Source organism: Novosphingobium guangzhouense (assembly GCF_002896965.1).
GTDB lineage: Bacteria > Pseudomonadota > Alphaproteobacteria > Sphingomonadales > Sphingomonadaceae > Novosphingobium > Novosphingobium guangzhouense.
On the sequence record NZ_LYMM01000033.1, the window covers coordinates 1 to 52,045 of the forward strand.

A 52,045-nucleotide genomic window follows, 5' to 3' on the forward strand; every position below is an offset into this window, starting at 1 on the left:
TAAGATTGTTCGCTCATGGGCTGATGTTATCGGGCGACTTGAACGCCTGCTAGTGGTTGCTTCACGAAGGTCCGCAATCAGGAACCGTGTAACTGTCTCTGAGGGGCCTGCTTGGGGCGTTTGCCGAACGGCAGAAAACCCACTCTCAAGTGCTCCCCGCAGTGAAAGGCCACCGGCAGCTATCGCGGTCGCGCAAGCGGTAAGGCGGCAGTCCTCTACCGGCCCTGTCGAGGTCATTAGCGGAACCATACGAAACGACTGCAATGAGGCGACGGGGTAAAGAGCGGCCCCCAGCGGCGAAGTTGGCATTTGCCCATGGCCGCCAGCATCGCCCCATCCGGCAAGCATTCGAATTTAATTCGCCGCTGCGCGCAACGGTTTGAAGATAGCGCCGTTGTCACCTCGCAATATGCAATGACCCTTATCCTTCGGCCCCGACTGCTTCCACCACACAGCTGTAGTCGGGGTCGTTCTTTTGGTTAAAATTGCGAGACTTGCCCGAGCAGAACGTCGAGCAGCCGATCGCGATCGGCCGTGGTTGCGCCGAGCAATTCTCGCTTAGGGTAGGGCACCGCTTTCGCACGGAGGGAGGGTCTGTCCCGCAGGCCGTGCTGGTGGACGTCTGCGATCTGGGACACCTTGCCACTGAAGCCGACCCAGAAGCCCTGATCGTCCGTGCCTGTTTTCAGGAATCGCGACGACGCCAGACGGCGGAACATGGCGCGGCGGCGCAGCCCGCCACGACGACGAAGCCGCCCGCCGCCCGCGTTGCGATGCTCTTCCGGGACCGGGAGCCATTTGACGATCTTGTCGAACTCGAAAGAGCGAATGGACCCAGCTTCGATATCGAAACCGGTCATCATCCGCCCGGTGCCCCAAGAGAAACTCTTCATGATCACGCGGCGCGGTTCGCCGGTGCCACCAGAGGGATAGAGGAAGCAGGCCGCGCCGCGCCCGGTGACCGGCGGTGCCTTGTCCTTGCGTTTGGCGAAGGCGCTGCCGTCCGGTTGCCGCTGGGCGGTGATGCGCTCCCGCTGGCTGATCGCCAGCGCGCGGGCCATGGAGCGCAGCATCTTGCGGCGTTCGCCTGACGACAGGCTGCGAACCAGCGCGCCTGCGATGCGCTCGATCTCTGCCAGATCGTCCGTCATGCGGCCGAATCTGAAGGCAGGGTGTCATCCCCGGCGAGGATCCCGGAGAAGGTCGCGTCCACACCGGCAAAGGCATCGGCAAAGCGGGGCTCTTCAGGACGCTCGATGTCGTAGCCCTTACCGTCGGCGCGGACTTTGACCAGACGGTTTTCCGTCAGATCGATGGAGATCTCGATATCGGACGTTTCGGTGTCGAGGATTTCGGCCTCGAAGGAGAACGGCGCGCTATCCTGGCGGCGCAGCAGCTGCGGCTGTTCTTTCTCCACCCACGCCAGTATCGGGACCATGAGCATGTCGGGATCACCCGCGAAGTCGCACACCAGAACTTTGACGGTGTACTGGTAGCCGAATGACAGGGTGCGCGACTGGCGCGCATTGATGGTGCCGCCTTCAAGGTAGATCTGCAGCCTGTCAGGGTGGGTTTTCAGATCCGGGATATACGCTGCCAGCCAGCGGCGCAGGCTATCGGCCTTGCGCATCGCTGTTTCCCTGCGCCAAGCGCACTTCAGACTGTAGTTCGACCAGCGCCGCGCGGATCTGCCCGGCGACGTCGTAAAGCGCCTGCAGACTGGTTTGAGCGTCGGCGCCGGTCATCTGGCCGTCAGCGCTGCGCTGGACCTTGGGCAGCGCCGGGGGCGGGGCCAGCAGTTGCGGCGACACCTTCGCCGTTCGCGGCGGCAGTTGCACGGTCGAGCAGCCCGACGCCATCAGGATCAATGCAGACAGTGCGATAGACCGGGCGTTCAATGATCTTCTGCGTTTCATGGTAGATTTGCCGCGCATCACCACGCCCACGCTGACGCCTGCCGAAGCGATCGACCTCGATCCGGCTGACCTGCTGGCCTGCGGCGCGGAGATCGGCAGTTTTTTGCTGCAGAAGTCGAAGCGCACGGATGCCCTCGCTGCGTAGACGATGCGATGGCCGATCTGGCGGTTGTGTTCCACTGGCCGCCCGCTGCGATGGAAGACATGGACCTGTCGGAAATCATGGCCTGGCGCAAACAAGCCGAACGCCGATCGCGACCACCTGACACCCCCGGAAAGAAGTAAATGGCGGACAAGAACCTGCGGCTTCAGGTCATCCTTGAGGGACTGGACCGGCTGACCTCCCCTTTGAAGTCGATCACCGGCGCGTCGTCCGCTGCGCGCCGGGATCTGGCCAAGACCGGGGATGAACTGAAGGCGCTGGGCGCGCTGCAAAAGCAGATCGGCAGCTACAAGGCGCGCGAAACCGCCTTCGGCGCCGACACCCGCAAGCTGGAAGAGACCCGCGCCCACATGGCCCAGCTGCGCGCGCAGATGGATGCCACCGAAGCCCCGACGAAAAAGCTGGCGGCGGATTTCGCCAAGGCCGAACGGCAGGCGGCATCGCTGGCGGCGCGGCTTGATGTGGGCGGCGCCGAACTGCAGCAGCTTTCCGCCAGGCTGTCCGCCGCCGGGATAGATGTGGGCGATCTTGGCCGCCATGAAGACCGGCTGACGCAGAAGACTGCAGAAGCGAACCGCGCGCTACGTCAGCAGACCGCAGCGCTGGAGAAGGTCAACCAGGCCAAGCGCAATTCCGACAAGCTGAGCGACGTCAGTTCCAAGGCCACCGGAATGGGCCTCGGGATGATTGCTGCCGGAGCCGCTACTGCCGCCCCAGTCGTTGCTGCCGTCAAACAGGCGATGACGCTCGAAAGCGCGATGGCGGACGTTTCCAAGGTCACGAACATGACCTCGCCGCAAGTCCAGCAGATGTCCAATGACTTCCTCGACATGAGCGAGAAGATCCCGATGGCCGCCAATGAACTGGCGACCATTGCTGCCGCCGCCGGTGCAGCAGGTGTCGGCATGGACAAGTTCGGCAAGCCACTGCCCGATCAGCGCCAGCAGCTGCTGGCCTTCACCAACGACGCGGCAGAGATGGGCGTCGCCTTCGATATGACCGCTGACCAGGCGGGCGAAACGATGGCCAAGTGGCGCACCGCGTTCGAACTGCCGCAGGCGGGCGTCCGTGCCCTGGGCGACGGCGTCAACGCGCTGACCAACCGCTTCGGCGGCAAGGCCGCGAACGTCACGGACATCATCACCCGCATCGGCCCGCTGGGCAAGGTGGCGGGCCTCGCCGCGCCAGAGATCGCCGCGCTCGGATCTACCCTCGATTCGATAGGCATTCCCAGCGAGGTTGCCGCCACCGGCATCAAGAACACGATGCTGGCACTGACCAAGGGGGAAGCAGCAACGAAAGGCCAGCAAGCCGCCTTCGATGCGCTGGGCCTCAGCGCCACCGATGTCGCCAAACGCATGCAGACCGACGCTACCGGCGCAATCACTGACGTCATGGAGCGCATCGGCAAGCTGGACGGGGACAAGCAGTCGGGCATCCTGACCCAGCTGTTCGGCTCCGAAAGCGTCGCGGCGATCGCGCCAATGCTGACCAACCTCGACGGGCTGAAACAGCGCCTGGCGCTGGTGGGCGACGCCAGCGCAACCGCAGGCTCGATGCATGGCGAATTCCTGAACCGCATTGCCACGACCGAAGGCGCTACCGGCCTCGCCACCAACGCCCTGTCCGGCCTCAACATCACCATGGGCAAGGCCCTGCTCCCCACCGTCGTCAAGGTTGCTGGACTTGTGCAGCGGGCGGCCAGCGAGATGCGCGGATGGGCGCAGGAACATCCGATACTGGCCAAAGGTATCATGATCTTCCTCGGGGCTGGTGCCGCTTTGCTGATCCTGCTGGGCGGCCTTGCGCTGGCCTTTGCCGCGCTGACCGCAGCCGCCGCGCCGCTGGGCATCGCGCTGCTACCGCTCCTCGCCATCGTCGCGGCCATCGCTGCGGTGGCCGCCGCCGCGTACCTGATCTATGCCAATTGGGGCGCGATCGCCGCGTGGTTCGGTGGCCTGTGGGAACAGGTGAAGGCGTTCTTCGCGGGCGCGCTGGCTTTCATCGTCAAAGCGTTCCTGAACTTCACCCCGCTTGGCCTGATGATCCAGGCATTCGCTCCGGTGCTTGGCTATCTGCGCAGCCTCAACTTCGCGGAAATCGGCCGGAACCTGATACAGGGCTTGATCAACGGTATTATCGGCATGCTGGGTAATCTCAAGTCCACCGTGACCAGCACCGCCACCTCGATCGCAAACTGGTTCAAGGCCAAGCTGGGCATCCATTCCCCCTCGCGCGTGTTCGCGGGGCTCGGCGGCTTCGTCATGGCTGGCCTCGATCAGGGCCTTGCCGCCAATACGTCAGGACCGATCGCGCGAATCACCGACCTTTCCGGCCGGATGACGCGGGCGCTGGCGGTCGGCGCGGGTGGAGCGGCCTTCGCCGCCGCCGTCCCCGCTGCAGCTGCCGGCAGTGCCGCAGGCGCACCTGCCGCCGCCGTCTCTGCGGCAGGCAATACCTACAACCTGCACTTCCACGGCGTTGGTTCCGATCCGCAGGACATTGCCAACGCGGTGCGCCGCGCGATCGAGCAGATCGAGAACGAGAAACGCGGGCGCGGCTTTGGCGATGATGGAGTTTGATCCATGCACCTGATGGCCCTTGGCATGTTCCTCTTCGAACTCGGCTCCCTGCCCTTTGACGAACTGCAGCGCCGCATGGATTGGCGCCATGCCCGCTCCCCTCGCATCGGTGCCCGCGATGCCACGCAGTTCGTCGGACCGGGTGACGAAACGGTCAGCCTGTCCGGCTCAGTCTACGCCGAACTGTCGAACGGCAGCGTCTCGCTTGACGATCTGCGCGCCATGGCGAACGCTGGCGAGGCATGGCCGCTGGTGGCGGGCAGCGGGCGCGTCTACGGCAACTTCGTAATCACCGCGATCGACGAACGGCAAGCCTACCTCATGGCGGACGGCACCGCGCGCCGGATCGACTTCGGCATCGATCTGCTGGGCGTCGATGATCCTGCCGCGCTGGCGGCGCAGCAGGCGCAAGCATGAGCCGCGCCGTCAACAATATTCCCGACTGGCGCATCACGCTTGACGGTGTGGATCTGTCAGACCGTATCCGCCCGCGCCTGATCTCGCTCACCCTCTCGGAAAAGCGTGGCGACGAAGCCGACCAGTTGGACATCGTGCTGAGCGATCACGACGGCATGCTGGGCATTCCGCCCGAAGGGGCCGTGCTCCATCTACAGCTGGGCTGGAAGCAGGGCCGCGACGTCACGCCGGGCCTTATCGACAAGGGCAGCTTCAAGGTGGACGACGTCAGCCATTCCGGCCCGCCCGATCAGATCACCATCCGCGCCCGCGCAGCAGACTTCACCAGCGAGATACGTAACCGGCGTTCGCAAAGCTGGAGCGCGACCACGCTCGGCGCCGTGCTGACCGAGGTTGCCGAGCGCAATGGCCTTGCCGCCAGCATTGCGCCCGCCATGGCGTCGATCGCGCTCCCCACTGCCACACAGAGCCGGGAAAGCGATGTCGCCTTCCTGCGCCGCCTGGGGCGCGAAAACGACGCGGTCGCCACCATCAAGGCCGGGCAGCTTATCTTCGTCCCGAAGGGCGCGGGAACGAACGCACAGGGCATTGCCCTTCATACCCTCACTATCCGGCGCCGCGATGGCGATCGGCACATGTGGCAGCGCCAGAAGCGCGACGGGCAGGAAGGCGCAACCGCCAGCTGGCACGACAAGAAGGCGGCGAAGCGCAAGTCGGTCACGGTCGGAGAGAGCGACGGCGCGAAGAAGCTGCGCAAGGTCTACCCCGATGAGGCGTCGGCAAAACGCGCGGCAGCGTCGGAATCCGCCCGGCTGAAGCGCGCGCCCGAAACGCTAGACCTGACACTCGCGCTGGGGCGCCCTGACGCGTATCCCGAAGGCCGGGTCAACGTCGTCGGATTCAAACCGGGGATCGACGGCGGATCCTGGCTGATCTTCGAGGTAACCCATCGTCTGGACAAAAACGGCGGATTTCGGACTGACCTCCGGATCGAGACAGCGACCTCCGCTTAGGCGCGATCAACCCCCGATGCGGTGTTCCGATCGGCTGGGGTATGTTTGCGCCCCGTTCCGGTCAACCGGAGGGGGAACGAAGGCGTCTGAAATCTGTCATTAGCGAACAGCACTTAATTTTTGACGAGTTCTTGTTCCCGTTTCTCCGTTAGTCGGACCCCATTTCGGAAAAGGTAATCGGGAACAGAATTTGGGAAAGTACTCCCCTAGATATGGGCTAAATTCGCGACGTGATCCGTTGTTTTTCAATCGATCTTCCCAATCAGGAAGGGCGTGATGTCCACCATTAATTCACAACGAATATCCCGCCGCACGTATCAGTCGGTTTTAGCGCTGAGCAGCGCGCGGATCGTGATGCCCCGCTTTGCCGTAGTATAAATACGCGAAAACGGACTTTCCGCTATTTTCTCACCACTCCAAACATAATATATAAATGGCGAATCTAGCAGAGTTAAATTGCCGCATTATTGAGGGGGATCGATGGACAAGGACCAGGTTGACGAACTCATTGCGCTCGGAACGAATCCTGAAAGTATCACACGTGTGCAGAACTTAGCACGCCAGCTGATGAAAGAGACCGGCAACGGTTATACCTTGCGGCTTGCTTGCGCCGCTACGCTCAGCTGTTTCTTAACCGAGGCTGGAATCCCGATTGCAAAGACGGTTGGTGCCGGTGAACTGGCCCGCCGACTCAGGATGAAGCGCAATTGGAAGCGTGTAGAGGTCGGCGATCAGCGGGCGGGGGATGTTGGTGTCACCTTCGACAAGGATCCGAACCGTCCGGGCGCCGATCACGTCTACCTTGTCGTTGAACGTGTTGACCGCGATCTGATGTTCATCGCCGACAACCAAGTCGAAGGAAAGCGTCACCATCGCACTGCAAGCGGCAAGAAGACTGGCAGGATGAGCAGTGCCAAGACGGCCACCGAATATTTTCTGCGTGCGCCGGAGAGCGTGGCGCTTGCACTAGAAGCGATGGCGTCCCTCGACGACGAGAATACCAACGCGCTTAGGGAGCCGTTTAACGACGAAGGTATCCTGGTTGGTTTTGGAAGCCAATAGTACGAGTAAGATGTTCAGCCCCATAGGCAAATGTCAGCGTTATAAATGGTGATTCTATAATAACGCACCCAATGCAGACGCACGAAATGGCATCTTTTGCAGAATTATATCTGCATGATATTATGACCTTTGGTGTGCGATTGCCCGACAGTTCTCTTAATCATCCCGTTATTTGTTCAAATCAAGCGTGATAAAATAAGCATGATATGACCGCGTTCGTCCGCCAGGAATCATTTTATTCTTTTTTGAAGGGGTATTTGAGAATGCAGAGTCGAGTCGCAGTGCTACTGTTGTTCATGACTTGCCTTGCTGGTTGCGCGACGATCAGTAGACCGGAGACCCTTGGTGAGCGAGCGAGCGGCTTCGGCTATATACCGCTTGATCCGCTTCCGATTGATCAGGCAAAGGGCGCTGACAGTTGCGTTAACGCGGAAACTATGGCTGCAGCGACCGGCACTTCGAATACCACACTCGGTAACGATGACGTGCTCGCTAAGCTGCCAGACCAAACGATCCGGTTTGCGGTCGCATCTTTCGATCAGACCAAAGGAAGCCTCACATTCGGTCCTGCGACGTTAACGGCCAAAGGAAATCAGTATCGGGCTGTTTTAGATTATATCCAAGCCGATGCCGTACCCGTACAGTTCTGGATTAAGCGGCTCACGCAGGCCGATGATGCCGCGTCGGCTAGGCCAATCATCCAAGCAACGGTGACCGCAGATGGTCGTGCTGTCTATGGTTACGACGTGGTGACCTCCATCGCGCAGTCGGTCGATGGCGATTTGCGGGCGACGCACCCAGGCGAAGGTGCGGATACCTTGACGAAATTGAAGGCGGAAGCTCTTCGCGAGGAAGCGATGCTTCGGACAGAAGCAGGCTATCAGCAAGTCACGATACCGGTTTACGTTGGCGTCGGATTGCGACTCTCCGCAGATATCGTCGCGCTCAAGTCTGGAATCTCTATCAGCGGTCTTTCCGCGATCGGCGTGGAGGCCGAGGCAAACCGACTCAACGGTACGCTTACGGTGCAGTCGCTTGGAGTGTCGGGTAAGGCGATCGCAACCGCACTACCCCTCCCCAATAAGCTCGATCAAACCACCATCGAAAGTGCGATCTTGGCAATCGGAACGATGCGTGCAACGCTTTACGCCAGTTCCGGACAGGACGCTGGGGTAAATCGACAACCAAGAATTGTTGGACTTTATAGTCCGGTTGGCTCGGACCCCCTACTAATCAACGCGATATACTCTGAATTGTCCAAGCAACGGCCAAGATGGTATACTCCATGCATCCGATAAAATTAGCAAGAAGTACTGCCGATTTATATTCGCAGAGTGGGTGTGAAACTTTTACCAATACTATACTTTTCAGAAATGTTATGTTTGATGACGGAAATCAGGTGCTTTACGTCAACTTATTTTAGTGCCTACTATCTTCGGCTTCCCGTCACAAACCTGCCAGTCTCTTCCCGGCCCGATGCCCTCAGTCGGGCCCCCTCGTCGCCGGTGAAGAACTGCTGTATCACTTCTCGTGCCAACCGGGCCGGGCGTAGCGTTGATGCATCCAGGCAGCACCAGCTGGACTTCACTTCTGCCAGAACTTCCTCGCCGCGCCGAATCACCGTTTCATAGAACGCGCGAGCGCCCTGCACCTTTTCCAGCAGCACGGTCGCAATCACATCGTCTTCCAGAAAGGCTGGTTTGCGATAGGTGATCTCATGCTTGATCGCGACCCAAAGGTGTTTGCTGATCGCTTCTGCGGGCGCAAGAGCACGCCAGTGGTCGGTTACTGCTGCCTGCACCCACTTCAGGTAGCTGGCATTGTTCACATGACCCATGAAGTCGATGTCATCCGGCGCGATGCCGACGGTGTAGCGGTGGGGAATTGCTTGGCTCACCTATGCGTCAATACCATTCCCTAAGCGTTCGGGAAAGCGGATTGCCTGCTGGCTGGCGCATCAACCTGACGGCATGAACGATATAGGATTTTTCCTACACCAATCTTCATTTCCCCCTTCCCTACGCGCCGCCCCTGTTCCACTACAGGAACGAATCAGGAACAAATGGGTGCGCAAACGTGAGTGGGGAAGTGTTACGACTGACGCCGGGCTGCGACTTCGCGTGCCCGCAGTGCAGCGTAGGCTGCGCTACGGTCGTGGCGATTCGCGATCGTCTGTGGCGACAGATTGAGGAGGAACGGCGCTTGATGGCAACGCGCCCGCACCCGGATCGGGCAGGTAGGGTCCGATCCCTGCAAAGCCAGATGGAAGCCATTGAGCGAGAATTTGCGCGGTCTCGTCCTTGGATGCCCCATCGGGAACAAGTACCAGCAGCTTTGCGAACATCTCGCGGAGCGCGGGTTCACTAGGAAGTGCAACTTGAAGAGCCACAAATTGAACTGCAGGTCGAGCGGCCTCGACCGCACGCGCCTCCGGCTCCGCTTCCGTCTCATTAAGCCCCGCTAACAGCATGACTTCAGCAGGATCAACGCCGCGCTGAGACAGCACCGCGGCGATTTTCCGAGTTACATCTATCGGAAGTTCACGCTTCTTATAGCGTTTGGGATCTTCGAAGTACGAATACCTCGGAAAGCCGATCCCAACCTCTTCCGCCATCTTTCGGATGGATATCGGAGGTACCGAAGCCAGGCGCAGTTGCTTAAGTTTTTCAGCAGCGGAAATCATCTCGTGGACTGTGTGGAAATTTTAGACACAGTCAGTCCTCAAAATGGTTTGCAAAGCGTCTAAAATTTGAATACATCCCCGTCTATGGAACGGCTCACCTCAATCTTCGACCTATTCGGCGGCGTCCGTCCGATGGCTCGCGCACTTGGCGAAAGCCCCAGCAAAATCGCCGCTTGGAAGCGCGCGGGGCACATCCCCGCCCAAAAGCAGGCTGAGGTGCTTGAAAAAGGCACATGCCAAGGTCTTGCTCTTACCGCTGAAAATGTCGTCTTCCCCCTTGGCCGCCCTTCGGATGTCGCAAACACCATAACGGCCACGCCCGCCCCCGTCGCTTGCCCAGCGCAAGCTGAAGTGCAACGCACGGGGGCGGCGCAATGACAAAGCTTCGCGCTCCCCTCTCCTTCTCTCTCGCTATCACGACCGTCGCTGGCCGCATCGGATGGCGCGAAGCTGCACGAATCAGCCGTCGCGCTGTCCGCACCGTCAGGCATTGGAGCGAAAGCGACCGCCACGGCACACCCTCGCTGGACTTGGCGATAGCTCTCGACCGCGCCTTTATCGAAGCAGGCGGCGGCTATGCCCCCATCCTCGAAAGCTATGCCCGCCAGCTGGACGTTGCGATGGTCAACACCGTCGCCTGTCGAACGGCGCTGGCGGAAGATATTGCCCTCGCATCGCGGGAAAGCGGCGACGCAATCGGCCACTGTATTCAGGCGCTTCGGCCCGGCGCAACGCCCGCCGAAATCCATCGCGCCATCGTCGAAACCGAAGAAGCGGATGCCATTTTCCCGCGCCTGATCGGTCGGCTCAAAGCCCTTCTGCCCGGCAATGGTGTCGGGCGCGAAGCCAATGGGGAAACGATCTAATGTCGGGGCGCAGAGTTCAACTGCCACATGTCAGCTGCCCGGCTTGCGGGGGCCGCGCACACGCGCGCACCGTGGGCAAGCACAGCCTGCTCTATCGCGAAGTCTATTACGAATGCCGAAACCCGGACGCCTGCGCCCACGTCTTTGTGGTGGAGCTCACGGCAATTCGCACCACCAAAGCCAGCCGGTTCCCCACGCCCCTGCACAAGCTGCCGATGACCAACTGGCGCAATGCTGCAAACGATCGTGCCGACAATGACGACGATAAGCCATCGGATCCCGACGTCGGCATCCGCCCCGGCTGATCTGATCTGACAGCCCGCTTGGGCTGACCTCCCGCCTCCATTGATTTTGGACCCGGCCTGCTTCCGGGAACGCCCCTGCTTTGCCATTTTTCGGAGCTTTCTCCCATGCGCCTCACCGCTTCCACTTCCCCCGCGGTCATCCCTGAACGTCCCGTCCGACGCACCTTTTCATTCACATGCTGCTGCTGCGGCGTGACAGAGAACCGCCCCACCCCCGATGCCCCTGCTGGCTGGGTCGTCCACCACATCGACGAAGACAGCTTCGTGTTCTGCCCGCAGGACACGTTGAACGTTCCGGCGAGTGATCTGCAATGACCGCGCCGATCAACCACCCGCAAATGGCGCTGCAGATCGCCGCATGGGAAGTCGTGGCAGAGGCACAGCAGTTATCTGCGATGCAGCGCCACCTTTCCGATCGGGCTGCACGGTTGAACCGCTGGCTCTTGCCGACACTGCTGGGTGCCGCAGCGCTGCTCAGCAGCGTGTGTGTCATTGCGCAGATCATGATTCACCTCGACGCGGGTGTCTAATTGCAGTGGCCGATTTTCGATTTGCCGCTCTCTTCGCCGGTGAACCAAACCTGCGCAGCATCGAAGAATTGGTCCGGTGCTGCGAACGGCGCCGCGCAAGGGCCACCGAAAAGCTTGCTGCAGCGCAGGCGGAGATCGCCCTTTCCCAAGCCGCCTATGACCAAGCCGTCGCGGCTCGCGCGGACTGGATTGCGAACAGCCCCGATCCGCAACTCCTCATGCTTTGAAGGATACCGAAATGCCAGAAGCAAAGAACAAGCGTCTGCGCTGGCCTACCGTGCCCCATGCTGCAGCCGTGCACCCGATCGTCTGCCCCTGCTCGGTATGCGCGCCCCGCCAGCTGCACCGATCACGACGGTCAGCGGCGATCAAGGCTGCAACGCGGGTGCTGCTGCTTTCGGCAGCACTCATCGCCATCCCATTCTTTGTCGCCCGCGCCCTCGCATCGATGCAGGGCGAATGGCGATAGCCCCCCTGCCCGCCTCTAGCCCGCGACATCCTTTTCGGGGTTGCCTCAGCAAATAGCGGGCGGGTGTCGGCGCTCCTCGAAACGTCTGATCGGATCCAATCATGACCAGAACCGCAGCTTTCCGCCAAGTGGACGTTGCCCGCGCGCTCAAAGCCGTTCGTGCAGCACATGTCCCGATCAGCGGCGTGGAGATCGCGCCGGATGGCACCATCCGCGTGCTGACTTCGCCCGCACCGGACACGCCCTCCTCCCCCTTCGACGCATGGAAGAACAAGAAGCAATGAAAGTGCGCCTCAAGGGCATCAACCGGATCACGAAGAAACTCGCATCCGGGAAGTCCGTGACCTACTATTACGCGTGGAAAGGCGGCCCTCGTCTTGATGGCGCACCGGGTTCGCCAGAGTTCGTCGCCAGCTACAATCGCGCGGTCACAGCGCGCCGCGCACCCAAGGCCGACCTGCTGATCTCCATCCTCGACAAGTTCGAAGAATCGGTGGACTTCGCTGACCTGTCCGATCGTACCCGCAAGGATTACCGTCGCTTGCTGAAGGTGGTCGAGGCGGAGTTCGGAGATTTCCCCATCGCGGCCCTGGAAGACCGCCGCACACGTGGAGAGTTCCTGGCATGGCGCGAACGCCTTGCTGTAAAGTCGCGCCGTCAGGCCGACTATGCGTTCTCCGTGCTGGCCCGCTCCATATCGTGGGCGCTGGATCGTGGCTTGGTGCCGGTAAATCCATGTGAACGTCCTGGCCGGCTTTACCGCGCTGCCCGTGCAGAAAATGTCTGGACGGACGCCGACGAAGCCGCGTTCCACGCAAAGGCGCCGGATCACCTTCGCCTTGCGCTCACCTTGGCATTATGGACGGGGCAGCGGCAGGGCGACCTCCTGCGTTTGCAATGGGCGGCCTACGACGGCCAGACGATCCGCCTGCGCCAGCGCAAGACCAAAGTCGCTGTCGTTGTGCCCGTTGGTGCACCTCTGAAGGCAGCGCTGGACGCTGCAAAGGCAAGCAGCACACGGGACGGCAAGCCTTTGCCCGCCACCATCCTATCCACTGAACGCGGAACGGCGTGGACTGAATCCGGTTTCCGCGCCTCATGGCGCAAGGCCTGCATCAAATCGGGCGTGACCGGCGTCACCTTTCACGATCTGCGGGGCACGGCAGTAACCCGCCTCGCTATCGCAGGCGCCACGGTTCCAGAGATCGCCGCCATCACCGGTCACAGCCTGAAGGAAGTCGGGACGATCCTCGACGCCCACTACATGCACCGTGACCCGGCACTGGGCGAAGCTGCCATTCGAAAGCTCGAAGGCAGAACCATTTTGCCCAACTAATCGCCCAACCAAGCAATCAGCGTCCAACAAATTTTCGGGAAAAACGTAGTAAAATCAATGGTAGCGGAGGAGGGACTCGAACCCCCGACACGCGGATTATGATTCCGCTGCTCTAACCAGCTGAGCTACTCCGCCATACCATGGCCGCTGCGTGCAGCGGCTTCGATGTGGCGCCCCGTTGCTGCGGGGCAGGTGGCGTCCTCTAGGGGCAAGGTTCCCATCGGTCAACACCCAAAAAGCACCTTCAGCCACGAAAAGATATCAGCCGGATCGGACGCCACAAACCCGCCTCCCAGGCATAGAGGCCAAAGCCCCGAAAGCGGAACGGAATGGGGTGCAGGGTCGGCCGCAATTGCGCCTGCAGCGCTTGCGCTGCCTGCCGGGTCACCTTGTTCTGAATGGTCACATGCAACCTGAGCGGACGGGAATCCTGATCGGTGAGCAAGCCGTGCATCCGCTCTGCGATCGCGCCGTGCAGTTCGACCATGTCCGGACTGTCGATGGCAAGCGCGGTTCCCGCATCGAGCTTCATCAGCCCGTCGATCCGCGCCCTGGGCGGCGCGGCGCGGGCCAGCGCGCCGAGAACCTCGATCAGTTCGCCCTCCACTGACGGCGGCAGGGCATGGAACAGAGTGACGTGCGCGCGCAGGCGGTTGCGTTCGGGCGGGTAGTGGGCGCGGCGCAGCGAATCGGCCCAGCCAACGAGGTCAGGCGGCAGTTCGGCCGTGACGAGAAGCGGGGCGTTGGCCTTGCGCGGTCCGGTCGCGATCCAGTTTGCAGAAGGCCAGTTCGCAGAAGGCCAGTTCGCGGGGGACCGGTCAGGGCCGGAGGGGTCAGGGCCGGAGTGGTCAGGCATCCGCCACTCCCCTGCCCGGCCCCGCCATGATCAAAGCTCGCCGCGCTCGCGGCGGATCGCGAACCACTTGGCGACGTTGCGGTTGTGTTCGGCCAGCGTGCTGGCGAAGACGTGTCCGCCGGTGCCGTCTGCCACCATGTACAGCGCTTCGGTCTTTGCCGGGTTCAGCACCGCCGCGATCGATTCGCGGCTGGGATTGGTGATCGGCCCCTTGGGCAGCCCCACCATCGTATAGGTGTTGTAGCCGTTGACCGCCTGGATTTCAGACTGGAGGATGCGCCGGCCCAGGCGCTTGCCCTTGGTGATCGGGTAAATGATCGTGGGGTCGGCCTGCAGCAGCATTCCAGTGCGCAGACGGTTGGAGTAAAGCCCGGCCACCATCCGCCGTTCCGACGGCTTGCCGGTTTCCTTCTCGACGATCGAGGCAAGGATCACCGCCTGCTCCGGCGTCTTGACCACAAGGCCCTTCGCGCGATTGGCCCACAGTTCCTTGAGCGTGCGGCTCATCGCGGCCTGCATGCGCCGCACCAGTTCCTCGCGCGGTTCGCCGTTTTCGAAGTTGTAGGTATCGGGCAGGATCGAACCTTCTTCCGGCACCGAGACTTCCCCCGAAAGCGCGCTCTGCGCCTTCAGGCGATCGTAGACCATGATCGAAGGCATGCCTTCGGGCACGGTCACGAAGCGGCGGATGATCTCGTCGCTGGAGATGATCGCCAGAACCCGCGACGGACTGGCATGGGCGGGAATGGCGAATTCGCCCGCCTTGATCCCGCTGCCGCCGCCAAAGAAGCGGGCGCGCAGCTTGAAGCCGTTCGCAGAGGCGATCACGCCCTGCTTTTCCAGCCTGTCCGCCACGTCCCCAAGGCTTGCGCCGGTGGGGACGACGAAGTGCTTTTCCTTGTCCAGCGGGCCGGAGCCGTACCAGCCGCCGAAGAAGGCCCAGAGGCTCCCGACGAAGAGTACGGCGACGACTGTCGCCAGGCCGCATCCGCGCCGGGAGATCATGGGCTTAGTCGATCTTGCGCATCACCAGGCTGGCGTTGGTACCGCCGAACCCGAAGCTGTTGTTGAGCACGGCGCGCACTTCGCGCTTGCGGGCGACATGCGGCACGAGGTCAACACCTTCGCAACCCTCGTCCGGGGTGTCGAGGTTGAGCGTGGGCGGCACGATCTGGTCGCGCATCGCCAGGATGCAGAAGATCGATTCGACTGCGCCCGCGCCGCCCAGAAGGTGGCCGATCGCCGACTTGGTCGAGCTCATCGAGACATTGCCGATGGCATCGCCGAACAGGCGGCGCACGGCGCCCAGTTCGATGGTGTCGGCCATGGTCGAAGTGCCGTGGGCGTTGATGTAGTCGATGTCGGCGGGCGTCATGCCTGCCTTCTTCAGCGCCATCTGCATCGAGCGGTAGGCGCCGTCGCCATCCGGATGCGGGGCAGTGACGTGGTAGGCATCGCCCGAAAGGCCGTAGCCGATCACTTCACAGTAGATCTTCGCGCCGCGCGCCTTCGCGTGTTCGTATTCTTCGAGCACGAGAACGCCAGCGCCCTCACCCATCACGAAGCCGTCACGGTCCTTGTCGTAGGGCCGGCTCGCCTGTTCAGGGCGGTCGTTGTAGCTGCAGTTGAGCGCACGGGCCTGCGCGAAGCCGGCAATACCGATCGGGCACACGGTCGATTCGGCGCCGCCCGCCAGCATGATGTCGGCATCGCCATCGCGGATCATGCGCGCGGCATCGCCGATCGAGTGCGCGCCGGTCGAGCAGGCGGTGACGACGGCATGGTTCGGGCCCTTGAGGCCGTACTTGATCGAAACCTGGCCCGAGATCAGATTGATCAGGCGGCCGTGGACGAAGTGCGGCGAGACGCGGCCCGGCCCCTTGTCAGCCAGCACCAGCGATTCGCTTTCGATGCCCGGCAGGCCGCCGATGCCCGAACCGATCGAGCAGCCGGCCATGAGCTTGTCTTCCTCGCTCATGTCGGTGAGGCCGGCGTCTTCAAGCGCCTGGCCCGCGGCATCGATGCCGAAGACGATGAAGGGATCGACCTGGCGCTGGATCTTGTGATCGACGCGCTTGCCCGGATCGAAGCCGTATTCGTGATCGGCGGGCTTCACCTCGCAGGCGATCAGGCACTTCTGGCCGGTCGTGTCGAACTTGGTGATCTGCCCTGCGCCGGACTTGCTGGCGAGGATGTTGGCCCAGGTGGTCTCAACGTCAGCGCCCAGCGGGGTGACAAGACCAAGTCCGGTTACGACGACACGACGCATTAGGTTCTCCGAAACTCTTTCAATGGCCGTGTTTCGCCATCGGCAACCGACGGCGCAAAAACGGCAACAGGCCAGCCCCCTTAGAGGGCCGGCCTGTTGATTTCAATCCGGTGTTGCATCCCGGCCCCACCCCTTGCAGGCAGGATACCGGAATACAGGACCGAGGGGATTAGCCCTTGTTCTCTTCGATGTACTTGATGGCATCGGAGACAGTGCTGATCTTCTCGGCGGCATCGTCCGGGATTTCGACGCCGAATTCTTCTTCGAACGCCATGACCAGCTCGACGATGTCGAGCGAGTCGGCGCCCAGATCGTCGATGAAGCTGGCGTCTTCGGTGACCTTCTCGGCTTCAACGCCGAGGTGCTCGACGACGATCTTCTTAACCCGATCGGCGGTATCGCTCATTTGTATAGACCCCTTCGAAAATAGGCGGGTTTGAATTACGCTTGTCGCCCTAAAGACTGGGCGACGCGCTGGCAAGGGCCTTGGCGCGACGACGGGCACCCGGATGCCTTGCGTTATCCACGGTTGACGGCAGAAAACCTGTTTCCTCCCCAAGCACGCTCAGGGAGGAATGGATTATTCCGCGGCCTTGGCGGGCGCGGCCTGCTTCACCGGCTCCACCACGCGCAGGTGCAGTTCGCGCAGCTGCTTGGGCTCGGCCGGGCTCGGCGCGTTCATGAGGAGATCCTCGGCGCGCTGGTTCATCGGGAACAGCGTGATTTCGCGCAGGTTCTGCGCACCGCACAGCAGCATCACGATGCGATCGACGCCGGCTGCCATGCCGCCGTGCGGCGGTGCGCCATACTGGAATGCGCGATAGAGGCCGCCGAAACGCTCCTCGACGTCCTGTTGCGTCAGGCCGGTCATCTCGAACGCCTTGACCATCAGTTCGGGCGACTGGTTGCGGATCGAACCCGATGCGATCTCGAAGCCGTTGCAGACCAGATCGTACTGGTACGCCTTGATCGTCAGCGGATCCTGATTCTCCAGCGCGTCCATCCCGCCCTGCGGCATCGAGAACGGGTTGTGCGCGAAGTCGACCTTCTTGTTGTCTTCGTCCCACTCGTAGAACGGGAAGTCGACGATCCAGCACAGCTCGAAGCGGTCCTTGTCGATCAGGTCCAGCTGCTCGCCCACGCGGGTCCGCGCGAGGCCTGCCAGCTTCGCGGCCTGCTCTTCCTTGCCGGCGGCGAAGAACACGCCGTCGTTGGGACCAAGGCCCAGTGCCGCGATCAGCGCGGCGGTCTTTTCCTCACCGTGGTTCTTGGCGATCGGGCCGCCGGGGACGCCGTCCTTGATGTTGATGTAGCCAAGGCCCGAATAGCCCTCGCCGCGCGCCCAGACATTCATGTCGTCGAAGAACTTGCGGCTGCCCGCACCCGCGCCCGGAGCCGGGATCGCACGGATCTTGCCGCCGTTGGCGACGATGCCCGCAAAGATGCCGAAGCCCGATTCGACGAAGTGTTCGGTCACGTCCTTGATCAGCAGCGGGTTGCGCAGGTCAGGCTTGTCCGAACCGTAGTCCAGCATCGCCTGCGCATGCGGGATGCGGCGGAACTCACCCGCCGGGGTGACGGGCTTGTCGCCGGCGAATTCGGCGAACGTGGCGCGCAGCACCGGCTCCATCGTTTCCCAGACTTCTTCCTGGGTCACGAAGCTCATTTCAAGGTCGAGCTGGTAGAATTCGCCCGGCAGGCGGTCCGCACGCGGGTCTTCGTCGCGGAAGCAGGGCGCGATCTGGAAGTAGCGGTCGAAGCCTGCAACCATCAGCAGCTGCTTGTACTGCTGCGGCGCCTGCGGCAGCGCGTAGAACTTGCCCGCGTGGATGCGGCTGGGCACCAGGAAATCGCGGGCGCCTTCGGGGCTGGAGGCGGTCAGGATCGGCGTCGAATATTCGGTGAAGCCGGTGTCTTCCATGCGGCGGCGCATGTCGCGGATGATCTGCGTGCGCTTGACGATGTTGGCGTGCAGCGTTTCGCGGCGAAGATCCAAGAAACGGTACTTGAGGCGGATGTCCTCAGGGTATTCCTGCTCGCCGGCGACGGGCATCGGCAGTTCTTCCGCCTTGCCCAGCACGGTGGCGACGCGGGCGTAGACCTCGATCTGGCCGGTCGAGAGGTTCGGGTTCACGGTGCCTTCCGAGCGCGCCTTCACGGTGCCTTCGATCGTCACGACGCTTTCTGCACGCAGCGAATCGAGGATCGCCAGCGCCGGGCTGTCGCTGTCCGTGACGACCTGGGTGATGCCGTAGTGGTCGCGCAGATCGACGAACAGAACGCCGCCATGGTCGCGCTTGCGATGGACCCAGCCCGACAGGCGCACGGTCTGGCCGACCTCGGCCGCGCTCAGGGCGCCGCAGGTATGGGAGCGGTAGGGATGGGTCATGTCTGGGGCTCTTTTGTAAGCGTATGCGATAATTGCGGCCGCACTAGTCGACTGACGCCGCGATTTCCAGCCGTGGTTTTGCGCAAAATGCGCCGGCACCGGCGCGCACGGGCTGCGATATGGCCGGTAACCTCAAATAAACCAATTCACCATTACCTTCCCGCGCGAGGGTCGACACCAGAGAACATACGGGAATCGCACATGATTGCTGACGATACGTCGCACACGGCACTCGTCGATCGCAAAGACAAGGAAGCCTCGCTCTATCCCGCGTGGTCGGATGCGCCGGTGCAGATACCGGACGACGCAGCGCGCGAACCTTCGGCACTTCAGGATTTGCGCGACCTTACCCAGCCGGAAGCCGATCCGGGATACGAACCCGAGGGTCTGTACCTGCCCCTGCCCTATGGCCACACCACAGGATCGCAGTTGCGCCGCCGCTTCGTGACCGCCCAGAGCATCGCCGAACTGGCGCACGTAAAGAAGCCCAGCCTGTGGCAGCGCCTCCTCGGTCGGAAATAAACTGCGACAAAACGGTAACACGGGGCGTTGATCCCCCGCGCTGTTAGGCGTAACGCCCTCGTTCAATGAAAATTCATCCTCTGATCACGAAGACCGAAGATCTTGCCGCCCTGTGCGAGCGCCTTGCGAAGTCCGATTTCGTAAGCGTCGACACCGAGTTCATGCGCGAGAACACCTATTGGCCCGAACTGTGCCTTGTGCAGATCGCCAATACGGAGGAAGCCGCCGCGATCGATCCGCTGGCGGACGGGCTCGACATGACCCCGCTGCTCGACCTGCTCACCAACAACGAAGACGTGCTCAAGGTCTTCCATGCGGGCGGCCAGGATGTGGAGATCATCTTCAACTTCACCGGCCGCACCCCGCATCCGATCTTCGATACGCAGATCGCGATGATGGCAATCAGCCAGTCGGAGCAGATCGGCTATTCCAACCTCGTCGAATCGTGGCAGGGCCTGACGATCGACAAGGGCGCCCGCTTCACCGACTGGTCGCGCCGTCCGCTGACCGATCGCCAGATCGAATATGCGATCGGCGACGTGACGCACTTGTCCAAGATCTTCCCCAAGATCCTCAAGCGCCTGATCAAGACCGGCCGCGGCGCGTGGCTGGACCAGGAGATGGAAAAGCTGGCCGATCCGGAGAACTACCGGAACGATCCCAAGGAAGCCTGGCACCGGATCAAGGCCCCCGGCCGCAACCCGCAAGTGCTTGGCCGCCTGCGCGCGATCGCGGAATGGCGCGAACTGGAAGCGCAGGGCAAGAATATCCCGCGCGGCCGCATCGCACGTGACGAAACGCTGGCCGACATCGCCAGCCATCCGCCCAAGCAGCAGGCCGATCTGGCCAAGGTGCGCGGTCTTTCGCAGGGCTGGAAGGACAACGAAATCGGCCGCCGCCTGATGAACGCCATCGCCAAGGCCGAACCGCTGACCGACGACGAGATGCCGCCCCGCGCCCCGCGCGGCGCCCCGCTTGGCAAGGAAGGCGCGCTGGTGGCGGACCTGCTCAAGCTGCTCCTAAAGATTCGCGCGCGCGAAATCGACGCTGCTGCACGCCTGCTTGCCCGCAGCGACGAGCTGGAACTGCTGGCTGCCGGTGTTCGCAAGAACCTGTCGCTGCTGCAGGGCTGGCGCTACGACGTGTTCGGCCGCGACGCGCTCGATCTGGTCGAAGGCAAGCTGGCCTTCGCGGTGGAGAACGGCAAGCTCAAGATGACGCGCGTGGAAGACGCCGCAGTCGAAGCCGCAGCCCAGACTGGCGAGGACTGATCCAGCGGGGGGCGGCTGGTTCGACCCGCCCCTCCCCCGCGCACTTCTTTGCCCACCATATCCGGCACATCATGGCCCAAGTGCACGAGCGCACACTTGGCGAAGCGTGCCTGCCGTGCAATAGCCGGGGCATGACCGTCTACCAACCGACGCTCAAGCAGCTCCAGTATCTCGTCTCCCTGCACGAGCACGGCCATTTCGGCCGCGCCGCCGATGCCTGCTTCGTGTCGCAATCGACACTGTCGGCGGGCCTGCGTGATCTTGAGACGCTGCTTGGCGTAGTCCTTGTGGAGCGCACCAAGCGCGCCGTCCGCTTCACCCCGCTGGGCAATGCCGTGGTCGAAAAGGCCCACCGTATCCTGCGCGAAACGGAGGAGCTGTCCGAACTCGTCCAGTCCAGCGGCAAACCGCTATCGGGCGAAGTGCGGATGAGCGTGATCCCCACGATCGCGCCGTTCCTGCTACCGCGCATGTTGCCGCGCCTGCGCCGCGAACGGCCCAATCTGCGCCTGTTCCTGCGTGAAGAACCGAGTCAGCAGGCGATGGAATCGCTGCACCACGGCCGCGCCGACTGCGTCCTGCTCGCCCTGCCCTACGCCACCGGCGAAGTGGAAAAGGAGACGATCGAACTGGACGCCTTCTTCGTCGCCTTCCCCAGCGACGATCCGCGCGATCCGCCCGCCGAAGTCAGCCCGGACGTCATCGACGAACACCGCCTGCTGCTGCTGGAAGACGGGCACTGCCTCAAGGATCAGGCGCTGGCCGCCTGCAACCGTCCCGAACTGCGGGCCAGCGCGACCATGATCGGCACATCGCTGCATACGCTGGTGCAGATGGTGGACAACGGACTTGGCCTGACCATGCTTCCCGAAATGGCGCTGGATGCGGGCATCCTCAACGGCACCAACGTGGTGGCCCGCCCACTGATATCCCCCAACGCGAATCGCGAAATCGCGCTGGTGTGGCGCAAGAATTCCCCTCGTGCGGACGAATTCCGGATGCTGGCGGACGAATTGCGGGCGGGGTGACGCGATCGCGGCGGCTTCTACCGCCGCCGCAGCCCCTGCAGCGCTACGCCAAGCACCGATATGCCGATGCCCAGCGCCGAAACCCCGCTCCAGCCCCATTGGTGCCAGGCGGCCGTAGCTGCGCCCGAACTGGCGGCTCCGGCCAGGAACATCATTGCCATGTAAACGGTGTTGATGCGTGAACGCGCCTCAGGCCGCAGGGCGTAGATGATGCTCTGGTTGGAGATCTGGCTCAGCTGCACCGCCACGTCGAGCACCAGCACCCCGACGATGAGCCCGGCGATGGACTGCCAGAAGGCAAAGATCAGCCACGCGGCCAGCGTCATCACCGTTCCCGCGACGATGGCGGGATGCGGCCCGCGCCGGTCAGCGAAACGCCCGGCCACCGGCGCCGCAAGCACACCTGCCGCGCCGACGATCCCGAACAGCCCGGCCGCTTCCGGGCCAAGGCCGAAATGCTCCTGCAGGCGCAGCGCCAGCACGGTCCAGAACACGCTGAAGACGCCGAACAGGCAGCACTGGGTATAGGCGGCCAGACGCAGCGCGGGAAATTCGCGCCACAGGCTCCACAACGATCGCAGCAGGCCGCCATAGTTCAGGTCGGTCGCCTGCGGGCGGCTTTTCGGAAGCTGGATCGCCATGAGCGCCGCCGTCAGCAGCGCCAGCGGCACCGCCAGCCAGAACATCTCGCGCCAGCCCATGGCGCCGGCGACAAAGCCTGCCAGCGTCCGGCTCAGAAGGATGCCGCAGAGCAAGCCCGCCATCACCGTGCCGACGATGGACCCGCGCTTCTCGTCAGGCGCAAGGTTGGCCGCGAAGGGAACGATCTGCTGCGCCACGGAGGCCAGCAGGCCGACCAGAAGCGATGCCGCCAGCACCAGCCCCGCGCTCGGCGCGATGGCCACAAGCGCCAATGCGCCCGCCAGCGCCAGGCATTGCAGCACGATCAGGCGGCGGCGCTCCAGCAGGTCGCCCAGCGGCACCAGCGCAACAAGGCCCACGGCATAGCCAAGCTGAGTCGCGGTGGGCACGTAAGTGGCTGCAGCGCCTGCAAGATCGCGCTCCATCAGCCCGATCATGGGCTGATTGTAATAGATGTTGGCCACCGTCAGCCCGGCCGCGATAGCCAGCGCGAAGACGACGGAGCGGCTTGGCCCGCGCACGGGCTCGCCCTCGGCTGGAAGCGCGACAGTAATGGTCAGATCCTTCGTGTTGCAGGCCCCCGCCGCCAGTGCCAGATGGCGATCGCCCGGTAGCTGTCCAAGCGCGCGAAGCGCAAGGCCGGTTGCCCCAGACGCAAACGCAAACGCGAGTGCGTCAATCCATATGCTTGAGGCCGACGCGCAGGTAGTCCCAGCCCGTCACCAGCGTCAGTACAGCCGCGGCCCATAGCGTCGTCAGCCCCACCGTATGCGGCAGGTTGATAGCCAGCCCGCCGACATCGACGTTCCACCACGGCATCGCCACGCCCAGAATCAGCGCGCCTAGCGAAATCAGCTGGAATGTCGTCTTCCATTTGGCAAGGCGGCTGACCGGCACCGAAACCTGCAAACCGCCCAGAAATTCGCGCAGGCCCGAAACGGCGATCTCGCGCACCAGGATGATAAGGCCCGCGATCACGTGCATGTCGCCCACGTAGGGGCCGCGCAGGATGCCCTGTGCCGTCAGCACCAGAATCACCGTCGCCACCATGATCTTGTCGGCGATGGGATCGAGGAACACGCCCAGCTTCGACACGGTGCCGCTGGAGCGGGCAAGATAACCGTCGAAATAGTCGGTAATCCCCATCAGGCAGTAGAGCCCGAAGGCAAGACCGTACCCGAATTCCCAGCGGGGCCACCATAGGAGGAAGCCCAGCAGGGGCAGGGTCACGATGCGGGACAGCGTCAGGATGTTCGGCAGAGTCAGCATGATGGCAACGCCATAGCCCGCAATCGCTACGGGAATAAAGTGGTCAAGAGGGCTTGTGCCCCCGCCTCATGCCATTAAGTGTCCCGCGCAACAGAGAGCAAGCCCGGCGGCATAACTCAAATCATGACCACGACGACCCAACTCATCCGGGCGCGACGTTTCCTCCCCCTCTTCGTCACCCAGCTTCTGGGCGCGTTCAACGACAACCTGTTCAAGAACGCGATGGTGCTCTTCGTCGTATACGAGGTGTACCACTCCGAAGCGCAGGAGGCGCGGTTCAGCGCGCTGGCATCGGCGATCTTCATCATCCCCTTCTTCCTGCTGTCGGCGCTGGCCGGGCAGCTGGCGGACATGCGGGACAAGGCGAAGCTGATCCGCATCATCAAGGCCTGCGAGATCGCGATCATGCTGGTCGGCGGCGCGGGCCTTGCGCTGGCATGGCAGGGACAGGCGCTTGACGCGGTGGCGATCCCGCTGATGCTGCTGGCGCTGTTCGCGATGGGCGTGCATTCGACCTTCTTCGGGCCGATCAAGTACGCGATCCTGCCGCAGCACCTGAACGATGGCGAAGTCCTGTCCGGCACCGGGCTGGTCGAGGCGGGCACTTATATCGCGGTCCTGGCCGGTACGATCGTGGCGGGCTGGATCAGCGTGGACGCTGCCGCGATCGGTGTGATCGTGGTGGCCTGCATCGGCTGGTTCGCGGGACGGCAGGTGCCCCCCGCCCCGCCGCTCGGCAAGATCGAGCCGCTGGACTACCATGTCGTGCGCGCATCGGTGCGCCTTGTCCGCACCACCATGCAGGATCGCCGCGTGTTCCTTGCGATCTGCGCGATCAGCTTCTTCTGGGCGATCGGCACCGTGCTTTTCGTTCAGTTTCCGCCGCTGGCCAAGAACATGCTGATGGCCAGCAAGGAAGTGGCCAGCCTGTTCCTGGTGATCTTCTCGGTCGGCGTGGCCATCGGCTCGATGGCGATCAACGCGCTGCTCAAGGGCACCGTCTCGGCGCGCTGGTCGCCCGTTTCGGTGCTGGGCATGGGCGCGTTCCTTGTGGCCTTCCAGCAGGTCTGCCGCATCTGGCCCCCGCATACCGGGGCCGAGCGCCTGATGGACGTGGGCACTTTCGTGGTGCAGCCGCTGGCAATCCCGCTGATGCTGACGCTGCTGGGCATCGCCGTTTGCGGCGGCATGTTCGTGGTGCCGCTTTACGCCTTCCTCACCACGTTCGTGGACAAGTCGCAGACCGCGCGCACGATCGCGGCCAACAACATCGTCAATTCGGGCGCGATGGTCGTCGGATCACTGGCGACCGGAGTCATGACGCTGATCGGCGTGGCGGTGGCGCAGCAGTTGCTGGTCGTGTCGCTGTGCTGCGTGGCTTCGGCTTGGCTCGGATATATGCTGTTCCGCGCCGAGAAGGCCCCGACCGCAGGCTGAAAACTGCTTGGTCAGACGATCCAGTTCAGGCGATGAACAGCGTTATCGCCATGAAGCCTGCGCAATAGGCTGACAGGAAACCGCGCCAGTCGCCGCCGTTGAGCCGCCACCGGCGCGCGGCTTCGGCATCCTCGTCCGCTGTGTCAGCCGTTTCGACGAAGACATGGGGCGGCAGCGACCGACGGAACCAGTGCCCGGCGGATTCGTGCGTAAGGACGAGTGCGCGACGTGTAATGCTTCGCATGAGGCAGGCATTAACGATTTGTTTACTATCGCGCAAAGCGCCTGAACGGCCCTTCCCGAAACGGGACGATTCGTTACGGCAAGCCTTGGAACGTCAACGAAAAAGGGCCGCCATATGGCGACCCTTTTCCAACCAGTTGGTTTGGGAAAGTCAGGTCAGACCCGGTCGCCCAATGCGCCCTTGACCTTGCCGATGCCCTGCTGGACTTCGCCCTTCTTTTCCTGCGCCTTGCCTTCTGCCTGCTGGGCCGGATCGTTGCGCGCCTTGCCTGCGGCCTGCTTGACGTTGCCGGCAATCTCGTTGCCAAGACCCTTCACGGTGTCCTTGAGTTCACCCACGGCGTATCTCCTTTTATCGGCAGCGAAACATCCCGCCGCCGTTACATGAAGAGAACCCGCCAGCCGGCTGGGAAGTTTCGCGCATCTGCGCCGAAATGTGCTTTCCCGAAGGCAGGACGCAGGCGCGCCGGTGCAAGGACGATGTTCAGGCGCTGAACGTCATTCCCCGGCCATGCCCAGAACATGGGCCCATTCCTCAGCCGTCACCGCCGCCACGGACAGACGCGAGAACCTGACCAGTTCCATCTGCGCCAGCGCCGGATCAGCCTTCACCTGCGCCAGCGTCACCGGCCGCCTGAGCTTGCGCACGGGCTTCACCTTTACCGCCGCCCATTTGCCCTCGGGGTCGCTCGGATCAGCAAGCCCCGCCTCGCTCACCGTAGCGATGCCGACGATCTCCTTGCCGATGTTGGAGTGGTAGAAGAAGAATTCGTCCCCCACCGCCATCGCGCGCAGGTTGTTGGCGGCGCGATGATTGCGCACACCGTCCCAGGTGCCTTCGCCTTCCTTGACGAGATCGTTCCAGCCGTAAGCATCCGGTTCGGATTTCATCAGCCAGTATGCCATGCACGCACCTTCCATCGCGAACTGTAGTGTGAATTTCCGGCCCGATTAGACTGTTGCCGCCGGGGCGATTAAAGGGGCGGCATACCGACTCGTTACGGATTGCACTACCATGGACCTCGCACAAATCCCCGTCCTCAGCCTCGTGGCCGACCGCGCCGACCTGCCTGCGCGTATAGGCGAGAGCTTTCGCACTTTCGGCTTCGCCATGATCCGCGACCACGGCATCGACCAGGCGCTGATCGACCAGGCCTGGGCCAAGACCGAGGAATTCTTCGCCCTCCCCGTCGAAACGAAGCAGAAGTACTTCATCGCAGGGCAAGGCGGCGCGCGCGGCTACACCCCGTTCCGCACCGAAGTTGCCAAGGGCGCGACCGAAAAGGATCTCAAGGAATTCTGGCACGTCGGCCGCGATGTACCCGCCGATTCCCCGCTTGCCGCATCGATGCCGCCCAACATCTGGCCGACCGAAGTCGAAGGCTTCGAGGAAACGTTCCGCGAACTCTATGCCCAGTTCGACGAAGCGGGCGCCAAGGTTCTTTCGGCGATCGCCGTCCATCTCGGCCTTGATGCAAACTGGTTCGATCCGGCGATCGAGGATGGCAATTCGGTGATGCGCCTGCTTCACTACCCCCCCGTCGGCGAAGGCGCGGGCGGCGCCATCCGTGCCGGCGCGCATGAGGACATCAACCTCATCACGCTGCTGCTCGGCGCGCAGGAAGCGGGCCTTGAACTGCTGTCGAAGGATGGCCGCTGGCTTTCGGTCGCCCCTCCGGAGGGCGCCATCGTCGTCAACATCGGCGACATGCTGCAGCGCCTGACCAACCACGTGCTGCCTTCGACCACGCATCGCGTGCGCAATCCCGAAGGCGAGCGGGCCGGCCACAGCCGCTACTCCATGCCGTTCTTCCTGCACTTGCGCAGCGACTTCCCCTTCGTGACGCTGCCGGAATGCGTGAGCGCCCAGAACCCGGACCGCTACCCGGTTTCCATCACCGCTGACGACTATCTGCAGGAACGCCTGCGCGAGATCGGCCTGAAGATGTAAGCGGCTATTAAATTACTGTAATGCTTCAAAGTCCCGGCCCGCTCTCGTGGGTCGGGACTTTTGCGTTAACCGATATTTCAGAACAACTGCCTAGCTGGAGATGCTTATCAATCACGCCCGTGGAGGGGGCATTCGTGTACGCAAGCAGTCCTCAATCCTCCCGGCGTGACGCGGATGACCCCCAGATCGACATCGTCGCTCTGGGCATCGTTACTGCGGCTATCATCCTGTTCGTCGCCACCGGCAGTGCAATCGGGCCTGCGGTTGTGCGCTCGCTTGCCGGAGAGGGTCCGGGGCCGGACAATTTCCTGCTCAACGCCTTCCTGCTGAACATCGCCATCATCATCTTCGGCTGGAGCCGCTACCGCGAACTGTGCGAAGAGATCATCGAAGGCCGCGCCGCCGAGCGTGAAGCCCGCCACCTTGCCGAAACCGATTCGCTCACCGGCTTTCACAATCGCCGCAGCTTCAACCACAGCGTCGAAGCGCTGATTGACCGCGCCGTTACGGACGGCAAGGCGGTTGCGGTGCTGATGGTCGATCTCGACAACTTCAAGCAGGTCAACGACTACAACGGCCACGCCACCGGCGATCGCCTGCTGGTGGAATGCGCGCGCCGCATCACTGCCGCGCTTCCCCAGAATACCGTGGTCGGCCGCATCGGCGGAGACGAATTCGCCGTGGCGATGGCTTTCGACCGCCTCCAGAGCGAGGGGGTCGACCGTACTGCGGCCGCGCTGGTGCAGGCGATCGCGGAAGGTTCGCGAAGCAGTTCGACGACTATCGAAGTCACCGCCTCGATCGGACTTGCCCGCGCCGAATCGCGCACAACCTCTGCGCAGGCGCTGCTCGAAATGGCGGACGTGGCGATGTACCACGCCAAGCGGCAGGGCCGGAACCAGTTCTCCTGGTACGAACCGCAGATGGCCCATGAAATGCGCTTTCGCGCCGATCTGGAAGCAGGCATCCGCGCCGGCATCCCGCGCGGCGAATTCGTGCCCTTCTACGAACAGCAGGTCGATCTCCAGACGGGCGAACTGACCGGCTTCGAAATGCTGGCGCGCTGGGATTCGCCGCAGTTCGGCATCGTCGCGCCCGACATCTTCATCCCCGTGGCCGAAGAGATCGGCGCCATTGCCGAACTTTCGCGCAGCGTCATCGCGCAGGCGCTGGAAGACGCCCGCCTGTGGGATTCCCGGCTGACGCTGGCAGTGAACATCTCTCCCATCCAGCTGCGCGACCCGTGGTTCGCGCAAAAGCTGCTGCGCATGCTGGTGGAAGCCAACTTCCCCCCGCAGCGGCTGGAGATCGAGATCACCGAAAGCTGCCTGCATCAGAATCTCGGCCAGGTCCGCACCCTTGTGACCAGCCTCAAGAATCAGGGCGTGCGCATCAGCCTTGACGATTTCGGCACCGGCTACAGCTCGATCGGCCAGCTCAAGCAGTTGCCGTTCGACCGGATCAAGATCGACCGCAGCTTCGTTTCCAGCATGCTGGACGACGAGGACAGCGCCGCTATCGTCAAGGCGGTTGCCACGCTGGGCGAAGGACTGCACATGCCGGTCACCGCCGAGGGCATCGATACGCAGGACGTCCTCGACCGTCTGCGCCAGTACGGCAGCATCACCGGCCAGGGCTATCTCTACGGTCGCCCCCGCCGCGCGGCCGAACTTGGCGAATGGCTGTCGGAAGAAGGCCCGGCCGATATGCCAGTGCCGCAGACGCCCCAGGCACCGGATACACAGCAGGCAAAGCGCGCCTGAGCCCGACGATGGTACTGGACCTTCCCCCCCGCAGCACCTAAATCGCGCGCCATGCGGATCGACTTCACCAAGATGCATGGCCTGGGCAACGACTTCATCGTGCTTGACGCCCGCTCGCGCCCCCTGCCCCCGGTGGATGCCGCCTTCGCCGCTGCGCTGGCGGATCGCCACACCGGCATCGGCTGCGATCAGCTCATCGTGCTTGAACCCTCGATCGATGCCGACTTTCGCATGCGCATCTTCAACGCCGACGGCAGCGAAGTGGAGGCATGCGGCAATGCCACCCGCGCGGTCGGCCTGCTGCACGGCAAGCCCGCCCGGATCGAGACGCTGGGCGGCCTCGTCGCCTCCACGCCGACCGACGCGGGGATCAGCGTCCAGATGGGCAAGCCCCGCTTCGACTGGGACGCGATTCCCCTTGCCTACGCCATGGACACCCACGCCATGCCCGTCGCGTGGGAAGAACTGACCAACCCCATCGCGGTCAACGTCGGCAATCCGCACGTGATCTTCTTCGTCGCCGATCCCTACGCGATCGACATGGCCCGCATCGGCCCGATGATCGAGACTGATCCCCTGTTTCCAGAACGCATCAACGTCAACGTCGCCGCCATAACCGCGCGCGATGCCATTACCCTTCGCGTGTGGGAGCGTGGCGCCGGCCTGACCCGCGCCTGCGGCACCGGCGCCTGCGCCACCGCAATCGGCGCAATGAAGCGCGGCCTTGTCGACCGCCGCGTCACCGTGACGCTGCCCGGCGGCCCGCTCGTCATCGAATGGCGCGAGGATGGTGAGATCATCATGACCGGCCCCGCGACCGAGGCGTTCCGCGGCTCGTTCGATGCGACAGACTTCGGGGCGCACCTCAGGATTCCCGTTTGACGCTCGAAGTCCATTCGCTCGGCTGCCGCCTGAACCTGGCCGAGAGCGAAACCCTGCGCGGCCTGCTGGGCGAGGCCGAAAACCTTGTGGTCATCAACTCCTGCGCGGTCACGGCCGAAGCCGTGCGACAGACCCGGCAGGCGATCCGCCGTGCCCGCAAGGCCCGCCCCGAAGCACGCCTGCTCGTCACCGGCTGCGCCGCCGAGGTTGAGCGTGCAGCCCTTGCCGCCATGCCCGAGGTCGACGGCCTGATCGCCAACACCGCCAAGCTCGACCCGCGCGCGTGGAACGTGCCGCCCTCTGCCCCCGTGCCCGAAACGCGCACGCACACCCGCGCCTTCGTGCAGGTGCAGAACGGCTGCGACCATGCCTGCACCTTCTGCGTCATCCCGCAAGGCCGGGGCCCAAGCCGCTCACGCACCGTGGCGCAAGTGCTGGAGGACGTCGCCCGCCACCTCGACGCGGGCGTGGGCGAAGTGATCCTGACCGGCGTCGACCTTACTTCATGGGGCGGTGATCTTCCCGGCGCGCCGCGCCTCGGCACGCTGGCAGAGGCGATCCTGGCCCGCTTCCCCGCCCTGCCGCGCCTGCGCCTCTCTTCGATCGACGGGGCCGAGGTGGACGACCTGCTGTTCGACCTCATCGCATCCCAGGCGCGGGTCATGCCGCATGTCCACCTCTCGCTGCAGCACGGCCACGACCTGATCCTCAAGCGCATGAAGCGCCGCCATTCGCGCGCCGATGCGCTGGGCCTTGTCGCAGCCCTGCGCGCCCGCCGCCCCGAGATCGCCATCGGTGCCGATCTCATCGCCGGTTTCCCGACCGAGGATGAGGACGCGCACGCGGCCAACCTCTCCATCATCGCGGAGCTTGGCGTCGTTCACGGCCACATCTTCCCCTATTCGCCGCGCCCCGGCACGCCTGCCGCGCGCATGCCGCAGGTGGAACACGCGACGATCCGCGCCCGCGCGGCGCAATTGCGCGCAAAGGTGGCTGAAACCCGCGCATCGTGGCTTGCCGCACATCTGGACAAGCCGCTATGGGTGCTCGCCGAAAAGGGCGGGACCGGCCACGCGGCCGACTTCGCGCCCGTCCGGGTGCCCCCCGGCACGCCACCCGGCGCGCTGGTGGAGGTGATCCCGACAAGAATAGTCGAAGGAATGCTGGAAGCATGAATACCCCCGACCAGAGCACGGGCGACTGGTCCGACCGCCTCTTCGGCGGCTTTCGCAAGACCTCGGAACGCCTTGCGGGCAATCTTGCCGGGCTGGGTGGCGGATCGCGCCTGACCACGGCCCAGCTTGACGCGCTGGAAGATGCACTGATCATGTCGGACCTCGGCCCCCGCGCCGCCGCCCGCATCCGCGACCGGCTGGCAGAAGAGCGCTTCGAACGCGACGCCGACGAACGCGCCATCATGGAAGTGGCCGCCCGCGAAATCGCGGAAATCCTGCGCCCGGTCGCCAAGCCTCTGGACATCGTGGCCTTCCCGCGCCCGCAGGTGATCCTGGTCATCGGCGTCAACGGGTCGGGCAAGACCACCACGATCGCAAAGCTGGCGCATCTTTTCCAGGAACAGGACTATTCGGTGATGCTGGCGGCGGGCGATACCTTCCGCGCCGCCGCAATCGGCCAGCTCGGCGTCTGGGCCGATCGCCTGTCGATCCCGATCATCAAGGGCCCTGAAGGCGGCGACCCCGCCTCCATCGTGTTCGATGCGGTAAAGGCGGCCACCGAACAGGGCATCGATGCGCTGATCGTCGATACCGCCGGGCGCCTGCAGAACAAGCGCGAACTGATGGACGAACTGGCCAAGATCCGCCGCGTCCTCGGCCGCCTGAACCCGGCGGCGCCGCATGACGTGGTGCTGGTTCTGGATGCCACCAACGGCCAGAACGCGCTATCGCAGATCGAAATCTTCAAGGAAGTGGCGGGCGTATCGGGCCTGATCATGACCAAGCTGGACGGCACCGCGCGCGGCGGCGTCCTCGTCGCGGCGGCCGAACAGTACGGCCTGCCCATCCACGCCATCGGCGTCGGCGAAAAGATCGACGACCTGCGCCCCTTCAACCCCGACCTGCTCGCGCGGGTCATCGCGGGGATCGCGTGATGAGCGGCGCGCAAAAATCCAAGCCCAAAAGCTCCTGGCTGAACCTGCTGGTCGATTTCGGCCCGCTGCTGGTGTTCTTCCTTGCCTATCGCCACTGGGCGCCCGATGGCGATGCCAACCCGATCGCCACCGTCACCGCCGTGATCAAGGGCACCGTGGCCTTCATGGTCGCCACCGTGGCGGCGCTGATCGTCTCCAAGTGGCGGCTCGGCCACGTTTCGCCGATGCTGTGGCTGACCACCGTGCTGATCCTGGGCTTCGGCGCGCTGACGGTGATATTCCGCAACGCCATCTTCATCCAGCTCAAGCCCACCGCCGTCTACCTGATGTTCTCCGCCGTGCTGTTCATCGGACTGTGGCGCGGCAAGGCCATGCTCAAGTACCTGCTGCAAGCCGCCTTCGAAGGGCTGGACGAAGACGGCTGGATGAAGCTGTCGCGCAACTGGGCGTGGTTCTTCCTGGCGCTGGCGGTGCTGAACACCGTGCTGGTCTACACCGTCAGCTTCGACACCTGGCTGCAGGCCAAGCTCTGGGGCTTCACGGTGCTCTCGTTCCTGTTCACGTTCTCGCAGCTGCCGATGGTGCTGCGCCACGGCATGGGCGAAAGCGGCAAGGACGAACTGGTCGAAAACCCGCCGCACGATTGAGGCCGTGGCCAAAGCTGCGCCATGCGCCAACGGCGACGCTTGCCGGGCTGCATAAGCCGGTTTGCGCCGGTCGGTGTCACTGCCCCATGCTCCCGTGTGAAGCGTCCGGAGCCACAGCGCCCAGCCTCAGCGGCTTCGACAAGCTCAGCCTGAGCGGTGTTGGAAGGTCTGACACGGGTGAACGGCGTACGTTCTGTGTCAGCCCATCGTCACCCTGAACTTGTTTCAGGGTCCATCCGGCAGTTGGTGCCGGAGCGCTGTGCCGCAAACCGCGCCGTCGGTTCGCGAACAATTGGAACTGGGCTATCGGCTTGATGGACCCTGAAACAAGTTCAGGATGACGGCGGATTTGAGTGATGGCGGTCGCGCCGGGTTCTCTTGCGATGGTCCGCTATCGTCCAAGCGATAAGTCCGACTGGCGTGATGGCAAGCACAATGGCCAACGTCCGCGACGCGACATTTAGTCCTGCGAACCCGAAGCTGAGAAATGCGAGGAGCGCGCAAATGGCCGCTGTGGGAACAAAAACTAGCAGCCGTATCGCGGTATTCATAAGATTTCCTCCCGACACGTTTTACAACACTCAGGGGCAGCAAGGTGCGCCTGTCGGGAACGACCACAACCGGACGTTTGCCGACCGCCCGCTTTCCTACACGCTGTCGCATCCATTACGTTGCAACAATGCTCCCCTTGGCACGATCCGCCACCCCAAGGTTACACTGCAAGGTGACACCTGCCTCGCGCAAGGTGACACGTCGCCCGCCGAATGTGTCACCTTGCAGCCCTAAGGTGACACATTTCACCCGCAAGGTGACACCCTTTCCCTCTGGACCGTGTAAACCGTGTCAACCTGCCACGCAGGCAACAAAAAAGCCCCCGTCCCGAAGACGGAGGCTCTTTTTCGCTTACCCGCAAGGGCAAAAGCGGATCAGATCCCGGCGATCGCCTGGTCCACCAGTGCCTTGTCGGCAGTGGCGGAATGGTTCGCAGCGATCAGGCTCTTTGCGGCAGCTGCAGCGGCAGCGGCAGCCTGATTGCGCAGATCGGTCACCGCAGCCAGTTCAGCGGCCGCGATCTTGTCCTGCGCCATCTTTTCACGGCGAGCGATGGTCTCGGTCGTGTCCGCCTCGGCCTTGGCGACAATCGCCTCGGCTTCATGGCGAGCGTGGTCGAGCATCGCGGCCGCATCCTTCTCGGCGTTCGCGATCTTGTCCGCGTACTCCTTGCGAAGCGCTTCGGCCTCGGCGCGCAGCGACTTGGCTTCGGCGAGCTGCGCCTTGATCTCTGCAATCTTGGCATCAAGGCCATTGCCGATCATCTTGGGCACGCCCTTCCACGCAAGGATCGCGAGCAGGACGATCATCGAAGCGCTGACAACCGCAACCGGCGGCGCGAAGCCGAGGAACAGCGGTTCGGCGTGATGCTCGGTCGAAGCGTGAGTCGCTTCCGCACCCGTCACTTCGGCGGCTTCGTGGTCGAGACCGTGCTCGACGGCGGCGTTTGCGTCAGCCATGGACCAGGTTCTCCTTCACGGCGCCGCGCACGGCGGCATCGTCGAGCGAAAGGCCGGCGATGCGGTTGACGATGTCACGGGTCGCTTCGGCAGCGACGCCTTCGATATCGTCGGCAGCGGCACGGCGCGCGTCTGCGATGCGGGTTTCCGCACCTGCCAGAGTGGCGTCGATGGAAGCTTGTGCAGTCGCAAGGCGCTGTTCGGCTGCGGCTGCGGCCTTGGCACGCGCTTCAGCGATGGTGCCCTGCGCTTCGGCGCGGTTGGCGTTCTCGCGGGTGCGCCAGGAAGCCTCCTCGGCATCGGCCTGGGCACGTGCGGCTTCGGCTGCCTTGAGGTCGGCGGCGATCTGGTTGTCACGGCTGGCGACGGTGTCCATCACCTTCGGCACCATGCCCCGTCCGACGACGAAGAAAGTGATCCCGAAGAAGATCAACAGCCAGAAGATCTGGCTGGAGTAGAACTCGCCTAGCTGAGCGATCTGAGGCATGGGTTCAGCCCTGTCTCGAAGGTAGCCGGAAAAAATCTTGAAGCCGGAAAAGCCCCGGCCGCCTTACCAAAGGGTTCGGGCGGCCGGAAGCGATCCGGTCAAACGCGTGCGATCAGGCGAAGATCAGCAGCGCGGCAATGACGAACGAGAGCAGGCCCAGAAGCTCGGCACCGGCGAAGCCGATGAACAGGCGGCCCTGCTGGGCGTCAGCGGCGCCCGGATTGCGCAGTGCGCCTTCAAGGAACTTGGCGAAAACGTTGCCCACGCCGATCGAGGCAAGGCCAGCGCCGATTGCAGCGAAACCGGCTCCGAGCAGCTTTGCAGCTTCTGCGTCCATATCAAAAACTCCCTTTGGTGTGCCCGCAAATGTGGCGAAAAAAGATCAGTGAAGGTTCTCGGCGTCGTTGAGATAGACGCAGGTGAGAAGAGCGAAGACGTATGCCTGGATACCGGCAACCAGCAGTTCCAGCGCGCAGATGCCGACCATCAGCAGGAAGCTGGGCAGACCGGCGATCACGAACAGCGCAGGCCCGGCGTTGCCGCCCGAGATCACGAAGCTCGAAAGCACTTCAAGCAGGACGTGGCCGGCCATCATCGCAACGAAGAGACGCAGGCCAAGGCTGAAGGGACGCACGAGGAACGAGATCAGTTCGACCACGAAGATGATCGGGATCATCGGCACCGGCGTACCATGCGGCACGAAGAGCGAGAAGAAGTGCAGCTTGTGCTTGGCGAAGCCGACGATCAGCACGATCGAGAACGACAGCACTGCGAGAACGCCGGTGGCCGAGAAGTGGCTGGTGAAGGTAAAGGCGTGAACGCCCACCACGCCAAGCGGCATCAGGCCCAGGAAGTTCGCAAAAAGGATGAACATGAACAGCGAGAAGATGTACGGAACGTACTTCTTGCCGTTCTTGCCAACGTTCGCGGCCAGCATCCCGTCGATGAAACCGGTGAAGGTCTCCACCGCCATCTGCCAGCGTCCGGGCACAAGCTGACGCTTCATGCCGCCCGCAACGAACACGATCAGCGCGAGGGTGGCGATGGCCATCCACAGCGCACTGTTGGTGAAGGCGATATTGTAACCGGCAATGTTCCAGTCCGCGCCCGCCAGCTTTTCAAGCTGGAACTGGTGCATCGGATCGAGCTTCGCTTCGGCTGCCACGCGATTACCCCTGTCGCCTATTGAACGACAGCGCCCCTCTTCCCATCTCGGGTCAGTCGGAGCGCTGGTTCGAAATCCGTATTATGTTCCTGAAAGCAATGCCGATCCCTACGAACAGCATCACCATCAGACTCAAGGCCATATATCCGCTGAAATGGCCGATAAGCCACCCCAGGAACAGACCGCCCGCGATCCCTCCCAGCAATTCCGAAAGTACGCGGTTTCCCATGCGATAGCTTGCATCGGTTTCCGCGCCGGCCTTCGGTCGGTTGCGTTCCTCTTCCCGCTCGCGAAGGGCTTTCAGCCTTTCGTCGAGCGAATCGATGCGCGCATCCTCGCCAACAGGGTCTCGTGCGGACGGTTCGTCGGTCATGTCACGTTCTCCTCACAATGACAGGAACGCTACACACAAACGACGGCTGCCCGCCAAGAGCACCGGCCCCTTAGGGTGGGGCTTATCCCGAGTCAACCGGGGCAGCGCCGCCGTGGGGCGCCTTGTTGACAGGACGGGGTGCAAGGAACGCGCGCAGATGAAGTATAACCGCCCCTGCTCAACCCGATACCGCAACAGCGATACCCCAGGAGCAGACATGGAAAAGGCCGGAAAAGCGCACCCGCCCTCCGGCCTTTTCCTGATTCGTCAGTGCAGTGCGATCCATCGTGCCGGGCCTGCCTGACACTTCCGGTCGCCCGTCGATTTCACCGCCTCATGGACAACCTTTTGCAAGCCGGGATCAGGGCCCGGATCAGGGCCCGGATCAGGGGCAGCGCGGATCCAGTTCCGGCGCTCCGCCACCGCGGGTTTTCCACGAGCCATCAAGGCCCTGATACTTTTCACCGGCCTTGGTGTCACGGATCAGCTTGCATCCGGTGGTAAATGCATACTCCTCGATCGTGCTCTTGCCCTGCGCCGCCGACGTATAGACCGAGCGACGCTTGTTATTGATGTCCCGCACCATCGCGGAGATATCCGCGCCGCCGCTGACCACACCGAGATAACCGTCGCGCTGTTCGCCCACCTGGCCGGCGGCCCGCGCTGCGGCATATTCGGGGGTACGCTGCGCATAGGCGCTCGACGCGCCTGCAATCAGGAGAAACGTGGCGACTGCAGTGGCGACCGGGGCGCCGATTGTCCGGATCCTCGTCATCAGAAAATGCCCTCGTTCTGTTCGACCGTCTTGGCCGCATCGGCAGCCAGACGATAAACGACTTCCTGCCGGATGTTGATATTGAGTTCGATCACGATCGGCTTGTCGGGGGCTGCCACCTGAATGCAGCCACCAAGACCGAATGCAACCGCCATCGCTATCGCGGCCATACCTGCGGCGCGAACGGCGCGCCTGCCGGACCGTGGGCCCACCTGCTGCTCTGTATATTCCCGGTCGATCATCGCGGGGCTTGTTGCAGCCGGAAGGCTTCCGGTCAATTCCGAGGGCATCATGGCTTTTTCTCGCTGACTGGAGGCTGAATAGCGCCGGATTGAGCGGGAGCGGGCTGTTGGGCTGGCGGAGCCACGTTGATCGTGGCGTCGGGCCGGCCATTTGAACGGCTTCCATCACTGTTCAACAGGCCCAGCACTCTTGGGTCCGTCACGTAAGTAGGATCATATAGGGAGCGCATCGAGCCAAACAGGCTGAAGAACGGCGCCTTGATGTTGACGATGAAGCGGATCGGCAACTTCGCCACCTGCTTGGTGATGAAGTTCTTGCTTGCGCCCTGCCCCTGGCTGAGCCCGTCGAAGCTGATCCGCGTGACGATATCGCCGGAAAGCGATCCGCCCAGGCCGATCTCCATCTTCCGGTAATTCACCGACTTGAGCGCATCGAAGGCGAAATTGCCCATGGCCGACAAGTCCTTGTAGGTCAGCGCGCCGACGTAGGACACATTGCCGCCCGGATCGCGAGAGCGCAGGAAACCGTTTTCTATGCGCCCCCCGTGCTCGTCGAATATCATCGGCAGCTCACCGTCGAACACGCCGCTGGCATTGATGTTCGTCAGTTCCAGATGCTGCACGAAATCGGCCGCATCGAGTCCGGCGACCCGCAGCGTGTAATAGCGCGTCTCCGCCGCTCCGATCTGCATCCTGGCCGGATCAAGCGTGAGCGTTCCGTTCATGAACGGCCATTTTCCGCCATTCACGATCAGGTTGTAGCCTGGACGCAGTTCATAGGAGATCGTGCCATCGGTCACTTCGATGCCCGGGTTCATCGATGCGATGTGCACGCTCTGGTTAGGGGCCGTGACCATGCCGAGCAGGTCGGTGAACACAATGTTCCCCGACAGCTGGCGCACCGGGCCCAGCGCCGCGGCAAAATCCACGCCGTCCGTGGCGAAGCGGCCACGGCTGGTTACACCTCTGGCATTCCAGTCGATCCGCCCGGTTCCGCGCACGACGCCCTTGAGGTCGGAAACAATGCCCAGCACCGTCCGCGAAAGCGCATCGGGCTGCAGCTTGTCGTCGAACACGAGGCTGTCCACTGCCAGATCCGCGTGGCCATCGGCCTTTGACAGATCGTGGACGATGTCGGCTCGCGCGACGGCGCGGTCGCTTGCCGGTTCGCGGAGCAAGGCTTGTGCGGTGATCCGGTTGTCGGCCAGCCGCAAGGTTGCGTCGCGCGCGATCATCGGCTGGAAGCGCGCCACGGGTTCACGATCTACCAGAGTGAACTGCGCCCCCTCGATCGACGCCACACCGTTCGCATAGCGCCAGCGCCCCGCTGCCTGCCGCATGTCGAGCGGGACCGCCGCAAGGCTGATATCGGCGTCGTCGAACGTCCCCGCGATCTCCTTGCCCACTTGCGCGTCAAGTTGACTGACGGTGAAGTGCGATGCGGTATCTGCCGGGCCAAGCGCAACCTTGATCGCGCTTGCCTTGATAACGCCGGGTTTCGCTCCGCCCATTGCAAACCCGATCGGCCCGCTGGCGATGCGCACCGACGTTTCACCCAAGTGCCCCGACAGATCGAGCGAAGTGGCGCCCGCCGCCAGCAGCAGGTTGTCCGGCCGCCCTTCCACGATCGCTCCGCCGCGCGCCGGGCACAGGGTCAGCTTGCGCTTGTCGATGACCAGATTGGAAAAACTGAGCGCGTCAAACGAAACGTCGGTGCAGCGGCGCCACACCGCCAGCCTGCCATCCGCCCCCCAATTGCCGTCGACAGGCAGCAGCAGGTTGCGCGCATTGCCGCCCGGCACGTCGCCGCTGAGAACGACCTGTCCGTTGAAAGACAGCGCACCGTCGCCTGCCTGCTCCATTGCAACGCGGGGCACGCCGACCATCGCCGTGCCGGCGCGGTAGTCTGCCATGGAGGCGTTCATGGCGATGCGGCCACCCTCGCCCATTTCCATCCGTCCCCAAGCCTGCGGAAGCCCGCGCCCGCCGGTGGTGAAGTTGCCCGTCACGCGCGGTGCACGCCCCTTGCCGCGGAACAGCGCCTGCACGCGCGAAAGCGACAGCACGGAGGTTCCGCTGCCGCCCTTGAGCGATCCGCGCGTAACGACAAGGTTCAGCCCGTCGCCGGAATTTCGCACCAGCAGGCTTGCGTTGACCGTGCTACCGCGCATTTCGCGCGCAAGGTTCTGGCGCACTTGAGCAGCGATGGGCGCGCCCAGCGTTCCCGCCGCGGTCTGCTGCGCCGAAAGCAGCGCGCGATCGACGGTGCTGCCAAGCGCCATTTCCCGGCCGGTAAGGTCCGCATCGATATCGAAGCGGGCAAGCCCCCCGGTCGAGCGAGCCCGCCCTTCAAGCGTGACCTGCGCCAGCCGGGCCTGCGGGGTATCGAGACGACGCCCGGCTATCCGGTACGTCGCGCTCAGTGCATTGTCACGGTACGTGAACCGTCCCGATCCACTTCCCCCCGCCAGTTTCTGGGCACCGTAGCGCACCGCGCCCACAGCCAGTTCCATCTTGCCGGATGCCCCGTCCAGCGCCTTGTCGAGCGTCAGGTCAAGTTGCACGGCGGTCTTGCCCAGCCGCAGATCCTGCGCAGAACAGGTCAGGCTGGCCAGCCGCACCGGCCCTGCGAATCGGGGCTTGCCTGCCGATGTGGTGAGCTTGCCATAGAGGGTCGCAGGGCCGGTCGTGCAGCCCCCGCCCGTCAGCACCGGAGACAGCGCAGCAAGTTCGCCCGAAAAGCCATCGCGCAATTCGCCAGCGCCCGCCAGCTTGACGCCTATTCGGCCGTGATCGCTGTCGATCAGGGCACGGCCGTCCTCCACGGCGAGGTCGTAATCCGGCATTTCGAAAGGTGCGCTGCCGCCGCCGGCCATCGCCTTGTCGAGACTGCCGAAACTGAGCTTCCCGTCGTGCCATGAACCGTAAAGGCGCGGCTTCACCACCGTGATGCGGCCCACACCCGGCAGCCCCCACGAAAGGCGGGTGGCGATGCGCAGTTCCTTCACCGTCAGGTCCGGCCGCGCCGGATCACCGATGACCAGATTGCGAATCACCTGCTCGGACGGACCAATCCGGACGATGTCATAACGGGCCTCAAGCCCCAGCGAATCGAGTTCACGTTCGATGAGGTTGGCCGCGATCTCTTCACGCGAAAGCCATGTCGCCCCCAGCGCAGCCGCCAGTAACCCGCCGACAACAAGCACGGGAGCGCCCCAGGCCCTGCCGCGCAGCAGGCGCCCACGCGAAGCAAGGCCCCCGGTTGCGGCCTCTTCGGTGTCCGGGGTCTGGTCTATCTCTTGCGACATCCGATCGTTCACTTGCGCCGGGCGGACGGGAAAGGCAATTGTTTGTACGTAACATGGACGGACAACCACCCCTCTTTGACGAACGCCCCACAGTTTCGGGCGACCCACGCAGCGATATCGGCAACGATTCGAGCGGGCATCGCGGCCGGTTGCGCAAACGGCTGCTTGATGGCGGGGCGGAAGCTCTGGGAGATCATGAGGTTATCGAACTCCTGCTGATGCAGGCTGTTCCGCGCCGCGACATGAAGCCGCTGGCGCGCAGCCTGCTGCATCGCTTCGGATCGCTGGCCGGTGTGCTGCAGGCAGAGCCCCGTGCGTTGGCCGCGCATCCGGGCATGGGGGAAGCGACAGCCGCCGCGCTGCGGGTGGTCACCGTCGCCGCCACCCGCATGGCGCGCCAGAAAGTGCGTGAGGCGCCGGTGCTGTCTTCGTGGCATGCGCTGATCGATTACCTGACCATCGACATGGCCCATCTTACGGTGGAGCGCGTGCGCGTCCTTTACCTCAACACGTAAAAATAGGTTGTGCAAACACGCCTTCCCCGTGCAATTGCTTGGGGAAAGGAGCATCCCGCAATGCCTAATGCCGTCCGCTATCATCGCTTCTCAACGAAGCGTCAGGACAAGGGATCGTCGATCGATCGCCAGAACGAACTCACGCACGCCCTATGCGAACGCAAAAAATGGAACGTCGTCGAGACACTTGAGGACAAGGGCCAGTCCGCATGGAAAGGCGATAACCTGAGGGTCGGTGAACTCGGGAAATTCAAAGATCGGGTCGATGCTGGTGAGTACGAAACGGGAACGCGATTGGTAATCGAGAACCTAGACCGTCTCTCTCGCCAAGAGGTTAAGTTCGCCCGTCGATGGATCGAGGACATTACCGACAAGGGTATCGTCGTCGCGGTCTGCACCCCAGAAATCGAGATCGACAGCGATTCATTGTCGGGCAGCAATCTCGTTTCGATGATCCAATATCTTCTCGAAGCGCAGCGCAGCACAGGCGAATCAGCGCGCAAAAGTGAGATGTCCAAAAAGACCGTTGCGAACGGCCTCAAACTCGCACGGAAAGGCATCGTCTATTCCCCCAAAGCGCCCGAGTGGTTGCGCGGGATCAAAGGCGACAAGTTCGAGGTCATCGAGGAACGCGCTGCGATTGTGCGCCAGATTTACGAATGGTCCGCGTCCGGTCTTGGTTACACCGCTATCGCAAGCAGATTGACCGCCACTGTCGAGCCGTGGACCAAGCCAAGCAAGCGCGGCCATCATTGGAAGCTAGGGTATATCCGGGATATCCTCACCCTGCCCCTCGTCGAAGGTGAATATCATCCCAAAACAGGAAACGACAAAACGCCGACCGGCGAGGTCATTCTAAACTACTATCCGCGCATCGTTGATGCTGACCTAGTGCAGCGCGCCAGAGCAGCGATCCGACGCCGGGATGGAACCGGAGGCGCAGGCCGACGCGAAGCACGAAACCTATTCGCTGGTACAGTGAAATGCGGTCATTGTGGCGATGCTATGGTCCGCATTGTTCAGCGCAATCAGCAGAAGACCTTGTACGAGTATCTGAAATGCACCCGGTTCAATGCCGCTGGTGCGCCTAAGCCAGAGGACGACGCCGAAACGCGCGCCAAGCGCTGCACCAATACGACGATGTTCCGATACGACCTCTTTGAGAAGGCAGCGCTGCAAGAGATTTTGCACCTCGCACTCGACAACAGCTTTTTCGTTAAGACCGAGGATATCAGCCCCCTCGCCGGTAAAGTCGCGGACCTGACCAAAGCCGTTGAACTCCTAGAGCGTGAACGCGCAAACCTCATGGGCTTCATCCGAAAGTACGGTGAAGACGCAGACACCGAGCGCGACGTGAACGAGGTTCGGTCCAAGCTGAACAAAGCCCGCGTTGATCTTGAAACAGCGCAAGCGGCACTCGACGAGGCCAAAGGCAAAGTGAGCCCTGACGAGCACTTGCGCCGTGTCCTTGAGGTCCGTGAGGCGATTCACAGCAAAGATCAGGAGGAACAGGAGCAAGCCCGACGCAAAGTGCGTGATGCGATCCAAGCTATCGTCACTATAGTGATGTGCCGGTCCTCGGCCCCCCTCCCCGGCAAAAAAATCCCGCAACGCAAGATCGAAATGACCCTAGCTGGCGGCTACATGGCCTACGAATTTGATGGCGAAGGCAAGCTGCTACAGAAGGTCAGTTTGCAGGGCATTCCCGACATGATGCAGGGTATTGCTGCAACCGATGGTGGCGCACTGGTCGAGACGATCCGCAACAGACGTATCCAGAACGCCTGAGAGCCCCAACGGATACCACTCAAAGTGAAAGCGCTCCGACTACATATCGGAGCGCTTTGCGTCTGTCCTGAGCGTCCTAGCGCACCCTAGATGCGCGGAAGTTGCACAACGTCATCCTCGTGACCGACCTCGACCCGGAAATTGTCCCGGTAGCGCTCGATATAGCAACGCACTCCCCGGAACGTGATCGCGAAAGCGTCATCTTCGAAATCCGGGTTGCAGTCGATGTTGTAAACAAGATGATCGGCAAGCTGGGCTAGTTCGGTGTTGTTAAGCTGCATTGTTCGTCTCCTTCCCCATTCGTATGTTTCCAACTCTGGTTTTGGGCGAGCAAAGACAGACAACTCTTGCAACAGGTCGTCGCATTATCTTGCAGCACTCCTGAGTTGTTGAATGTCAGGAAGGATGGTGCATTGTTCCTTTGAGCACTTTTTCAGAAAGGACGTGCTCAAATGGATTGGACTAACTTGCTGCGACCCGAAACGCGGGTGCAACTGCTCAAAAACTACAAGGACCAGCAGGACAAAAAAGGCACCGGACGCGAGATCGATTTCGAGCCCGTTGCGAAGCTGTTCGTGCCGTGGGGCGCAGCTACATTTCTCATCACCGAATGCGACGGAGACGGCCTGGCCTTCGGTTTGTCCGATCTAGGCTTTGGAACCCCCGAACTCGGATACATCTCGCTCGACGAGTTAGCTGAGATACGCGGTCCCGGTGGCCTCACGGTCGAGGAAGACATTCACTTTAGGTCGCAACAGCCCCTGAGCGCTTATGCGGCAGACGCTAGATCGCACGGACGTATCCGCGCATAAGTAGAAGCGATTGAGTATGTGGACGGAGCCGAGGTGCATAACTGCCCTTCGGCTCTTTCCTTGAGTGGGTAAAAATAAGAGACTGCTGGCATGACAAAAGCTGCTCCGACTCAGTGCTGCCAATGCCCGACACAAGCGGTGATGATGGTCGGCAGCTCTCCGTTCTGCCTGAACTGCTATTCTCAGTATAAGCAGTTGCAGCACATGGACTTTGCTCAGAATTTGGCGATGCTGAATATCGCCAATCAGGATTTTGCTGATGTGCTGGGAATGCCTCATCTGGCGAAGCCGGTGCAGATTCCTCCTGCTCCATTCCATTATAACTACAATCAGTCGGTGACGATCACGGACAGCACCGTCGGATCGGTCAATCTCGGCACTGCCAAGGACATTCAGGTCGCCATCAAAACGATGGAGCAGAATGGGGAGCCGGGACTTGGCGAGGCACTTTCCGGTTTGCTGAAAGCGGTGGTTGCGGCACCCGACGCTACAAGCGCGCAGAAGAACGAACTGCTTGAGCAGATCGAAGCGCTAACCCAGCAGGTGAACGCGAAGCCAGAGGAACGCAAAGCAGGTATCATCAAGCCGATGTTCGCAGCACTCAAGGAAGGTGCTGCTGCCATTAGCGGTGTTGCTGGTGCATGGACTGCGGTTGAGCCGCTGCTGGCTGGGCACCTTCAACTTAGCTGATAAAAAAGCCCCAGCCGTTTCCGGCCGGGGCGCGGTCACTCGGAGTGATGTGTTAGGCTTGCGTCTTGGTCGCGGCCTTCTTCGCCACCATCGAAGCGCTGCGCTGGCGCACCTTGGCCTCACCGGCTTCCAGCTGATCCTTGAACGAACCCTTGACCACATCGGCCTTGATCGCGGTCAGCACTTCGACGAACTGATCCTTGGGGACCACCAGCTTGCTTTCGGTGCCGACTAGCTTGAGCGGCGAGTTAGCGTAGCGGATCACGAAGCCGACCTGATCGCCCTTGACCTCGAACCAGCGACGACCTTCGCTGCGGGGAGCCTTGAACAATTCGATCTGCTTGTCGATAGCTGCGGCGACAACCTCTGCTGCCGTCTTCTGTGCGCGAACCGCACCCTTGAAACCCTCAACAGTGCTAGCGGGCTTCGCGATCTTCTTCCAGTCCAGAGCCATCTTCGTTTCCTTCGATCTAGTGCAGCACGTTTGCTGCTACCTCATCCACGTAAACACCCAGAGTTAAAGCTGGGCAACCAGAAAAAGACACTTATGCGAAAAGTGCCTCACGCATCATTGTGTCGGTAACGCCCACATACTTCACCGTGGTAGCCGGGGACGAGTGCCCGAGAACCTGTTGCACAACAAGGATGTTGACCTTGTTATCGAGAAGTCGGGTAGCCATCGTGCGTCGTCCAGAGTAGCAGCTACCTTGCACACCGGCATGACGATAGATACGGCGCATTGCTTCGGAAATCCCATTTGCGGTGAAAGCCTCGCCCCTTGCATTGCGAAACACACGGCCACCTTTGTTGCCCATATGATTGCGCAGCGCTTGCAGGATTTCAGAACTGACGGGCAGTGAGCGACCCTGCTTGCGCTTGGAGTGACCTAGCGGGATGCGCAGTTCGTTTTCGGTGAACCAGCTAAGTTCCAACCCGGCAAGTTCCATAGGACGCAAGCCTAGCTTCTCGGAGAGCAGGAGCATGAGCGTGTATTGCGGGGCATTCTGCATGTTGGCCGCGAAATCGTACAGCTTTACGAATTGACCTTCATTGAGGATTGCAGCGCGCATTTGTTGTCTCCTTGTTACCCCTCTTTCCAACAGCCAGAGTTGAAACAGGACAACCGAAAACCGGGTCTTTCCATCCAGAACACGACGACCTGTTGCGCTGATAAATAGGAGCACTGAGAAGCAACACAGGGTTACATCATGAAGACCTTTGACATTACCACGCGCCTAGCAGCATCCATCGACAAGAAGCACGTCTCGCAAACATCCGATGGGATCACCATCGTTGAGTTTATCCTGCAAGACGAAGCTGCGAAGGCAAACGAACTCTTCGACAATTGGTTCACTGACCGCGCCCTCTACTATGGCGTGGATTATTACCTGTCGCGTTGTCCGGGCGGTAACTGGCTCATCTGCTTCGTAAATGCAGGCGAAGCCCTGTGGTTTGAGAACAAATACCAAGGCGATCTTGGAACCGGAGGTGCAGCATGAGCCGTTCAAAACTAATCGAGGCTTTCATTGAAGCCCGCACAGCATTCCTGACCTACAACAAGTATGATCTTGAAACGTACATCGCGGAGAAGAAGGAAGCCGCTGCCGCTAAGGCGCTGGCCGACCTGTCAGAGCAGTACGACCTGACCCAGATCAGCGACCGCGAAATCTATGAGGTAACTGGCCGCGCAGCCGCTTCCGCAGTCGCGCACATCAACCTCAATGACCTGTCGCCCAGCTTCTTCCTTGAAGAACCATATTTCACGCTGCGCAATCCAACGAAGACCCGCAAGGAAGTTGTCGAGGCTGCTCAGGCATTCATGGCGTACTCGGCATGACGGACGGCCGCGAGACGCTAAAGCGAGAACTTGAGAAGGCCGCGCTCGCCTATTTTGAAGCAATGGAGCAAATGAATAATCTGGATAAAGAGCACACCGAGAGAATGAAAGCGTTGTGCTTGCAAAACAGCGAAGACACAAAGGCCATCGGAAAGAGCATTAATGCCGCCGAGAGCAGGCTAGCGCTCCTTAAAGAAGCACTTCGTTTAGTCGATGAAGAAGGGGTTGAGCCGCTGATTGCAAAGCTGACCGCCAACCCGGCGCAGCATCAGATCAAAAGAGCTTATGTATTTGATGGGGTTCCAGAATCGACGAAGGCCTATAATCACTCAAAGCACCAAATGAGGATGCACAACGCGCGTTACGTCGCAGGCAAGGGTCATCAATGACCCCGCCAGAAACCTACACGGCCTATCTGAACTTCGAACTTAGCCAAGTGCCACCGTTCACCGATCACACCGGGACATATCTCTCGGAGTGTCCAGAACTCGACGCAAACAGAGCGACCGTCGCGAACAAGCGCATGGCTGCGCGGCTTTGGACCTACGCGAACGGCCACAGCGCCCACTATCTCAACGACTACGACAACTCATGCCATTTCTCGGGCCAAGGCCAGATTGCGGTGGTGTTCAGTGATCGGAACGCCGCCGTCATGATGAAGCTGGCTTTGCAGAACTAGCCGTTAAGCAGTCGGTCGACTGCAATCGGATCGCGGTCGATCAGCTTGAGCAGCACTTGCGCGGGCATATCGACCGGCTTGCCACCCTCCCAATTCTGCAACGTGCGAACCGACAGATGATAGCGCTTGGCGAACGCTTCCTGCGTGAGATGCGTCTTAGCGCGAACCTGCTTTACGTATGCGGCCTGACGGGCCTTTATATCGTCTACGGCTTCTCGCAGACCGGCCTTGATGCCCTCGAAATCCTCAGCGTCCATTTTTCAACTCCTTCACGATCTGCGCCAGCACTGCAATCTGCTCCTGCGTCAAATTGCCCTGCCGGGACTTTGCGATGACACCCAGCAGGTAGACCGGGAAATCGGGCGACCAGAACAGCGTGAACAACCTCACGCCGCCGCTCTTGCCCTTGTTGCCGATTGCGTACCTAGCTTTCCTGACGCCACCGCTGCCCTGAACCAAGTCTCCTGCGTTGGGGTTTTCCGCGAGGAACAGCTTGATTGCTGCGCGATCCTCCGGGGAAATTCCGATGCGTTCGGCTTGCTTCAAGTAAGCCTGCGTTTCGACAATTGCGTTCTTTCTGCTCATAGTCAGAACTACGCTTAAAGCGTAGCGAGAGCAACCGAAGATATGAAACTGCCGTAGCCTTAACCGACCGATAACCCGTCACTTTTAGTGAACTCGGCATGAGCACCTTAATCCATGATGCGCTGCAAAGTCGCATCCCCCATCAGGCCAAGCGCTACCCGGATAAGGCCGGCACTCGGCACGAATTCAATTGCCCGTTATGCGGCGACAAACGCCGCCGTGGTCGCATTTACCTGAATGACGATGGATCGTGCGGCTGTGACTGCAAGAATTGCTACAACGCCAGTCGTCAGGAAACGGACAAGCCGCTCACGAAGAAGCTGGAAAAGCTACTCGTCGCGCTAGGAATGTCTGGCGACGAAATCAGACGGCTAAAGTATGACGTTTGGCGTGAACGCATACTCGCTCAGAACTCGCCCTCTGTAACCAAGCAGCCCTTGCCAGATGGCGCACGGCCTATCGGTGATTGGATCGCGGACAACATCGCTGATCCTAACTTCAACGATCTGCTGGAAGACCTCGCGGACATGGACCCGGATCATCGCGACGGCTATTATTGGACGCCAGAAGCAGGAACGACCGGCGACATGAACCGCCGCTATATCTGGGTTGTTGGCGATCCTGAACTGCCAGACGCTTGGGCTGCTCACACAATCGACGATGATGAGGAAGTGGACACCATAGTCGGTGATCCTGATGCGTGGGTGGCATCCCTTGACGAAGAGGACGAACCAGCCTTTGACACACCCGAAATCAACCGATCGGAATGATTATGCAGAAGTCTAAATCAGTGGTTGCGGCAGAAGTCCTGCGGCACTAATCTATTGATAGCAGATAACTGCAACGCCCTAAGGGTCGCATATGATAGTCCGCTAGTAGAGGTCGCACTCCTAGCGGGCTATTTTGCTTCATAGATGCCCAGAGAGCCCCAGCGTGATAGCCAAACAGCATCGCAGCTACACAGGGCTACCCTACGGGATCGCGCTCTTAGGACCAGCCCTCGCGCTGCGCCTCAATGATTTCCCGCCATTTGTCGCCGTAGGCAGCATTCACCCGGTCAAAGCGCTCACGCAATCGGGCTTCGCTGCAATGACGACCAGACGTTTCCGGGTTCCAGTACGCTTTGCTGAAACCGTCCGCGTCCATGAATGCCTCCGCGACTACCAGATTACGCTCCATGCGCTCACGGATGCGGGGTTGCGGTTCAGCGACGGTCTTGCGCCACTTCAAGTGATAGTCGGCCAGAGCCATTGAGAAGCAAATCGATGCTTCGTCTTCCGTCTCTTCCGCGTACCGTGCCGGGAATGGCTCATTCGCCTTCGGACGCCAGCTTAGTTCACGCTCCCGGAACCATGCATATTTGGCCTCATCGTCCCCGTCGAAACGCGCCATGCTTGGCTGTTCGCCGTCTCTGAGCGCTTGGAGCGCGCCCAGCGCATTGCAATCGCCCAGGAGGTTGCTGCGCATGAGGTTGATCCAGAGAGCCCCTTGAGGATCGTGCGTGAGAAAATCCTGATCGCGCAGCTTCCGCCATTTTGCACGAACAGTCCTCACTTGCTCCCGCGACAAGCGCAGCACCGAGAAGCCATCCAGTTTTGCAGCTTTTAGATCTTCCATCGGCGCAAGGTCATTTGCGGCCACGACATTCCAACTGGCAGCACCACGACGGAAGTTGCGGCGAAAATCGGAGGCCGTGCGACCACAAGCCAGCAGAAGGTGCGTGAACTCAGATGCGGTGTCACGCACCAATCCATCATGCACGACAATCTGGCCGGGATCGTACCGAACAGCGCTAATGGCGGCAGGAATGGCTTCCTGCTTTGCCTGTATCCCAGACGTGTCGCGCTTGACGCGCTGGACCTGCCGATAGCGCTGATCGCTGGACTTCACTCAGACTGCTTTCCAAGTCAGTTGATAGCGCACCTCTTCGGACTTCTCCGCGATACGGATGAAGTAGCGATACGTTTTGATGCCTGCGTGAACTTCTAGCCACGTTGATACAGACCATTTGCAGATGAGGTTTTCTGCGCACCATGTCAGGCGCTCGATCACATCATCACAGCTTGGATCATCCCACTGTTCGGTGAATCGAGGACCGTCCTCGACGATGATAGCCTCTCTGGTGGCTCCGACGAACACCAGCGATTCCTTACCTACGACCTTGCCCGCATCGAAGACGAGTTCAACGCCTTCCTCGCCATCCAGACGAATGCTCATGCGGGGCGCGTCCTTTCCCATTGATCGGCAAACGCCATAGCAGCGGTGACGCGGGGCAAAAGCTCATTGAAGGAATTCGGCATGTCCTCTTCCCGATAGGCCAGCTTTGCCAGCGTGAGGTCTTCGCCGCGCTGATAGGCTTCTGTCAGGTACGTGGGCAGCTTGAGCCCAGAACGCAGCGTCTCGGCATTCTCAAACATACCCTTGACCGGATCGGCGCCAGCTTCATCGAACTGCGTCACGATATCGGCCATTATCTCGTCGTTGGTCTTCCGCATTGTCACCCCGCTCACTCGGAGTGACGGAACTAACCCCCGATGCTTAACGCTACCTTTCAGCCCAGCTAACTAATGGATGAAAAGGCCAAAAAGCAAAGGACCGTGCGCAGAGCCGGATTGTGGAAAGGAATCAGTCTTCAAAGGCCGGTGTCGCTCCCACTACGATAGGCACAAACGCCAACTGGTCCTAAGCGGCAAGTGGACAGGCCCGAAACGCGATAAGACTTTCAGGCTCGTAACGCGGAAAGATGGCTACGTGGTGCGACACGCGCCCAAACATCCGATTGGCAACAAGAACGGGCAAATCCTAGAGCATCGCTATCAGGCATATGAGAAGTACGGCGAAGGGTCGCAAACCTGTCACTGGTGCAACTGTTCACTCGACTGGGCGACTTTGCACGTCGATCACCTAGATTGGGATCACGGGAATAATGGCCCTGACAACCTCGTCACGAGTTGCCCACGATGCAACACAATGCGAGTTTCGCCAGAAGCTAGAGCGAAAGCGAACCCAGAACCAAGTGCCAGCGCTTCTAAACTGACTGCTCTCGCAAACCGCTTCCGGGACTAAGTAGTGGAAAGAGATTAAAGGCTTGCTGCTACTCCTTAGCGTCCGTTTGTCGCGGGATCGGACATGCCTTTGCTGCTTCGAAAGCCTACCCCAACAGCTATGTGCGGGCTGAGAAGTGAACGCTGCGCAGCAAAGTCTTATGGGCATGAGAAGCAGTTAAGCAAAGGAAAGACAGAAAAGCCCCGGAGCAACCTCCGGGGCTTTTGCTTATAAAATGATGTTAGCTGTTAACCACCAAAGCCAGACAACGCGCAAGCCATAGCTACAACCACTACAACAGCGACTTCAATGGAACGATACGTGCGGAACTTCTCAAACATGCTTTGCCCTCCAAATAACCCGCAAAGCATGTTGCCAGTCATTCAGTAGGGCAACCTATCATTTCAACAGAGCCTCATAAGTATAGAGAAACTGTGAGGTCCAATGGCAAAGCAAATTCCAATCTCCGACACACAGAGGCAATTAGCAATCGAGGGTTTTGCTCGCGGCGATAAGCCCAGTCAGATAGCTGCCTCAACTGGCCTGTCTGTGTATCGCATCCGTAACCTGCAAAAGAAGCAAGAGATTGCAGATGCAGTCGATAGAATGCGCCTTACAGACCTAATCCCCGGTCAGCTATCAGCGCTGCATGATACCATGCTGGCAGTCCTATCGTGGCTCAAGACCACTGATAGCCGACTAAGCGCCGTCGAAGAGGAAATCCGAAAGGTCCGCATCGGCAATCACCGCTTGCAGGTCGAGAACAAAAACCTGCGCGAAACCCGCCGTGATGACCGCAAGCAACTCAGGGAAGCAAAAGCGGCGCTATGGAGGGCAAGGGGCTATTAGTCGTCTAAATCCCCATCAATCGCCTGAGCATCTGCACCTCCGAAAAGGTAGGCTTGCTCAGGCAGATGCATTCTCGGAAGATCATTCTTCATCGCCCGGCGCACCTCACGCAGCTCATCCTCTGCTTCCTGCAACTGCCTCCCTGCAGTCGCCTGATGGCGTTTTGCGTTGGTTAGAGCCTCGAAGAATCGCTTGTTGTTCTCTTCCGGTGCATCCATCGCAAATGAAGACAGGGCATCGACTTCCGACGTGACTTTTGCGTACTCGTTCCGCAGAACATCGACGTGATCACGCAAATTCCTATATGCTGCGCGATTACGTTTCACCCTATCATGCAAAATGCGATGCTTGCGCATGTTGGCGATCTCCGCGTCAGTCACGACGACCCGATTGCGCTCTTCCAGTTCCTGGACCTCTTGCACAACCTCGTCACTGGCCTTGAACACACTCAGGAGCCCAGACAGCGGGATTAGGTGAACCGATTTCCCGAGAGTTTCCGCGCGGAACTCATCTAACAACTCTGGTCGCGGCTGAAATGCACCCTTACGCTTTACAAACCAATCGGGCTTCTTTTCCTCAGTGACGAATATGCAGTGAGCCCCACGCTGTTTCGCCTCCCGCAAGATCGTTTTCCAGATAATGTAATCGCCTACGCCACCATCTTCCTTGCCATGATCCTTGAAGCCGGGAGCGATTTCCAACTGCGCACGACGAGCAACCTCCGCTTTAATTTCTGCGCGCTGTTCCTCGTTTAGATTAAGTT

68 protein-coding genes, 1 tRNA gene and 1 pseudogene (1 of these 70 cut by a window edge) are annotated in these 52,045 nt (G+C 61.6%); 37 read left to right on the top strand and 33 right to left on the bottom strand.

Annotation, left to right across the window (positions count from 1 at the left end; genetic code table 11):
• Positions 1-479: 479 nt before the first annotated feature.
• The 3 genes from A8V01_RS11940 to A8V01_RS11950 are packed head-to-tail and all read right to left on the bottom strand — an operon-like array spanning position 480 to position 1,898.
• Complete coding sequence (locus tag A8V01_RS11940) at positions 480-1,151, bottom strand: phage virion morphogenesis protein (RefSeq protein ID WP_103096085.1); 672 nt, start codon at positions 1,149-1,151, stop codon at positions 480-482.
• Entirely contained in the window at positions 1,148-1,630 is a 483-nt protein-coding gene (locus A8V01_RS11945; RefSeq protein ID WP_103096086.1) for a phage tail protein, read from the bottom strand. Before A8V01_RS11945 ends, A8V01_RS11940 begins: the two co-directional genes overlap by 4 nt.
• Entirely contained in the window at positions 1,614-1,898 is a 285-nt protein-coding gene (locus A8V01_RS11950) for a hypothetical protein (protein WP_245892448.1), read from the bottom strand. The genes A8V01_RS11945 and A8V01_RS11950 overlap by 17 nt, the downstream gene beginning before the upstream one ends.
• Positions 1,899-1,914: 16 nt before the next feature.
• On the opposite strand from A8V01_RS11950, the gene A8V01_RS11955 reads away from it, so the two are divergent.
• From A8V01_RS11955 to A8V01_RS11985, 7 genes are all read left to right on the top strand, one after another.
• Entirely contained in the window at positions 1,915-2,061 is a 147-nt protein-coding gene (locus A8V01_RS11955; RefSeq protein WP_211295006.1) for a hypothetical protein, read from the top strand.
• A gap of 8 nt (positions 2,062-2,069) precedes the next feature.
• On the top strand, positions 2,070-2,201 hold the full coding sequence (locus tag A8V01_RS11960; protein ID WP_103096087.1) for a GpE family phage tail protein: 132 nt from the start codon (positions 2,070-2,072) through the stop codon (positions 2,199-2,201).
• On the top strand, positions 2,202-4,661 hold the full coding sequence (locus A8V01_RS11965; RefSeq protein WP_103096088.1) for a phage tail tape measure protein: 2,460 nt from the start codon (positions 2,202-2,204) through the stop codon (positions 4,659-4,661). It abuts the gene before it with no gap.
• A 3-nt stretch (positions 4,662-4,664) separates the two neighbouring features.
• The gene (locus tag A8V01_RS11970) at positions 4,665-5,078 is read left to right on the top strand and encodes a phage tail protein (RefSeq protein WP_103096089.1); all 414 of its coding nucleotides are present in this window, start codon (positions 4,665-4,667) and stop codon (positions 5,076-5,078) included.
• Entirely contained in the window at positions 5,075-6,091 is a 1,017-nt protein-coding gene (locus tag A8V01_RS11975) for a contractile injection system protein, VgrG/Pvc8 family (protein ID WP_103096090.1), read from the top strand. The genes A8V01_RS11970 and A8V01_RS11975 overlap by 4 nt, the downstream gene beginning before the upstream one ends.
• 480 nt (positions 6,092-6,571) lie before the next feature.
• Positions 6,572-7,153: a hypothetical protein gene (locus A8V01_RS11980; RefSeq protein WP_103096091.1), complete on the top strand. Its 582-nt coding sequence runs from the start codon at positions 6,572-6,574 to the stop codon at positions 7,151-7,153.
• 206 nt (positions 7,154-7,359) lie between these two features.
• On the top strand, positions 7,360-8,451 hold the full coding sequence (locus A8V01_RS11985; RefSeq protein WP_103096092.1) for a hypothetical protein: 1,092 nt from the start codon (positions 7,360-7,362) through the stop codon (positions 8,449-8,451).
• A 131-nt stretch (positions 8,452-8,582) separates the two neighbouring features.
• Here A8V01_RS11985 and A8V01_RS11990 read toward each other — a convergent pair whose 3' ends face one another.
• Positions 8,583-9,050 carry an acyl-CoA thioesterase gene (locus tag A8V01_RS11990; RefSeq protein ID WP_103096093.1) on the bottom strand — a complete coding sequence of 156 codons (468 nt, stop codon included), beginning with the start codon at positions 9,048-9,050 and terminating at the stop codon, positions 8,583-8,585.
• A gap of 249 nt (positions 9,051-9,299) precedes the next feature.
• Positions 9,300-9,836: a helix-turn-helix domain-containing protein gene (locus A8V01_RS28155; RefSeq protein ID WP_146037240.1), complete on the bottom strand. Its 537-nt coding sequence runs from the start codon at positions 9,834-9,836 to the stop codon at positions 9,300-9,302.
• Positions 9,837-9,920: 84 nt separating this feature from the next.
• Between A8V01_RS28155 and A8V01_RS29765 the strand changes: the two genes are divergently transcribed.
• The 9 genes from A8V01_RS29765 to A8V01_RS12035 all read left to right on the top strand — a co-directional run bounded on the left by A8V01_RS29765 (position 9,921) and on the right by A8V01_RS12035 (position 13,342).
• Positions 9,921-10,214: a carph-isopro domain-containing protein gene (locus tag A8V01_RS29765; protein ID WP_425437318.1), complete on the top strand. Its 294-nt coding sequence runs from the start codon at positions 9,921-9,923 to the stop codon at positions 10,212-10,214.
• Positions 10,211-10,702: a hypothetical protein gene (locus A8V01_RS12005; protein ID WP_103096096.1), complete on the top strand. Its 492-nt coding sequence runs from the start codon at positions 10,211-10,213 to the stop codon at positions 10,700-10,702. Before A8V01_RS29765 ends, A8V01_RS12005 begins: the two co-directional genes overlap by 4 nt.
• The gene (locus tag A8V01_RS12010; RefSeq protein WP_103096097.1) at positions 10,702-11,007 is read left to right on the top strand and encodes an ogr/Delta-like zinc finger family protein; all 306 of its coding nucleotides are present in this window, start codon (positions 10,702-10,704) and stop codon (positions 11,005-11,007) included. Before A8V01_RS12005 ends, A8V01_RS12010 begins: the two co-directional genes overlap by 1 nt.
• A gap of 192 nt (positions 11,008-11,199) precedes the next feature.
• Positions 11,200-11,322, top strand: coding sequence for a hypothetical protein (locus A8V01_RS29550; protein ID WP_281256496.1), 123 nt, complete (start codon positions 11,200-11,202; stop codon positions 11,320-11,322).
• Complete coding sequence (locus A8V01_RS12015) at positions 11,319-11,537, top strand: hypothetical protein (protein ID WP_103096098.1); 219 nt, start codon at positions 11,319-11,321, stop codon at positions 11,535-11,537. The genes A8V01_RS29550 and A8V01_RS12015 overlap by 4 nt, the downstream gene beginning before the upstream one ends.
• Positions 11,538-11,542: 5 nt before the next feature.
• Positions 11,543-11,764 carry a hypothetical protein gene (locus A8V01_RS12020; RefSeq protein ID WP_103096099.1) on the top strand — a complete coding sequence of 74 codons (222 nt, stop codon included), beginning with the start codon at positions 11,543-11,545 and terminating at the stop codon, positions 11,762-11,764.
• 11 nt (positions 11,765-11,775) lie between these two features.
• Positions 11,776-12,006: a hypothetical protein gene (locus A8V01_RS12025; RefSeq protein WP_146037241.1), complete on the top strand. Its 231-nt coding sequence runs from the start codon at positions 11,776-11,778 to the stop codon at positions 12,004-12,006.
• A 101-nt stretch (positions 12,007-12,107) separates the two neighbouring features.
• Positions 12,108-12,290, top strand: coding sequence for a hypothetical protein (locus A8V01_RS12030; RefSeq protein WP_103096101.1), 183 nt, complete (start codon positions 12,108-12,110; stop codon positions 12,288-12,290).
• The gene (locus tag A8V01_RS12035; RefSeq protein WP_103096102.1) at positions 12,287-13,342 is read left to right on the top strand and encodes a tyrosine-type recombinase/integrase; all 1,056 of its coding nucleotides are present in this window, start codon (positions 12,287-12,289) and stop codon (positions 13,340-13,342) included. The genes A8V01_RS12030 and A8V01_RS12035 overlap by 4 nt, the downstream gene beginning before the upstream one ends.
• 58 nt (positions 13,343-13,400) lie before the next feature.
• Here A8V01_RS12035 and A8V01_RS12040 read toward each other — a convergent pair.
• The 6 genes from A8V01_RS12040 to aspS all read right to left on the bottom strand — a co-directional run bounded on the left by A8V01_RS12040 (position 13,401) and on the right by aspS (position 18,856).
• Positions 13,401-13,477, bottom strand: a tRNA-Met gene (locus A8V01_RS12040).
• 109 nt (positions 13,478-13,586) lie between these two features.
• Positions 13,587-14,198 (bottom strand): 2'-5' RNA ligase family protein, encoded by a 612-nt coding sequence (locus A8V01_RS12045; protein ID WP_103096103.1) that lies wholly within the window; start codon positions 14,196-14,198, stop codon positions 13,587-13,589.
• A gap of 30 nt (positions 14,199-14,228) precedes the next feature.
• Complete coding sequence (mltG, locus tag A8V01_RS12050; RefSeq protein WP_103096104.1) at positions 14,229-15,203, bottom strand: endolytic transglycosylase MltG; 975 nt, start codon at positions 15,201-15,203, stop codon at positions 14,229-14,231.
• A 4-nt stretch (positions 15,204-15,207) separates the two neighbouring features.
• On the bottom strand, positions 15,208-16,467 hold the full coding sequence (fabF, locus tag A8V01_RS12055) for a beta-ketoacyl-ACP synthase II (protein ID WP_103096105.1): 1,260 nt from the start codon (positions 16,465-16,467) through the stop codon (positions 15,208-15,210).
• 169 nt (positions 16,468-16,636) lie between these two features.
• On the bottom strand, positions 16,637-16,873 hold the full coding sequence (locus tag A8V01_RS12060; RefSeq protein ID WP_007679564.1) for an acyl carrier protein: 237 nt from the start codon (positions 16,871-16,873) through the stop codon (positions 16,637-16,639).
• 174 nt (positions 16,874-17,047) lie between these two features.
• Positions 17,048-18,856, bottom strand: a complete 1,809-nt coding sequence (aspS, locus tag A8V01_RS12065) for an aspartate--tRNA ligase (RefSeq protein ID WP_103096106.1) — start codon at positions 18,854-18,856, stop codon at positions 17,048-17,050.
• Positions 18,857-19,057: 201 nt separating this feature from the next.
• Between aspS and A8V01_RS12070 the strand changes: the two genes are divergently transcribed.
• The 3 genes from A8V01_RS12070 to A8V01_RS12080 all read left to right on the top strand — a co-directional run bounded on the left by A8V01_RS12070 (position 19,058) and on the right by A8V01_RS12080 (position 21,677).
• Positions 19,058-19,378, top strand: a complete 321-nt coding sequence (locus A8V01_RS12070) for a hypothetical protein (RefSeq protein WP_103096107.1) — start codon at positions 19,058-19,060, stop codon at positions 19,376-19,378.
• A 65-nt stretch (positions 19,379-19,443) separates the two neighbouring features.
• On the top strand, positions 19,444-20,649 hold the full coding sequence (gene rnd / locus A8V01_RS12075) for a ribonuclease D (RefSeq protein ID WP_103096108.1): 1,206 nt from the start codon (positions 19,444-19,446) through the stop codon (positions 20,647-20,649).
• 131 nt (positions 20,650-20,780) lie between these two features.
• Positions 20,781-21,677, top strand: coding sequence for a hydrogen peroxide-inducible genes activator (locus tag A8V01_RS12080; protein ID WP_103096109.1), 897 nt, complete (start codon positions 20,781-20,783; stop codon positions 21,675-21,677).
• A gap of 17 nt (positions 21,678-21,694) precedes the next feature.
• On the opposite strand, the gene A8V01_RS12085 is transcribed toward A8V01_RS12080, so the two are convergent.
• Together A8V01_RS12085 and pgsA are read right to left on the bottom strand one after the other, a co-directional pair.
• Complete coding sequence (locus A8V01_RS12085) at positions 21,695-22,840, bottom strand: MFS transporter (RefSeq protein ID WP_103096110.1); 1,146 nt, start codon at positions 22,838-22,840, stop codon at positions 21,695-21,697.
• 154 nt (positions 22,841-22,994) lie between these two features.
• Positions 22,995-23,588 (bottom strand): CDP-diacylglycerol--glycerol-3-phosphate 3-phosphatidyltransferase, encoded by a 594-nt coding sequence (pgsA, locus tag A8V01_RS12090; RefSeq protein ID WP_103096111.1) that lies wholly within the window; start codon positions 23,586-23,588, stop codon positions 22,995-22,997.
• A gap of 123 nt (positions 23,589-23,711) precedes the next feature.
• On the opposite strand from pgsA, the gene A8V01_RS12095 reads away from it, so the two are divergent.
• Positions 23,712-25,025 (top strand): MFS transporter, encoded by a 1,314-nt coding sequence (locus tag A8V01_RS12095; RefSeq protein WP_103096112.1) that lies wholly within the window; start codon positions 23,712-23,714, stop codon positions 25,023-25,025.
• Between the two features lie 25 nt (positions 25,026-25,050).
• On the opposite strand, the gene A8V01_RS12100 is transcribed toward A8V01_RS12095, so the two are convergent.
• The 3 genes from A8V01_RS12100 to A8V01_RS12110 all read right to left on the bottom strand — a co-directional run bounded on the left by A8V01_RS12100 (position 25,051) and on the right by A8V01_RS12110 (position 26,174).
• On the bottom strand, positions 25,051-25,269 hold the full coding sequence (locus A8V01_RS12100) for a hypothetical protein (RefSeq protein WP_103096113.1): 219 nt from the start codon (positions 25,267-25,269) through the stop codon (positions 25,051-25,053).
• Positions 25,270-25,424: 155 nt separating this feature from the next.
• A complete protein-coding gene (locus A8V01_RS12105) occupies positions 25,425-25,607 on the bottom strand; it encodes a CsbD family protein (RefSeq protein WP_103096114.1) in 183 nt (60 codons plus the stop codon).
• 159 nt (positions 25,608-25,766) lie between these two features.
• Positions 25,767-26,174, bottom strand: a complete 408-nt coding sequence (locus A8V01_RS12110) for an EVE domain-containing protein (protein ID WP_103096176.1) — start codon at positions 26,172-26,174, stop codon at positions 25,767-25,769.
• A gap of 109 nt (positions 26,175-26,283) precedes the next feature.
• Between A8V01_RS12110 and A8V01_RS12115 the strand changes: the two genes are divergently transcribed.
• From A8V01_RS12115 to A8V01_RS28160, 7 genes are all read left to right on the top strand, one after another.
• On the top strand, positions 26,284-27,219 hold the full coding sequence (locus A8V01_RS12115) for an isopenicillin N synthase family dioxygenase (RefSeq protein ID WP_103096115.1): 936 nt from the start codon (positions 26,284-26,286) through the stop codon (positions 27,217-27,219).
• Positions 27,220-27,353: 134 nt separating this feature from the next.
• A complete protein-coding gene (locus tag A8V01_RS12120) occupies positions 27,354-28,982 on the top strand; it encodes a putative bifunctional diguanylate cyclase/phosphodiesterase (protein ID WP_245892450.1) in 1,629 nt (542 codons plus the stop codon).
• Positions 28,983-29,033: 51 nt separating this feature from the next.
• On the top strand, positions 29,034-29,864 hold the full coding sequence (gene dapF, locus A8V01_RS12125) for a diaminopimelate epimerase (RefSeq protein WP_103096117.1): 831 nt from the start codon (positions 29,034-29,036) through the stop codon (positions 29,862-29,864).
• Complete coding sequence (locus A8V01_RS12130; RefSeq protein ID WP_103096118.1) at positions 29,861-31,039, top strand: MiaB/RimO family radical SAM methylthiotransferase; 1,179 nt, start codon at positions 29,861-29,863, stop codon at positions 31,037-31,039. The genes dapF and A8V01_RS12130 overlap by 4 nt, the downstream gene beginning before the upstream one ends.
• Positions 31,036-31,974 (top strand): signal recognition particle-docking protein FtsY, encoded by a 939-nt coding sequence (gene ftsY / locus A8V01_RS12135; protein ID WP_103096119.1) that lies wholly within the window; start codon positions 31,036-31,038, stop codon positions 31,972-31,974. Before A8V01_RS12130 ends, ftsY begins: the two co-directional genes overlap by 4 nt.
• Positions 31,974-32,621 carry an inner membrane-spanning protein YciB gene (locus tag A8V01_RS12140; RefSeq protein WP_103096120.1) on the top strand — a complete coding sequence of 216 codons (648 nt, stop codon included), beginning with the start codon at positions 31,974-31,976 and terminating at the stop codon, positions 32,619-32,621. The genes ftsY and A8V01_RS12140 overlap by 1 nt, the downstream gene beginning before the upstream one ends.
• 435 nt (positions 32,622-33,056) lie before the next feature.
• A complete protein-coding gene (locus tag A8V01_RS28160; protein WP_146037242.1) occupies positions 33,057-33,407 on the top strand; it encodes a hypothetical protein in 351 nt (116 codons plus the stop codon).
• A 140-nt stretch (positions 33,408-33,547) separates the two neighbouring features.
• Here the strand turns inward: A8V01_RS28160 and A8V01_RS12145 are convergent, their stop codons facing one another.
• The 8 genes from A8V01_RS12145 to A8V01_RS12180 all read right to left on the bottom strand — a co-directional run bounded on the left by A8V01_RS12145 (position 33,548) and on the right by A8V01_RS12180 (position 40,482).
• On the bottom strand, positions 33,548-34,132 hold the full coding sequence (locus A8V01_RS12145) for a F0F1 ATP synthase subunit B family protein (protein ID WP_103096121.1): 585 nt from the start codon (positions 34,130-34,132) through the stop codon (positions 33,548-33,550).
• The gene (locus tag A8V01_RS12150) at positions 34,125-34,619 is read right to left on the bottom strand and encodes a F0F1 ATP synthase subunit B family protein (RefSeq protein ID WP_103096122.1); all 495 of its coding nucleotides are present in this window, start codon (positions 34,617-34,619) and stop codon (positions 34,125-34,127) included. Before A8V01_RS12150 ends, A8V01_RS12145 begins: the two co-directional genes overlap by 8 nt.
• Before the next feature lie 112 nt (positions 34,620-34,731).
• On the bottom strand, positions 34,732-34,956 hold the full coding sequence (locus A8V01_RS12155) for a F0F1 ATP synthase subunit C (protein ID WP_008833283.1): 225 nt from the start codon (positions 34,954-34,956) through the stop codon (positions 34,732-34,734).
• A 45-nt stretch (positions 34,957-35,001) separates the two neighbouring features.
• The gene (locus A8V01_RS12160; protein ID WP_103096123.1) at positions 35,002-35,784 is read right to left on the bottom strand and encodes a F0F1 ATP synthase subunit A; all 783 of its coding nucleotides are present in this window, start codon (positions 35,782-35,784) and stop codon (positions 35,002-35,004) included.
• Positions 35,785-35,836: 52 nt separating this feature from the next.
• Positions 35,837-36,157, bottom strand: coding sequence for an AtpZ/AtpI family protein (locus tag A8V01_RS12165; protein ID WP_103096124.1), 321 nt, complete (start codon positions 36,155-36,157; stop codon positions 35,837-35,839).
• A 385-nt stretch (positions 36,158-36,542) separates the two neighbouring features.
• On the bottom strand, positions 36,543-36,932 hold the full coding sequence (locus A8V01_RS12170) for a YdbL family probable chaperone protein (protein WP_103096125.1): 390 nt from the start codon (positions 36,930-36,932) through the stop codon (positions 36,543-36,545).
• Entirely contained in the window at positions 36,932-37,174 is a 243-nt protein-coding gene (locus A8V01_RS29220; RefSeq protein ID WP_342747380.1) for a YnbE family lipoprotein, read from the bottom strand. The genes A8V01_RS12170 and A8V01_RS29220 overlap by 1 nt, the downstream gene beginning before the upstream one ends.
• Before the next feature lie 47 nt (positions 37,175-37,221).
• Entirely contained in the window at positions 37,222-40,482 is a 3,261-nt protein-coding gene (locus tag A8V01_RS12180) for an intermembrane phospholipid transport YdbH family protein (RefSeq protein WP_103096127.1), read from the bottom strand.
• A gap of 53 nt (positions 40,483-40,535) precedes the next feature.
• Here A8V01_RS12180 and A8V01_RS12185 point away from each other — a divergent pair.
• Together A8V01_RS12185 and A8V01_RS12190 are read left to right on the top strand one after the other, a co-directional pair.
• A pseudogene (locus A8V01_RS12185) lies at positions 40,536-40,991 on the top strand (JAB domain-containing protein); the annotation flags it as partial.
• 66 nt (positions 40,992-41,057) lie between these two features.
• On the top strand, positions 41,058-42,785 hold the full coding sequence (locus tag A8V01_RS12190; protein WP_103096128.1) for a recombinase family protein: 1,728 nt from the start codon (positions 41,058-41,060) through the stop codon (positions 42,783-42,785).
• 86 nt (positions 42,786-42,871) lie between these two features.
• Here the strand turns inward: A8V01_RS12190 and A8V01_RS12195 are convergent, their stop codons facing one another.
• Entirely contained in the window at positions 42,872-43,066 is a 195-nt protein-coding gene (locus tag A8V01_RS12195; protein WP_103096129.1) for a hypothetical protein, read from the bottom strand.
• A gap of 171 nt (positions 43,067-43,237) precedes the next feature.
• Here A8V01_RS12195 and A8V01_RS12200 point away from each other — a divergent pair, with 171 nt between their 5' ends.
• Positions 43,238-43,597: a DUF2958 domain-containing protein gene (locus tag A8V01_RS12200; RefSeq protein WP_103096130.1), complete on the top strand. Its 360-nt coding sequence runs from the start codon at positions 43,238-43,240 to the stop codon at positions 43,595-43,597.
• Between the two features lie 90 nt (positions 43,598-43,687).
• Entirely contained in the window at positions 43,688-44,287 is a 600-nt protein-coding gene (locus tag A8V01_RS12205; protein ID WP_146037243.1) for a hypothetical protein, read from the top strand.
• 52 nt (positions 44,288-44,339) lie between these two features.
• On the opposite strand, the gene A8V01_RS12210 is transcribed toward A8V01_RS12205, so the two are convergent.
• Both A8V01_RS12210 and A8V01_RS12215 read right to left on the bottom strand, forming a co-directional pair.
• Entirely contained in the window at positions 44,340-44,741 is a 402-nt protein-coding gene (locus A8V01_RS12210; protein ID WP_103096132.1) for a hypothetical protein, read from the bottom strand.
• 91 nt (positions 44,742-44,832) lie between these two features.
• Complete coding sequence (locus tag A8V01_RS12215; protein WP_103096133.1) at positions 44,833-45,357, bottom strand: tyrosine-type recombinase/integrase; 525 nt, start codon at positions 45,355-45,357, stop codon at positions 44,833-44,835.
• A 138-nt stretch (positions 45,358-45,495) separates the two neighbouring features.
• Between A8V01_RS12215 and A8V01_RS12220 the strand changes: the two genes are divergently transcribed.
• Genes A8V01_RS12220 through A8V01_RS12235 form a run of 4 tightly spaced genes read left to right on the top strand, consistent with a single transcriptional unit; the run spans position 45,496 to position 46,803 of the window.
• Complete coding sequence (locus A8V01_RS12220) at positions 45,496-45,786, top strand: hypothetical protein (protein ID WP_103096134.1); 291 nt, start codon at positions 45,496-45,498, stop codon at positions 45,784-45,786.
• Positions 45,783-46,124 carry a hypothetical protein gene (locus A8V01_RS12225; RefSeq protein ID WP_103096135.1) on the top strand — a complete coding sequence of 114 codons (342 nt, stop codon included), beginning with the start codon at positions 45,783-45,785 and terminating at the stop codon, positions 46,122-46,124. The genes A8V01_RS12220 and A8V01_RS12225 overlap by 4 nt, the downstream gene beginning before the upstream one ends.
• Complete coding sequence (locus A8V01_RS12230; RefSeq protein WP_103096136.1) at positions 46,121-46,513, top strand: hypothetical protein; 393 nt, start codon at positions 46,121-46,123, stop codon at positions 46,511-46,513. Before A8V01_RS12225 ends, A8V01_RS12230 begins: the two co-directional genes overlap by 4 nt.
• Positions 46,510-46,803, top strand: a complete 294-nt coding sequence (locus A8V01_RS12235; protein WP_103096137.1) for a hypothetical protein — start codon at positions 46,510-46,512, stop codon at positions 46,801-46,803. The genes A8V01_RS12230 and A8V01_RS12235 overlap by 4 nt, the downstream gene beginning before the upstream one ends.
• On the opposite strand, the gene A8V01_RS12240 is transcribed toward A8V01_RS12235, so the two are convergent.
• Together A8V01_RS12240 and A8V01_RS12245 are read right to left on the bottom strand one after the other, a co-directional pair.
• Entirely contained in the window at positions 46,800-47,060 is a 261-nt protein-coding gene (locus tag A8V01_RS12240; protein WP_103096138.1) for a helix-turn-helix domain-containing protein, read from the bottom strand. The genes A8V01_RS12235 and A8V01_RS12240 overlap by 4 nt on opposite strands.
• Entirely contained in the window at positions 47,050-47,388 is a 339-nt protein-coding gene (locus A8V01_RS12245; RefSeq protein ID WP_103096139.1) for a type II toxin-antitoxin system RelE/ParE family toxin, read from the bottom strand. The genes A8V01_RS12240 and A8V01_RS12245 overlap by 11 nt, the downstream gene beginning before the upstream one ends.
• 98 nt (positions 47,389-47,486) lie before the next feature.
• On the opposite strand from A8V01_RS12245, the gene A8V01_RS12250 reads away from it, so the two are divergent.
• A complete protein-coding gene (locus tag A8V01_RS12250) occupies positions 47,487-48,158 on the top strand; it encodes a hypothetical protein (RefSeq protein ID WP_103096140.1) in 672 nt (223 codons plus the stop codon).
• A gap of 217 nt (positions 48,159-48,375) precedes the next feature.
• Here A8V01_RS12250 and A8V01_RS12255 read toward each other — a convergent pair whose 3' ends face one another.
• Genes A8V01_RS12255 through A8V01_RS12265 form a run of 3 tightly spaced genes read right to left on the bottom strand, consistent with a single transcriptional unit; the run spans position 48,376 to position 49,859 of the window.
• Positions 48,376-49,278, bottom strand: coding sequence for a hypothetical protein (locus A8V01_RS12255; RefSeq protein ID WP_103096141.1), 903 nt, complete (start codon positions 49,276-49,278; stop codon positions 48,376-48,378).
• Positions 49,279-49,605 (bottom strand): hypothetical protein, encoded by a 327-nt coding sequence (locus A8V01_RS12260; protein ID WP_103096142.1) that lies wholly within the window; start codon positions 49,603-49,605, stop codon positions 49,279-49,281.
• Positions 49,602-49,859: a hypothetical protein gene (locus A8V01_RS12265; protein ID WP_146037244.1), complete on the bottom strand. Its 258-nt coding sequence runs from the start codon at positions 49,857-49,859 to the stop codon at positions 49,602-49,604. Before A8V01_RS12265 ends, A8V01_RS12260 begins: the two co-directional genes overlap by 4 nt.
• Positions 49,860-50,877: 1,018 nt before the next feature.
• Here A8V01_RS12265 and A8V01_RS28165 point away from each other — a divergent pair.
• Complete coding sequence (locus A8V01_RS28165) at positions 50,878-51,282, top strand: DNA replication initiation control protein YabA (RefSeq protein ID WP_146037245.1); 405 nt, start codon at positions 50,878-50,880, stop codon at positions 51,280-51,282.
• On the opposite strand, the gene A8V01_RS12270 is transcribed toward A8V01_RS28165, so the two are convergent.
• Positions 51,279-52,045, bottom strand: the 3' portion of a protein-coding gene (locus tag A8V01_RS12270) for a PIN-like domain-containing protein (protein ID WP_146037246.1). The gene runs 553 nt beyond the window's last position; 767 of the gene's 1,320 nt are visible here — the last part of the coding sequence; its start codon lies beyond the right edge, outside the window; its stop codon occupies positions 51,279-51,281. The two genes, A8V01_RS28165 and A8V01_RS12270, sit on opposite strands and share 4 nt — an antisense overlap.

Bases quoted from the DNA above. Each gene is read 5' to 3' on its own strand.
- A8V01_RS11940 (WP_103096085.1), bottom strand. From the start codon at position 1,151: ATGACGGACGATCTGGCAGAGATCGAGCGCATCGCAGGCGCGCTGGTT.
- A8V01_RS11945 (WP_103096086.1), bottom strand. From the start codon at position 1,630: ATGCGCAAGGCCGATAGCCTGCGCCGCTGGCTGGCAGCGTATATCCCG.
- A8V01_RS11955 (WP_211295006.1), top strand. From the start codon at position 1,915: ATGGTAGATTTGCCGCGCATCACCACGCCCACGCTGACGCCTGCCGAA.
- A8V01_RS11960 (WP_103096087.1), top strand. From the start codon at position 2,070: ATGGCCGATCTGGCGGTTGTGTTCCACTGGCCGCCCGCTGCGATGGAA.
- A8V01_RS11965 (WP_103096088.1), top strand. From the start codon at position 2,202: ATGGCGGACAAGAACCTGCGGCTTCAGGTCATCCTTGAGGGACTGGAC.
- A8V01_RS11970 (WP_103096089.1), top strand. From the start codon at position 4,665: ATGCACCTGATGGCCCTTGGCATGTTCCTCTTCGAACTCGGCTCCCTG.
- A8V01_RS11975 (WP_103096090.1), top strand. From the start codon at position 5,075: ATGAGCCGCGCCGTCAACAATATTCCCGACTGGCGCATCACGCTTGAC.
- A8V01_RS11980 (WP_103096091.1), top strand. From the start codon at position 6,572: ATGGACAAGGACCAGGTTGACGAACTCATTGCGCTCGGAACGAATCCT.
- A8V01_RS11985 (WP_103096092.1), top strand. From the start codon at position 7,360: ATGACCGCGTTCGTCCGCCAGGAATCATTTTATTCTTTTTTGAAGGGG.
- A8V01_RS28155 (WP_146037240.1), bottom strand. From the start codon at position 9,836: ATGATTTCCGCTGCTGAAAAACTTAAGCAACTGCGCCTGGCTTCGGTA.
- A8V01_RS29765 (WP_425437318.1), top strand. From the start codon at position 9,921: ATGGAACGGCTCACCTCAATCTTCGACCTATTCGGCGGCGTCCGTCCG.
- A8V01_RS12005 (WP_103096096.1), top strand. From the start codon at position 10,211: ATGACAAAGCTTCGCGCTCCCCTCTCCTTCTCTCTCGCTATCACGACC.
- A8V01_RS12010 (WP_103096097.1), top strand. From the start codon at position 10,702: ATGTCGGGGCGCAGAGTTCAACTGCCACATGTCAGCTGCCCGGCTTGC.
- A8V01_RS12015 (WP_103096098.1), top strand. From the start codon at position 11,319: ATGACCGCGCCGATCAACCACCCGCAAATGGCGCTGCAGATCGCCGCA.
- A8V01_RS12025 (WP_146037241.1), top strand. From the start codon at position 11,776: ATGCCAGAAGCAAAGAACAAGCGTCTGCGCTGGCCTACCGTGCCCCAT.
- A8V01_RS12030 (WP_103096101.1), top strand. From the start codon at position 12,108: ATGACCAGAACCGCAGCTTTCCGCCAAGTGGACGTTGCCCGCGCGCTC.
- A8V01_RS12035 (WP_103096102.1), top strand. From the start codon at position 12,287: ATGAAAGTGCGCCTCAAGGGCATCAACCGGATCACGAAGAAACTCGCA.
- A8V01_RS12045 (WP_103096103.1), bottom strand. From the start codon at position 14,198: ATGCCTGACCACTCCGGCCCTGACCCCTCCGGCCCTGACCGGTCCCCC.
- mltG (WP_103096104.1), bottom strand. From the start codon at position 15,203: ATGATCTCCCGGCGCGGATGCGGCCTGGCGACAGTCGTCGCCGTACTC.
- fabF (WP_103096105.1), bottom strand. From the start codon at position 16,467: ATGCGTCGTGTCGTCGTAACCGGACTTGGTCTTGTCACCCCGCTGGGC.
- A8V01_RS12060 (WP_007679564.1), bottom strand. From the start codon at position 16,873: ATGAGCGATACCGCCGATCGGGTTAAGAAGATCGTCGTCGAGCACCTC.
- aspS (WP_103096106.1), bottom strand. From the start codon at position 18,856: ATGACCCATCCCTACCGCTCCCATACCTGCGGCGCCCTGAGCGCGGCC.
- A8V01_RS12070 (WP_103096107.1), top strand. From the start codon at position 19,058: ATGATTGCTGACGATACGTCGCACACGGCACTCGTCGATCGCAAAGAC.
- rnd (WP_103096108.1), top strand. From the start codon at position 19,444: ATGAAAATTCATCCTCTGATCACGAAGACCGAAGATCTTGCCGCCCTG.
- A8V01_RS12080 (WP_103096109.1), top strand. From the start codon at position 20,781: ATGACCGTCTACCAACCGACGCTCAAGCAGCTCCAGTATCTCGTCTCC.
- pgsA (WP_103096111.1), bottom strand. From the start codon at position 23,588: ATGCTGACTCTGCCGAACATCCTGACGCTGTCCCGCATCGTGACCCTG.
- A8V01_RS12095 (WP_103096112.1), top strand. From the start codon at position 23,712: ATGACCACGACGACCCAACTCATCCGGGCGCGACGTTTCCTCCCCCTC.
- A8V01_RS12100 (WP_103096113.1), bottom strand. From the start codon at position 25,269: ATGCGAAGCATTACACGTCGCGCACTCGTCCTTACGCACGAATCCGCC.
- A8V01_RS12110 (WP_103096176.1), bottom strand. From the start codon at position 26,174: ATGGCATACTGGCTGATGAAATCCGAACCGGATGCTTACGGCTGGAAC.
- A8V01_RS12115 (WP_103096115.1), top strand. From the start codon at position 26,284: ATGGACCTCGCACAAATCCCCGTCCTCAGCCTCGTGGCCGACCGCGCC.
- dapF (WP_103096117.1), top strand. From the start codon at position 29,034: ATGCGGATCGACTTCACCAAGATGCATGGCCTGGGCAACGACTTCATC.
- ftsY (WP_103096119.1), top strand. From the start codon at position 31,036: ATGAATACCCCCGACCAGAGCACGGGCGACTGGTCCGACCGCCTCTTC.
- A8V01_RS12140 (WP_103096120.1), top strand. From the start codon at position 31,974: ATGAGCGGCGCGCAAAAATCCAAGCCCAAAAGCTCCTGGCTGAACCTG.
- A8V01_RS28160 (WP_146037242.1), top strand. From the start codon at position 33,057: ATGGCCAACGTCCGCGACGCGACATTTAGTCCTGCGAACCCGAAGCTG.
- A8V01_RS12145 (WP_103096121.1), bottom strand. From the start codon at position 34,132: ATGGCTGACGCAAACGCCGCCGTCGAGCACGGTCTCGACCACGAAGCC.
- A8V01_RS12150 (WP_103096122.1), bottom strand. From the start codon at position 34,619: ATGCCTCAGATCGCTCAGCTAGGCGAGTTCTACTCCAGCCAGATCTTC.
- A8V01_RS12155 (WP_008833283.1), bottom strand. From the start codon at position 34,956: ATGGACGCAGAAGCTGCAAAGCTGCTCGGAGCCGGTTTCGCTGCAATC.
- A8V01_RS12165 (WP_103096124.1), bottom strand. From the start codon at position 36,157: ATGACCGACGAACCGTCCGCACGAGACCCTGTTGGCGAGGATGCGCGC.
- A8V01_RS12170 (WP_103096125.1), bottom strand. From the start codon at position 36,932: ATGACGAGGATCCGGACAATCGGCGCCCCGGTCGCCACTGCAGTCGCC.
- A8V01_RS29220 (WP_342747380.1), bottom strand. From the start codon at position 37,174: ATGATCGACCGGGAATATACAGAGCAGCAGGTGGGCCCACGGTCCGGC.
- A8V01_RS12180 (WP_103096127.1), bottom strand. From the start codon at position 40,482: ATGTCGCAAGAGATAGACCAGACCCCGGACACCGAAGAGGCCGCAACC.
- A8V01_RS12190 (WP_103096128.1), top strand. From the start codon at position 41,058: ATGCCTAATGCCGTCCGCTATCATCGCTTCTCAACGAAGCGTCAGGAC.
- A8V01_RS12195 (WP_103096129.1), bottom strand. From the start codon at position 43,066: ATGCAGCTTAACAACACCGAACTAGCCCAGCTTGCCGATCATCTTGTT.
- A8V01_RS12200 (WP_103096130.1), top strand. From the start codon at position 43,238: ATGGATTGGACTAACTTGCTGCGACCCGAAACGCGGGTGCAACTGCTC.
- A8V01_RS12205 (WP_146037243.1), top strand. From the start codon at position 43,688: ATGACAAAAGCTGCTCCGACTCAGTGCTGCCAATGCCCGACACAAGCG.
- A8V01_RS12210 (WP_103096132.1), bottom strand. From the start codon at position 44,741: ATGGCTCTGGACTGGAAGAAGATCGCGAAGCCCGCTAGCACTGTTGAG.
- A8V01_RS12215 (WP_103096133.1), bottom strand. From the start codon at position 45,357: ATGCGCGCTGCAATCCTCAATGAAGGTCAATTCGTAAAGCTGTACGAT.
- A8V01_RS12220 (WP_103096134.1), top strand. From the start codon at position 45,496: ATGAAGACCTTTGACATTACCACGCGCCTAGCAGCATCCATCGACAAG.
- A8V01_RS12225 (WP_103096135.1), top strand. From the start codon at position 45,783: ATGAGCCGTTCAAAACTAATCGAGGCTTTCATTGAAGCCCGCACAGCA.
- A8V01_RS12230 (WP_103096136.1), top strand. From the start codon at position 46,121: ATGACGGACGGCCGCGAGACGCTAAAGCGAGAACTTGAGAAGGCCGCG.
- A8V01_RS12235 (WP_103096137.1), top strand. From the start codon at position 46,510: ATGACCCCGCCAGAAACCTACACGGCCTATCTGAACTTCGAACTTAGC.
- A8V01_RS12240 (WP_103096138.1), bottom strand. From the start codon at position 47,060: ATGGACGCTGAGGATTTCGAGGGCATCAAGGCCGGTCTGCGAGAAGCC.
- A8V01_RS12245 (WP_103096139.1), bottom strand. From the start codon at position 47,388: ATGAGCAGAAAGAACGCAATTGTCGAAACGCAGGCTTACTTGAAGCAA.
- A8V01_RS12250 (WP_103096140.1), top strand. From the start codon at position 47,487: ATGAGCACCTTAATCCATGATGCGCTGCAAAGTCGCATCCCCCATCAG.
- A8V01_RS12260 (WP_103096142.1), bottom strand. From the start codon at position 49,605: ATGAGCATTCGTCTGGATGGCGAGGAAGGCGTTGAACTCGTCTTCGAT.
- A8V01_RS12265 (WP_146037244.1), bottom strand. From the start codon at position 49,859: ATGGCCGATATCGTGACGCAGTTCGATGAAGCTGGCGCCGATCCGGTC.
- A8V01_RS28165 (WP_146037245.1), top strand. From the start codon at position 50,878: ATGGCAAAGCAAATTCCAATCTCCGACACACAGAGGCAATTAGCAATC.